Source organism: Pseudomonas sp. NPDC089396, from assembly GCF_044749545.1.
Taxonomy (GTDB): Bacteria; Pseudomonadota; Gammaproteobacteria; order Pseudomonadales; family Pseudomonadaceae; genus Aquipseudomonas.
Window position 1 is genome coordinate 1 of sequence record NZ_JBIVIC010000012.1, and the last position, 57,671, is coordinate 57,671.

The window sequence follows — 57,671 nt, forward strand, 5'->3', positions numbered from 1 at the left end:
CGCGGGTATAAGTCTTTCGTTCTTGCATGGAACCTCCTGATTGGGCGAATCATATCGCCCTTAAGAGGTGTCCGGGATCATTAGGCCAGTTCAAGCCGGCTCCCACAAGGGGGGCGCGGTGCCCTTGAGGCGAGCGCTGTGCCTGTGGGAGCCGGCTTGCCGGCGATGGGGCCGCAAAGCGGCCCCTTTCTGGATCACTCCACCAGTTCGACTAGCACCGTCCCTTCGCTGACCATATCCCCTTCCTGACAGAACAACGCCTTCACCGTCCCACCCTGCGGCGCGCGAATGCTGTGCTCCATCTTCATGGCCTCCAGCACCACCAGCGCAGTCCCAGCTTCCACCACCTGCCCAGGCTCCACCAGCACGCGCACGATGCTGCCGTTCATGGGCGCGCCCAGCCCGCCCTGGTGGCTGTGGCTGGCTTCGGCCTCGGCGATCGGGTCGAAAGCTTCGATGGCATGCACCTCGCCGTCCCAGCGCAAGAACAAGGTGCCGTCACGGCGAACCGCCAGATGACGGCGACGCACGCCACCCGCATCGTGCCCGAGTTGTTCACCCTCCAGGTGCCAGGTCGAGGCAGCGCTGCGTTCCAGCGCCACGGCCTGGTTTTCGCCGCCGCTTTGCAGGTGCAGGCTGCTGCGCGACGGCAGGCCCAGGCGCAGGCCACTGCGTGGCGCCCACGGCGAGTGAGCGTCATCGTCACGTTCATGCGCTGCCTGGCCCTGCAACCAGGCTTCGGCGGCGGCCTCCCAGAAGCCGGCCGGCAAGGCACGCGGCGACGGCAGCAATACGTCCTGATGACGCGGAATGAACCCGGTATCCAGCTCCGCCGCCGCGAACGACGGGTGCGCGAGGATGCGGCGCAGGAAGGCGATGTTGGTCTTCAACCCACCAATGGCGAACTCGTCGAGCATCGACAGCAAGCGCAGGCGAGCCTGCTCGCGGTTCTCGCCCCAGGCGATCAGCTTGCCCAGCATCGGGTCGTAGAACGGCGACACCACGTCACCCTCGCAAACCCCGCTGTCCACCCGACGGCCTTCGCCCGGCGCCGATTCGCGGTACAGCGCCAGGGTGCCGGTGGCCGGCAGGAACTCGTTGGCCGGGTCTTCGGCATACAAGCGCACTTCGATAGCGTGCCCGATCAGTGGTACCTGGGCCTGGGTAATCGGCAGCGGCTCGCCACAGGCCACGCGGATCTGCCAGGCCACAAGGTCCAGGCCAGTGATGGCTTCGGTGACCGGGTGCTCCACCTGCAGGCGGGTGTTCATCTCCATGAAGAAGAACTCGCCACGGGCATCGAGCAGGAACTCCACGGTGCCGGCGCCGACATAGCCGATGGCCTGGGCAGCCCGTACCGCGGCCTCGCCCATGGCCTGGCGCAGCTCGGGCGAAAGGCCAGGAGCGGGGGCTTCCTCGACCACCTTCTGGTGGCGCCGCTGGATCGAGCAGTCGCGCTCGTTGAGGTACAGGCAGTTGCCGTGCTGGTCGGCGAACACCTGGATTTCCACGTGGCGCGGCTTGAGCACGTACTTCTCTACCAGCATGCGCGAATCGCCGAACGAAGACTGCGCTTCACGCTGGGCCGAGGCGAGGGCGTCGGCCAACTGGCTTTCCTCCTCGACCACCTTCATGCCCTTGCCGCCACCACCGGCGCTGGCCTTGAGCAGCACCGGGTAGCCGATACGCTCGGCGGCGGCGCGGAAGGTTTCCAGGTCCTGGGCTTCGCCGTGGTAGCCCGGCACCAGCGGCACGCCGGCGGCCTCCATCAGCGCCTTGGCTGCCGACTTGCTGCCCATGGCGTCGATGGCGCTGGCCGGTGGGCCAAGGAAGATCAGCCCGGCGTCTTCGATGGCGCGGGCGAAGCCTGCGTTCTCGGACAAGAAGCCATAGCCCGGGTGGATCGCCTGGGCGCCGCTGGCCTTGGCTGCGGCCAGCAGTTTTTCCACCACCAGGTAACTCTCGGCGGCCTTGGTGCCGCCCAGGTCGACGCGGATATCCGCTTCGCGGCTGTGCCGTGCATCACGGTCGGTGGCGCTGTGCACGGCCACGGTGGTCAGGCCCATGGCCTTGGCGGTGCGCATGACCCGGCAGGCGATTTCGCCGCGGTTGGCGACCAGCAGGGTGGTCAGGGTGGGGCGGCTCATGGGCGCGGCTCCTTCTTGTATTCGGTTTGCCAGGCGGGGCGGCGTTTTTCCAGGAAGGCGTTCAGGCCTTCCTGGCCTTCGGCGCTGACGCGGATGCGGGCGATGGTGTTTTCGCAGTAGCGGCGCAGGGCCGGGCTGAGTTCGCCGTCGTCCACTTCACGCAGCAGGTCCTTGGTGGCGCGCAGGGCTTGCGGGCTGTTCTGCAGCAGGTTGTCGACCCAGGCCTCGACCTGCGTGTCCAGCTCGCTGGCCGGGTACACCTCGGCCAGCAGGCCCAGCTCACGGGCCCGCACGCCATTGAAACGCTCGGCGGTCAGGGCGTAACGGCGGGCGGCGCGCTCGCCAATGGCCTTGACCACGAACGGGCTGATGACCGCCGGGGCCAGGCCGATGCGCACTTCCGACAGGCACAGCTGCGCATCCTCGGCACCGATGGCCATGTCGCAGCAGCTGATCAGGCCCAGGGCGCCGCCAAAGGCCGCGCCTTGCACCACGGCCAGGGTCGGTGCCTTGAGGCGGTGCAGGGCATACATCAGCTCGCCCAGTTCATGGGCGTCGTCCAGGTTGCTGTCGAAGTCCAGCTGCGCCGATTGCTGCATCCACGCAAGGTCCGCACCTGCGCTGAAGTGCCGGCCACGGCCGCGCAGCAGCAGGAAACGCAGGCTGGCATCCTCGGCCAGCTGGTCGAGGGCCTTGATCAGCTCGCGGATCATCTGCGCGTTGAAGGCGTTGTTCTTGTCCTCGCGGCTCAGCCACAGGGTGGCGAAGCCGCGCGGGTCGCGAGTCACTTCGATAGTGCTGAAATCGCTCATGGGTCACATCCGGAAAATGCCGAAGCGGCTCTGTTCGATCGGCGCGTTCAGCGCGGCGGACAACGCCAGGCCAAGCACGTCTCGGGTTTGCGCCGGGTCGATGACACCGTCGTCCCACAGCCGTGCACTGGAGTAGTAGGGGTGGCCCTGGTGTTCGTACTGGTCGAGGATCGGCTGCTTGAGTTTCGCCTCGTCTTCGACACTGAAGGCCTGGCCGCTGCGTTCGCTCTGCTCGCGCTTGACCTGGGCCAGTACGCCCGCGGCCTGTTCGGCGCCCATCACGCCAATCCGCGCGTTGGGCCACATCCACAGGAAGCGCGGGTCGTAGGCGCGGCCACACATGCCATAGTTACCGGCGCCGAAGCTGCCGCCGATGATCACCGTGAACTTCGGCACCTGGGCGCAGGCCACGGCGGTGACCAGCTTGGCGCCGTGCTTGGCGATGCCGCCTTCTTCGTACTTCTTGCCGACCATGAAACCGGTGATGTTCTGCAGGAACAGCAGCGGGATGCCGCGCTGGCAAGCCAGTTCGATGAAGTGCGCGCCTTTTTGCGCGGCTTCGGCGAAGAGGATGCCGTTGTTGGCCAGGATCGCCACCGGGTAGCCGTGCAGGTGGGCGAAGCCGCACACCAGGGTGGTGCCGAACAGGGCCTTGAACTCATCGAACACCGAGCCGTCGACCAGGCGCGCGATCACTTCGCGCACATCGAACGGCTGCTTGGCATCGGCTGGCACCACGCCATACAGCTCGTCGGCGGCATACAAAGGTGCCACTGGCGCCAGACGCTGCAGCTTGCCGAGCTTGTGCCAGTTGAGATTGGCGACGCTGCGCCGGGCAATGGCCAGGGCGTGCTCGTCGTTGTCGGCATAGTGGTCGGCCACGCCGCTGGTGCGGCAGTGCACGTCGGCGCCGCCCAGGTCTTCGGCGCTCACCACTTCGCCGGTGGCTGCCTTAACCAGGGGAGGGCCGGCGAGGAAGATGGTCGCCTGCTGGCGCACCATGATCGCTTCGTCGGCCATGGCCGGCACATAGGCGCCACCGGCGGTGCACGAGCCCATCACCACGGCGATCTGCGGGATGCCGAGGGCGCTCATGTTGGCCTGGTTGAAGAAGATCCGCCCGAAGTGCTCACGGTCTGGGAACACTTCGTCCTGGCGCGGCAGGTTGGCGCCACCGGAGTCCACCAGGTAGATGCACGGCAGGCGGTTCTGCAGGGCGATGGTCTGCGCGCGCAGGTGCTTCTTTACCGTCAGCGGGTAATAGGAGCCGCCTTTTACCGTGGCGTCGTTGGCCACGATCATGCATTCCACGCCTTCGACGCGGCCGATGCCGGCGATCACGCCGGCAGCGGGCACGTCTTCGCCATACACCTCATGGGCGGCCAACTGGCCGATTTCGAGGAATGGTGAGCCTGGGTCGAGCAGGCGGTCGATACGCTCGCGCGGCAGCAGCTTGCCACGCGAGGTGTGCCGCTCCTGGGCCTTGGGCCCGCCGCCCTGGGCGACCCGGGCGAGCAGGCCACGCAGGGACTGGACCTGTTCGAGCATGGCCGCGCTGTTGCCGGCGAATTCCGCCGAACGCGGGTTTATCTGGGTGTGCAAGGTAGCCATGTGCGCCCGTCCCCTGTGCTCAGCGGGTTTCGTTGAACAGTTCGCGGCCGATCAGCATCCGGCGAATTTCGCTGGTGCCGGCGCCGATTTCGTACAACTTGGCATCGCGCAGCAGGCGGCCGGCCGGGAATTCGTTGATGTAGCCGTTGCCGCCGAGAATCTGGATCGCTTCCAGGGCCATCTGGGTGGCGCGTTCGGCGGTGTAGAGGATCACCCCGGCGGCGTCCTTGCGGGTGGTTTCGGCACGGTCGCAGGCCTGGGCCACGGCGTACAGGTAGGCGCGGCTGGCGTTGAGCTGGGTGTACATGTCGGCGATCTTGCCCTGGATCAGCTGGAACTCGCCGATGCTCTGGCCGAACTGCTTGCGGTCGTGTATGTACGGCACCACAAGGTCCATGCAGCTTTGCATGATGCCGGTCGGGCCGCCGGAGAGCACCACGCGCTCGTAGTCCAGGCCGCTCATCAGCACGCGCACGCCGCCGTTGAGCTGGCCGAGGATGTTTTCTTCAGGCACTTCGACATCGTCGAAGAACAGCTCGCAGGTGTTGGAGCCGCGCATGCCCAGCTTGTCGAACTTGTTGCTGCGGCTGAAGCCTTTCCAGTCGCGCTCGACGATGAATGCGGTGATGCCGTGCGGGCCCTTGTCCAGGTCGGTCTTGGCGTAGATCACGTAGGTGTTGGCGTCGGGGCCGTTGGTGATCCAGGTCTTGCTGCCGTTGAGCACGTACTTGTCACCACGTTTCTCGGCGCGCAGCTTCATCGACACCACGTCGGAGCCGGCGTTGGGCTCGCTCATGGCCAGGGCGCCGATGTGCTCGCCGCTGATCAGCTTGGGCAGGTACTTGAGCTTCTGCTCATGGGTGCCGTTGCGGTTGATCTGGTTGACGCACAGGTTGGAGTGGGCACCGTAGGAAAGGGCCACCGAAGCCGAGCCACGGCTGATCTCTTCCATCGAGACCACATGGGCCAGGTAGCCCAGGCCGGCACCGCCGTATTCTTCCGACACGGTGATGCCCAGCAGGCCCATGTCACCGAACTTGCGCCACATGTCGGCGGGGAACAGGTTGTCGTGGTCGATCTGAGCGGCGCGCGGGGCCAGTTCGGCGGCAACGAAGGTGCTCACCTGGTCGCGGAGCATGTCGATGGTTTCGCCCAGGGCGAAGTTCAGGGTGGGGTAATGCATGCGGGGGCACCTTCTTGTTCTTGAAATTGATGGTTGGCGGCAGTCTTTGTCTGGACCCAATGGAAGCAATTGTCTAGCTCAATATCCCAAAGCTTGCGCGATCCATGTGGGAGCCGGCTTGCCGGCGATGGGGCCGGGGAAGGCGAATACTGTCGCCTTGAATAGCCTGTTCGGGCCCTATCGCCGGCAAGCCGGCTCCCACAGTAATCGCGTCAGCTTTTGGATGGCGTCCATATCCGAAGTCACCTTTACGTTAACGTAAACCTGCCTTTGGTCAGTGTCAATCGGATCATCACCTTTACGTAAACGTAAATCTGCGCCAGAGTAATTGGCGCTTGCTTCAGCCGTGCCCAGAACAACCACAAGAAGGGACACCCATGAGTCAACCCAGCTACACCCGCGGTCGTCAGGACCACCCCTTGCTGACCCTGACCATCGGCCAGGCCTTCGATGCCACCGTCGCCCGCTGCACCGAGGGCGAAGCGCTGGTGGTACGCCACCAGGGCCTGCGCTACACCTGGCTACAACTGGCCGAACAGGTCGATCTGCATGCCCGCGCGCTGATGGCCCTGGGCGTGAACACCGGTGATCGTGTCGGCATCTGGGCGCCCAACTGCGCCCAGTGGTGCATCTTGCAACTGGCCACCGCCAAGGTCGGGGCGATCCTGGTCAACATCAATCCGGCCTATCGTGTGGGCGAGCTGGAGTATGTACTACGCCAGTCGGGCTGCCGCTGGCTGGTGTGCGCCGATGCCTTCAAGACCTCCGATTATCACGCCATGGTGCAGGAACTGGTGCCGGAGCTGACCCGCGCAGTACTGGGTGAGCTGGCCAGCGAATGCCTGCCGGACCTGCGCGGTGTGGTCAGCCTGGCGGCCAATCCGCCACCCGGTTTCCTGCCTTGGCAGGCGCTGGCCGATTGGGCAGGGCAGACCTCGGTCGAGGCGTACACCGCTCGCCAGGCCAGCCTGCAGTTCGACCAGCCGGTGAACATCCAGTACACCTCGGGCACCACCGGCGCGCCCAAGGGTGCCACGCTCAGCCACTACAACATCCTCAACAACGGCTTCATGGTCGGCGAAAGCCTGGGGCTGACCCGCGCCGACCGCATGGTGATCCCGGTGCCGCTGTACCACTGCTTCGGCATGGTCATGGCCAACCTCGGCTGCATCACCCACGGCAGCACCATGATCTACCCCAACGACGCGTTCGATGCCGAGCTTACGCTCAAGGCCGTGGCCGAGGAGCGCGCCAGCATCCTGTACGGCGTGCCGACCATGTTCATCGCTATGCTCGACCACCCGTCACGCCAGCAGCTGGACCTCTCGACCCTGCGCAGCGGCATCATGGCCGGCGCCACCTGCCCGATCGAGGTCATGCGCCGGGTGATCGACCAGATGCACATGGCCGAAGTGCAGATTGCCTATGGCATGACCGAAACCAGCCCGGTATCGCTGCAGACCGGCCCGGACGACGAGCTGGAGCTGCGCGTGACCACGGTAGGGCGCACCCAGCCGCAGCTGGAAAGCAAGCTGGTGGACGCTGACGGCTGCATCGTCGCCCGTGGCGAGATCGGCGAACTGTGCACCCGCGGTTACAGCGTGATGCTCGGTTACTGGAACAACCCCCAGGCCACTGCCGATGCCATCGACCCGGCGGGCTGGATGCATTCGGGCGACCTGGCGGTGATGGACGAGCAGGGCTATGTGCGCATCGTCGGGCGCAACAAGGACATGATCATTCGCGGCGGCGAGAACATCTATCCGCGTGAGCTGGAGGAGTTCTTCTACACCCACCCGGCCGTGGCCGATGCGCAGGTGATCGGCATCCCGTGCAGCAAGTACGGCGAAGAAGTGGTGGCCTGGATCAAGCTGCATCCGGGGCACGTTGCGAGCGCTGAAGAGCTGCAGGTCTGGTGCAAGGCCCGCATCGCGCATTTCAAGGTGCCGCGGCATTATCGGTTCGTCGAGGAGTTTCCGATGACGGTGACCGGCAAGGTGCAGAAATTCCGCATGCGTGAGATCAGCGTGGAGGAACTCGCTTCGCCATGATGGATAGCCCTGCCGGCGCGTTCGCAGTATTGCTTGTGAAAGCGCCGGCCCGGCTTTGCGCTAGCCCATGGATTCCATGAACTGGAATAGCTTCTGCGCCATTTCTTTTACTGTTTTACAGTCTTTCAATGCAGAGCCCGGTTTCTCACCATATTCCTCATGTTCGAGGTCTATCGTGTCCAGCGCTTTACTCACTTTTGCAGCGCCCATTGCCGTGACGGTGTCTGATTGCTTAGGACTTTTTACGCCAGCCTCTTTGAGTTTTTCTACGACGTAGGCGAGAGCGTCAGCGTTCACATACTCATCTTCTGACATATTCCAACCCTTTCGGTCATTTGAAGAGACCCCAGTTTGTGAAACGTCCCCCGCCCGCACAACTGGCAAAAATGTCAGGTATGAAGTGGCTGGTTGGGTGGGTGCAAGGCGCGCATCGCGCACTTCAAGTTGCTGCGGCTAGTTGTTTCGCCGAGAACTTCCCTTCAACATTTTCTGGCTGGCACAACAGGCCCTATCGCCGGCAAGCCGGCTCCCGCAGGTTCACCACTGAGCCTGAGAACTGTGGAGTACCTGTGGGAGCTGGCTTGCCAGCGATAGGGCCTGTGAATCTCGCACCAAATCCTTGTCTATCCTTAGACCTTCACCGGTGGTTCATCACTCGGCGGGTCCCCCACCGTCGGCGGTACGGTCGGCTTGATCGGCAGCTCGTCCGGATCTTCTTCCGGCACTGGCGGCGGCAAGCTCGGGTCGTCGATGTTGGGGTCTGGTGTTTCCGGTGGAATGGGAATGTTCATGGCCTGACCTCGCGTGGGTGAATGAAGAGGTAGTGCAGGCTTCGACTTCGGCCTGCTGCCATTCGCTCAATTTTTTTGAACCCCCACGCCCGCGCATGGCTCTGAACCCTTACCGCCACCAGCCTAAGGGAGCAAGGTCCGATGTCACGAAACGAGCCCTTCGAAAGCGTGCCCATGGCGAACGATCACCCGGAACAGGCCGTCAGCCTGTCCCAGGCGCTGATGGCGCCGCGCATCGTGGTCGAAGACACCCAGCCGGTGCTCGAGTGCGGCACCTTCGCCGCCAAGGCCATCAGCGGCCAGGCGGTGGCGGTCAGCAGCAAGGTCTACAGCGACGGCCACGACCGCCTGGCGGTGATGCTCAACTGGCGTCAGGCCAACAGCCGCCGCTGGCACTGTGTGCCGATGCACTCGCCGGGCAATGACCTGTGGCTGGCCGAATTCACGCCCCTTGAACTGGGCCCGCACCTGTTCAGCATCGAGGCCTGGATCGACCCGTTCGCCACCTACTGCCATGACCTTGAGAAGAAGTACCACGCCGGTGTCGAGGTCAAGCTCGAACTGGAGGAGGGCAGGCAGCTGCTGGGGCAGGGTGCGGCGCGTAGCGAAGGGATGTTGCGCAGAGAGATCGAAGGCTTTCAGGCGCGCCTGCAAGGTTTGCCGGTGGACGACCAGGTGGCGCTGTTGCTGGGTGGCGAGGCCACGCGCCTGATGGTCGAGGCCGAGCACCGCAGCTACCTGACCCGCAGTGTCGAGTTCCCGCTCGATGTGGACCGCCCGGCAGCGCAGTTCGCCAGCTGGTACGAGCTGTTCCCGCGCTCGATCACCGATAGCCCAGAGCGCCACGGCACCTTCAACGACGTCCACGAACGCCTGCCGATGATCCGCGACATGGGCTTCGACGTGCTGTATTTCCCGCCGATCCACCCGATCGGCACCCAGTTCCGCAAGGGCCGCAACAATGCCCTGCGCGCCGAACCCGGCGACCCTGGCAGCCCCTATGCCATTGGCAGCCCCGAGGGCGGTCACGATGCCATTCACCCGCAACTGGGTACCCGCGAAGACTTTCGCCGGCTGGTCGCCGCCGCCGCCGAGCACGGCCTGGAGATCGCCCTGGACTTCGCCATCCAGTGCTCCCAGGACCACCCTTGGCTCAAGGAGCACCCCGGCTGGTTCAGCTGGCGCCCCGACGGCACTATCCGTTACGCCGAGAACCCGCCGAAGAAGTACCAGGACATCGTCAACGTCGATTTCTACGCCGCCGAGGCCGTGCCATCGCTGTGGCTGGCGTTGCGTGACGTCGTAGTCGGCTGGGTCGAGGAGGGCGTCAAGAGCTTCCGTGTCGACAACCCGCACACCAAGCCCCTGCCGTTCTGGCAATGGCTGATCGCCAATGTGCGCAGCCAGCACCCCGAGGTGATCTTCCTCGCCGAGGCCTTCACCAAGCCTGCGATGATGGCGCGCCTGGGCAAGGTCGGTTATGCCCAGAGCTACACCTACTTCACCTGGCGCAACACCAAGCAGGAGCTGCGCGAGTATTTCGAAGAGCTCAACCAGCCGCCGTGGAGCCAGTGCTACCGGCCGAACTTTTTCGTCAATACGCCGGACATCAACCCCTTCTTCCTGCACACCTCGGGCCGCGCCGGCTTCCTGATTCGCGCCGCGCTGGCAACCATGGGCTCGGGGTTGTGGGGCATGTATTCGGGCTTCGAGCTGTGCGAGGCCACGCCGCTGCCGGGCAAGGAGGAATACATGGACTCGGAGAAGTACGAAATCCGCCCGCGCGACTTCACCCAGCCCGGCAACATCATCGCCGAGATCGCCCAGCTCAACCGCATCCGCCGGCAGAACCGCGCCCTGCAGACTCACCTGGGCGTGGCGTTCTTCAACTGCTGGAACGACAACATCCTGTACTTCGCCAAGCGCACGCCCGAGCGCGACAACTACATCCTGGTGGCGATCAGCCTCGATCCGCACAACGCCCAGGAGGCGAACTTCGAACTGCCGTTGTGGGAGCTGGGGCTGGATGACGATGCCGACACCGTGGGTGAAGACCTGATGAACGGGCATCGGTGGACCTGGCATGGCAAGACCCAATGGATGCGCATCGAGCCTTGGCACCAGCCATTCGGCATCTGGCGCATTGAAAAGACCCGTTAGGGCCGCTTCGCGCCCCATCGCCGGCAAGCCGGCTCCCACAGGAGAGCGGCGCTGGCTGTGAAACTTGCACAAAACCTGTGGGAGCTGGCTTGCCGGCGATGGGGCGCGAAGCGGCCCCAAACCAGGCGACACCATTCCACAGCAATGAAAGGAGTCGCACATGGCCAAGCGTTCCCGCCCGGCAGCCTTCATCGACGACCCGCTGTGGTACAAGGACGCCGTGATCTACCAGCTGCACGTGAAATCGTTCTTCGATGCCAACAACGACGGCATCGGCGATTTCGCCGGCCTGATCAGCAAGCTCGACTACATCGCCGCACTGGGCGTCAACACCCTCTGGTTACTGCCGTTCTACCCCTCGCCACGGCGCGATGACGGCTACGACATCGCCGAATACAAGGCCGTGCACCCCGACTACGGCAGCATGGCCGATGCCCGGCGTTTCATCAGCGAGGCGCACAAGCGCGGCCTGCGGGTAATCACCGAGCTGGTCATCAACCACACCTCCGACCAGCACCCCTGGTTCCAGCGCGCGCGCCACGCCAAGCGCGGCAGCAAGCTGCGCAACTTCTACGTGTGGTCGGACGATGACCAGAAATACGACGGCACGCGGATCATCTTCCTCGACACGGAAAAATCCAACTGGACCTGGGACCCGGTGGCCGGCCAGTACTTCTGGCACCGTTTCTACTCGCACCAGCCGGACCTGAACTTCGACAACCCGCAGGTGCTGAAAGCGGTGATCGGGGTCATGCGCTTCTGGCTCGACCTGGGGGTCGACGGCCTGCGCCTGGACGCCATCCCGTACCTGATCGAGCGCGACGGCACCCACAACGAGAACCTCCCCGAAACCCACCAGGTGCTCAAGGCGATCCGCGCCGAGATCGACGCCAACTACCCCGACCGCATGCTGCTGGCCGAGGCCAACCAGTGGCCCGAGGACACGCACCCCTACTTTGGTGAAGGCGAGGGCGACGAATGCCACATGGCGTTCCACTTCCCGTTGATGCCACGCATGTACATGGCCTTGGCCATGGAGGACCGTTTTCCGATCACCGATATCCTGCGCCAGACCCCGGAAATCCCGGCCAGGTGCCAATGGGCGATCTTCCTGCGCAACCACGATGAACTGACCCTGGAGATGGTCACCGACCGCGAGCGCGACTACCTGTGGAACTACTACGCCGAAGACCGCCGCGCGCGCATCAACCTCGGCATCCGCCGCCGCCTGGCACCCTTGCTGCAACGCGATCGCCGGCGTATCGAGCTGCTCACCAGCCTGCTGCTGTCGATGCCTGGCACGCCGACCTTGTACTACGGCGACGAACTGGGCATGGGCGACAATATCTACCTGGGCGACCGCGACGGCGTGCGCACCCCCATGCAGTGGTCGCCCGACCGCAACGGCGGTTTCTCCAAGGCCGACCCGCAGCGCCTGGTGCTGCCACCGATCATGGACCCGCTGTACGGCTACCAGACCGTCAACGTCGAGGCCCAGGCCCATGACCCGCATTCGCTGCTGAACTGGAACCGCCGCCTGCTGGCGGTGCGCAACCAGCAGAAGGCCTTTGGCCGCGGCACCCTGCGCACGCTTACCCCGCGCAACCGGCGCATCCTCGCGTACCTGCGCGAATACACCGATGCCGAGGGCAACAGCGAGGTCATCCTGTGTGTCGCCAACGTTTCGCGCGCAGCGCAGGCCGCCGAGCTCGAACTGTCACAGTACGCCGACAAAGTACCGGTGGAGATGCTTGGCGGCAGCGCCTTCCCACCGATCGGCCAGTTGCCGTTCCTGCTGACCTTGCCGCCCTATGCGTTCTACTGGTTCCTGCTGGCCGCGCACGACCGCATGCCCAGCTGGCACGTTCAACCGACTGAGGGATTGCCGGAATTGACCACATTGGTGTTGCGCAAACGCATGGAAGAACTGCTCGAAGCGCCTTCGCGCGACACCCTCGAAGGCTCGGTACTGCCGCAATACCTGCCCAAACGCCGCTGGTTCGCCGGCAAGGAAGGGCCGATCGACCAGGTGCGCCTGCGTTATGGCGTGCGCTTCGGCACGGCCAGTACGCCGGTGCTGTGGAGCGAGATCGAAGTGATCGGTGATGGGGTGGCCAACCAGTACCAGCTGCCGTTCGGTTTCCTGCCTGAAGAGCACATCAACAGCGCGTTGCCGCAACAGCTGGCGCTGTCGCGGGTACGCCGCAGCCACCAGGTGGGCCTGATCACCGATGCCTTCGTGCTCGAACCCTTCATTCGCGCCGTGCTGCGTGCCTGCCAGGACGGCATGCGCCTGCCATGCGGCAATGGTCAGGGCGAATTGCGCTTTGCCTGCACCGAGCAACTGGCCAGGCTGGAACTCGATGAACAGAGCGAGGTGCGCTACCTGAGCGCCGAGCAGTCCAACAGCTCGGTGGTGGTCGCCGATCGCCTGGTGCTCAAGCTGATCCGCCGGGTCAACCCAGGTATCCACCCGGAACTGGAGATGAGTGCCTACCTGACGGCAGCGGGCTTCGCCAATATCTCGCCGCTGCTGGCCTGGGTCAGCCGTGTGGATGAAAGCGACGCATCGCACCTGCTGATGATCGCCCAGGGCTACCTGAGCAACCAGGGCGATGCCTGGGCCTGGACCCAGAACACCCTGGAGCGGGCGATCCGTGACGAGATGGAGCCGACCCGCACTGATCCCGAAGCTCATACCGATGCCCTGGCCGAACTGAACGGATTCGCCGCCTTGCTTGGCCAACGCCTGGGTGAAATGCACCTGCTCCTGGCCGCGCCGAGTGAAGACGCGGCGTTCCAGCCGCAGGTCAGCGATGGCCAGGACAGCGCGCGCTGGAGCAGGCAGATCAATGCAGAACTCACCCATGCGCTGGACCTGCTCGCCCAGCACCGCGATCAACTGGACAGCGACAGCCAGGCCCTGGTCGACGACCTGCAGGAGCAACGTGAGGGCCTCGTCCAGCACATCGAAAACCTCGCCAATCAGGCCCAGGGTGGCCTGTTGATGCGGGTGCACGGCGACCTGCACCTGGGGCAGGTGCTGGTGGTGCAGGGCGATGCCTACCTGATCGATTTCGAGGGTGAGCCTTCACGCCCCCTGCAGGAACGTCGGGCCAAGCACAGCCCGTACAAGGATGTCAGCGGCGTCCTGCGATCCTTCGACTATGCTGCTGCGATGATCCTGCGCAGCGCCTCGGCGGTAGACCTCTCCGAGGCCGCACGGCAGGCTCGTCAGCGGGTTGCCCGGCAGTACCTGCATCAGTCGCGTCACGCCTTCGTCGAAGCCTATGGCCTGGCCACCGCCGCCATGCCCCACGCCTGGCTGCAGGCCGAGGGCGAGCGCGCCGCACTGGAATTGTTCTGCCTGGAAAAAGCCGCCTACGAGATTACCTATGAAGCCGAGAACCGGCCAAGTTGGCTGGCCGTGCCTTTGCATGGCTTGCATGGATTGATCAGTACCTGGGGAGAGTCATAGATGAATGCAACTACGCGTGACAACGGTGGCCTTCGGCAGCGGGAGCTCGATGCCCTTGCCCGCGCCGAGCACGCCGATCCGTTTGCAGTACTGGGCCCCCATGGCGATGGTGCGGGTGGCAGCTGGGTGCGCGCCTTTCTGCCCGGCGCCTTGAATGCACGGGTACTCGCCCGGCAGGACGGGCGGGTGCTGGCCGAAATGGTGCAGGGCAGCCTGCCCGGGCTGTTCACCGCGCACCTGGATGAAGCACAGCCGTACCTGCTGCAGGTCGGTTGGGCCGGTGGCGAGCAGGTTTCCGAAGACCCTTACAGCTTTGGCCCGCAACTGGGCGACATGGACCTTTACCTGTTCGCCGAAGGCAACCACCGCGACTTGTCCGGGCGCTTCGGCGCCCAGCCGATCGAGGTCGACGGCGTTCAGGGGGTGTGCTTCTCGGTGTGGGCACCGAACGCCCGGCGGGTTTCAGTGGTGGGCGAGTTCAACAACTGGGACGGCCGCCGCCACCCCATGCGCCTGCGTCACAGTGCCGGGGTCTGGGAGTTGTTCGTGCCGCGCCTGGGCGTGGGCGAAACCTACAAGTTCGAAGTGCTGGGCAAGGAGGGTGTGCTGCCGCTGAAGGCCGACCCGTTGGCGCGTGCCACCGAGCTGCCGCCCAGTACCGCTTCGAAGGTAGCAGGTGAACTCAGCCATGACTGGCAGGACCAGGACTGGATGGAGCACCGCGCCCAGCGCCATGCCTACAGTGCACCGCTGTCGATCTACGAGCTGCATGTGGGCTCCTGGCGCTGCGAAATGGACGACCTGGGTGAAGTGGCGCGTTTCTACAACTGGCGCGAACTGGCCGAGCGCCTGGTGCCATATGTGCAGGAACTGGGCTTTACCCACATCGAACTGCTGCCGATCATGGAGCACCCGTTCGGCGGTTCGTGGGGCTACCAGCCGCTGTCGCTGTTCGCGCCGACCTCGCGATACGGCACCGCCGAGGACTTCGCCGCCTTCGTCGACGCCTGCCACCAGGGTGGCATTGGCGTGATCCTCGACTGGGTGCCTGCGCATTTCCCCACCGACGAACATGGCCTGGCGCGCTTCGATGGCACGGCGCTGTATGAGTACGACAACCCCCTTGAAGGTTTTCATCAGGACTGGAACACGCTGATCTACAACCTGGGCCGCAACGAGGTGCGCGGCTTCATGCTGGCGTCGGCGTTGCACTGGCTCAAGCACTTCCACATCGACGGCCTGCGCGTGGACGCGGTGGCCTCGATGCTGTATCGCGACTATTCGCGCAAGGCCGGCGAATGGGTGCCCAACCGCCATGGCGGGCGCGAAAATCTCGAAGCCATCGACTTCATCCGCCACCTCAACGGCGTGGCCGCCGTCGAGGCGCCGGGCGCGCTGATCATCGCCGAGGAATCCACGGCCTGGCCGGGCGTCAGCCAGCCGATCCAGCAGGGCGGGCTGGGCTTCGCCTACAAGTGGAACATGGGCTGGATGCACGACACCCTGCACTACATCCAGAACGACCCGGTGCACCGTACCTATCACCACAACGAGATGAGCTTCGGTCTGATCTACGCCTATTCCGAGTACTTCATCCTGCCGATCTCCCATGACGAGGTGGTGCACGGCAAGCACTCGCTGATCGACAAGATGCCAGGGGACCGCTGGCAGAAGTTCGCCAACCTGCGCGCCTACCTGACGTTCATGTGGACCCACCCGGGCAAGAAGCTGCTGTTCATGGGCTGCGAGTTCGGCCAGTGGCGCGAGTGGAACCATGATCACGAGCTGGACTGGTACCTGCTGCAGTATCCCGAGCACCAGGGTGTGCAGCGCCTGGTCGGTGACCTCAACCGGCTGTACCGCGAGCTGCCGGCGCTGCATGAGCAGGACTGCCAGCCTCAGGGCTTCCAGTGGCTGATCGGCGATGACGCGCACAACAGCGTGTATGCCTGGCTGCGCTGGAGCAGCCAGGGCGAGCCGTTGCTGGTGGTGGCCAACTTCACCCCGGTGCCGCGCGAGGGGTATCGGATCGGCGTGCCGTTCGGGGAGCGTTGGCAGGAGCTGCTCAACAGTGATGCCGGGCTGTATGCCGGGTCGAATGTGGGCAACCTGGGGGCGGTGGAAAGCGAGGAGGTGGCCAGCCATGGGCAACCCTTGTCGCTGGCCTTGAACCTGCCGCCGCTTGGGGTGTTGGTGATGAAGCCGGCTTGAGATCGCTGGGGCTGCTTTGCAGCCCTTTCGCGACACAAGGCCGCTCCTACAGGTCAGCGCGACCCTCTGTAGGAGCGGCCTTGTGTCGCGAAAGGACCGCGCAGCGGTCCCGATTTCACCACCGCATCCGAACCCCAAGGCTCCCGATCAACCCATTCAGATCATTGCCATCCACATCACTGCTGTAATCGGCACTGACAAACAGCGCCACCGCCGGCGTCACCCGCGCCACCAGCCCCAAGCCCAGTTCCACCGTGGTCGAATAGCGCGAGCTGGAGATCTTGTCGACCTGGTCCAGCTTGACCTCGTCGGCATCGCTGAAGTCATACCAGACGTTGGTGCGCACATAGGGCTCGATCGGCATCCCGCGCAGGTCGTAGCTCCCGGACAACTTGGCGCCGACCCGGCCGCTCCAGGAGGGCTGGCTGTCGAATGCCTGCAAGGTTTCTTCCTGCACCTGGTTACCCGGGAAGAAGCGCTGGTTGATCAACTGCGCCTGCGGCTCGATCACCCAGGTGCCCCCCAGGCGAATCGGGTAGCCGCCCTCCACGGAAAAGGTCATGGCATGGCCGCTGTCGTTCAGCCGCTGGCCGCTGTCGCCTCGGCCCATGACATCGATACGCGAGCCCATGGCCACGGCATCCAGGTGCCAGCCTTGCTCATGGGTCATGCTCCAGTACACGCCCAGGCTCTCGCCGCTGAGATTGACCGCATTGCGTTGCTTGTCGCCCAGCAAGGGACGCATCCCGCTGAAGCTGCTTTGCAGGTTGTTGTGTCCCACGAAGATGCCCGCACGGTGCACATTGCCGTCGGCGGTTTCACGCACGAACAGGTCCGGGCCGATCGTCAGTTGCTGGCTGGGCGCTTCCAGCTGCTCGGGCGGCTGGGCCCCGGGCCGCGGGGTGGCCGGGAAGAACTGGGTCCACTGGCTGGCTATCAGGTCAGGCACCGCCTGGCCATGGCGCTCGCTCATCTTGTCGGTGAACGCGTTCAGGGTGCCCTGGCTCAGGCCGCTGGCGGTGACCGGGTCGAGCGATAGCTGGGGCACGGCCGGTTGTTGCAGGAAACCGGAGGACATGGGGTCGTCCTGCAGGTCGAAGGCGAAGGTTTCCACTGGGGTTGCCAGAAGCATCGACGTGGAAACCGCGTAGAAAATACGATCGAAGCGCAACGGAATCGAAGTGCTTTTCATGGCGGATCTCCTCTGTTTTCTTGTTGTACAGCCCAAAGCCCTGGTCGGTTGTCACGAGCTGTACGGCAAAATCAGAGCGACCCAAACCGTCACGCCAGCTTTTGCAAGCGCGCACGAAGGCGCGAGCTAAAGGCCCGGCACGAGTTTTCTACGACTAGGTAATAGTTCAGCTAAGGTGAGACGGGGGGTTGCGTCAAGAATGTGTTAAAAAATCGGACACCCCCTCTGCAAGGGGGCAACACCTTGATTTCACTTGTAAAAGTGGGGTGGATAGTGGGGATCGTTATTTGCCGCTGTGTGGCTATGCCGAATCATTGCTACAGCCTGACTTCCACGGCCAATGGCAGATGATCGGAGAGGTGGGTCCAAGGTTTGTGCCCCAGAATCCTGGGTGCATGGCTATCGGCATTGCGCAGGTAGATACGGTCCAGGGCCAGTAATGGCAGGCGCGCCGGATACGTGCGCGCGAGCAATCCGTGGTGGCGTTCGAACGCCTCGTGCAGGTCCCGTTGCAAGCGCAGGGTACGGTTGCCGCGCAGCTTCCAGTCGTTGAAGTCGCCGGCGATGATCACCGGGTCATCGCCTGGCAGTGCATCGAGCAGTTGGCGCAGCAGCTGCAATTGTTTTTGCCGGTGGCTTTCCAGCAACGACAGGTGCACGCAAATGGCATGCACCGGGCGCTGGCCAGGCACGTCGAGAATGCAGTGCAACAGGCCGCGCCGCTCGGGGCCGGTGATCGACACGTCGAGGTTGCGGTGCTCGATGATCGGGTACTTCGACAACAGCGCGTTGCCGTGATGGCCGTCGGGGTAGACCGCATTGCGACCGTAGGCGAAGTCGCTCCACATGCTGTCAGCGAGAAACTCGTATTGCGAGGTCTGCGGCCAACCGGGGTAGCGCGCGGCATGCCGATCGTGGCTGCCGAGCACTTCCTGGAGAAACACGATATCGGCCTGGGTGCTGCGCACCGCTTCGCGCAGTTCGGGCAGGATGAAGCGTCGGTTGAAGGCCGTGAAGCCCTTGTGCGTATTGACCGTCAGCACCCGCAGCCGGTGCACGGCGGGGGCCTGGTTGAAACGGGCGAAACCTGGACGGCCGGCTTCGGGGTTCACGGTGGCTCCTTGAATGAGGATGTCGTCTGTACCGGCCCTATCGCCGGCAAGCCGGCTCCCACAGGTACCCCACAGTGCTCCAGACCTGTGCTGTACCTGTGGGAGCCGGCTTGCCGGCGATAGGGCCGGTACAGGCCACAGATACTCTTGGGACAGGCCAAGGCACCCCAGGTTCAGTCTTCCTCGCGCTGCAACACCATCAGCAGAAACGAGCGCCCCTTGACCTCGAAGGTGGTGTCGAACTGCAAATGCTGCGGCTTGCGCATCTCAGGGCGGTCGGTGTCGACCAGGCAGCTCCAGTAGTCACCTTCCGGCACCGTCGGCAACTGGAAGGGCACCACATCATGGTGCGCATTGACGATCAGCAGCATGGTCGCCTCCGAGCCAGGCCGGGCAATCCCACTGACCTGCGCGCGCCCGTCGATCAGCATGCCCAGGCAACGGCCATGGGGGTCTTCCCACTGCTCCACGGACATCTCGCTGCCATCGGGCGCCAGCCAGGTCACATCCTTGACCCCGATGGCCTCGTTGTAGTCGCCCACCAGAAAGCGCGAACGGCGCAGCACCGGGTAGGCCAGGCGCAGGCGCGTCAGGCGTTTGACGAATGCCAGCAGGGCTTTGCCGTCCTCATCCAGGTCCCAGTTGATCCAGCCGATCTCGCTGTCCTGGCAGTAGGCATTGTTGTTGCCGTGCTGGGTACGGCTGAACTCATCGCCGGCGACGATCATCGGCGTGCCCTGGGCCAGCAGCAAGGTCGCGAAGAAATTGCGCATCTGGCGCATGCGCAGGGCATTGATCTCGGGGTCCTCGGTGGGGCCTTCGACGCCGCAGTTCCATGACAGGTTGTTGTCGGTGCCGTCCTGGTTGTTTTCGTCGTTGTCCTCGTTGTGCTTGCTGTTGTACGAGACCAGATCGCGCAGGGTGAAGCCATCGTGGGCGGTGACGAAGTTGACCGAGGCATAGGGCCGTCGTCCACGGTTGTTGAACATGTCGCCCGAGGCGGTCATGCGCGAGGCGAAATCGGCCAGCTGGCCTTCGTCGCCTTTCCAGAAGGCGCGCACGGTATCGCGAAAGCGATCGTTCCATTCCGCCCAGCCCGGTGCGAAGTTGCCCACCTGGTAGCCGCCCGGACCGCAGTCCCAAGGCTCGGCAATGAGTTTGACCTGGCTGAGCATCGGGTCCTGGCGGCAGGCCACGAGGAAGCCATGGCGTTCGCTGTAGCCGTCGTGGTAGCGACCGAGGATGGTCGCCAGGTCGAAGCGAAAGCCATCCACGTGCATTTCGCCGGCCCAGTAGCGTAGCGAGTCGGTGACCAGTTGCAGGACGCACGGGTGGCTGAGGTCGAGGGTGTTGCCGGTGCCGGAATCGTTGATGTAGTAGCGTCTGTCGTCGGGCTTGAGGCGGTAGTAGGAGGCATTGTCGATACCGCGCATCGACAAGGTCGGGCCGCGCTCGTTGCCTTCGGCGGTATGGTTGTAGACCACATCGAGAATCACCTCCAGGCCTGCGTCGTGCAGGTGCGCAACCATCTCCTTGAACTCGGCGATCTTGCCGCTGGCCAGGTAGCGCGGGTGGGGCGCGAAGAAGGCGATGCTGTTGTAGCCCCAGTAGTTGTTCAGGCCCTTGTCCAGCAGGTGCTGGTCGTTGACGAAGGCGTGGATCGGCAGCAGCTCGATGCTCGACACGCCAAGGTCCTTGATGTGCTTGAGCAGCTCATCGTTGGCCAAGCCGGCGAAGGTGCCGCGAAGTTCTTCGGGCACTGCGGGGTGGCGCATGCTGATGCCGCGCGCATGGGCCTCGTAGAGGATCGTGCGCTCCCACGGGACCAGCACGCGTTGGTCGCGGCCCCAGGTGAAGGCCGGGTCGATCACTTTGCATTTGGGTACGAAGGGTGCGCTGTCGCGTTCATCGAATGACAAGTCGCCGTCGGGGTGGCCGATGGTGTAGCCGAACAGCGCCTCGGACCATTTCAGGCTGCCGACCAGCTGCTTGGCGTAGGGGTCGATGAGCAGTTTGTTGGGGTTGAAGCGGTGGCCGTTCTGCGGCTCGTAGGGGCCGTGCACACGGTAGCCGTAGATCAACCCGGGATGGGCGTCGGGCAAATAGCCGTGGTAGATCTCGTCGGTGTATTCGGGCAGCTCGATGCGCTCGATTTCCTGCTCGCCGCTGGCGTCGAACAGGCACAGTTCAACCTTGGTGGCGTTGGCCGAGAACAGGGCGAAGTTGACACCCAGGCCGTCCCAGGTGGCACCGAGCGGGAAGGGCATGCCTTCACGGATGCGCGACGGGGCGACGGAGCGGGTTTTCTTCGGGGTGCGGGGGCTCATGGCGGTCCTCGATTGGCCGGGGGGGAAGGGGTGTCAGTAGCGGCCCTATCGCCGGCAAGCCGGCTCCCACAGGGATCCCACATTGCTCAAGACCTGTGGTGCATCTGTGGGAGCCGGCTTGCCGGCGATAGGGCCGGGACAGGCTCAGCCGCCAGTGGGTTTCTTCACAGTCCTGGGCTTCTTCGCCGCTGCCGGTTTAACCCCAGGCAAGGCGGCCACTTTCGGCTCGGCAGGGGCCTTGGGCTTGGCCGCTGCCTTTTTGCGCGGCGCCACCTTGGGCGCCAGCGCCTCGGCCTCGGCCAGCTTGCGCGCCATGTCCCAGTGGCGCTCCTCCTGGCCGGCGGGCTTACCCTCCGATTCCCAGATCTGGTAGGCGAATTCGCGAATACGTTTTTCTTCAACACTCATCATGACGCTCCTGATGCTCAAGATTGTTGTATCAACAAATTGACCGGAAACTCCGCCAGCACCGCGCGCAACATCAGCTCCTTTGAAGGGCTGACCGCGGCATTGGAGAAAAGTCCCGTCGAATTGGCAGGCGACAAGGCAAACGGCAAGATCACCCGGGTGTCGTCCCAGTTCTGCGCCGGGATCAACGGTGTCGTGGCGCCGCCCAACAGGCCGCTGGCCAGGCGTGGGGCGACGATGATGGCGCGCTGGCCTTCACCCAGGCGGGCGAACGCCAGCACCTTGTCGGCATGCCGGCCCTGCACGGTCAGAGGCAGGTAGGCACCGCGACGGAACAGCTCGGGGTGGGCCAGGCGGCAATCCAGCACCCGGGCGACCAGGGCCTGCTTGATGCGGCCGTCACGCCAGTGGGCAAGCAGCTCGGCAGGCGCGGTGGCATCGTCCAGGGTGCGACGCCTGGCAGCGTAGTCCACGGCGCGGCGGTTGTCCGGGTCGACCAGGCTGAAATCCCAGTATTCATTGCCCTGGTACAGGTCGGGCACGCCCGGTACGGTCATGCGCAGCAGTGTCTGGACCAGCCCGTTGAGCGCACCGGGACAGGCGATCAGTTGCGCGGCATCGGCCAGCGACTGGCGCAATTGCTGGTTCTCGCGATCAAGCAGCAGGCCATCGACATAGGCCGCGCAAGCCGCTTCATAGGCTTCGTTCGGTGCGTTCCAGCTGCTGCGCAACTTGGCTTCACGCAGCGCCTTCTGCTGCCATTGGCGGATGCGTTCGGCATAGCCGCGCACCGCGTTGTCATCGTGCAAGTCCAGTGTCAGCGGCCAACTGCCGAGCAGGGTTTGCAGCAACAACAATTCATCGCCCGGGCTCGGTGCCGGGCCATCGTCCAGCTGCTCGCGCAGCGGGGTCGCCAGCTCGCGCCAGTGCTCCAACCGGCTGGCCAGCCACGGGCCCCGCTCGCTCAATACCGCCAGGCGCGCACGGGTGTCTTCGCCGCGCTTGTGGTCGTGGGTGGCGGTGGCCAGCAAGCTGTCGGGGAAGTCGCGCAGACGGCGCTGGGCTTCGTTGTGGAAGTACTCGGGGCCGGCATTGAAGCGCTCGGCCTCGAAGCCGACGTCGTTGCGCGACAGCAGCCGCGCCGAGCGGTAGAAGGCGGTGTCTTCCACCGCCTTGGCCGCACTGGGCGCGGTCAGCTGCTGGAAGCGCACGCAGGCATGGCGCAGGTGCTTGCGTGGCCGGCCGGGGGGCAGTTGGCGCCAGGGCTGGCCGCCCAGCCACTGAGCCAGTTGATCGAGCAACGGCCAGTCGGCCTCGGCCAGGTCGTGGCGGGCGTTGGTCAGCGCCTGCTGGAAGAATTTTTCGTCCTCGGCCGGGCGGCCGCAAGCATTGAAGTAGGTGCGGTACACCGGGTAGTGCGCGACCAGTGCCTGCAGCGCCCGGCGGATGGCGCCAAGGGTCAGGTCGCGGGTCATCAGGTCATCGCGGGCCACCTGCAGCAGCGCCAGGGCCACCGATTCGCAGTCGCCGGCCAGGCTGGCGTTGAGCACCAGGTGGCGGGCCTGACGTACTTCTTCGGCAAAGTCGGGGCGTTCGCTGACGGTGGTCCAGAGCTCGGTCAGTGGCGCTTCGCCGGCAGGGTCGTGCTGCAGCAGCGACACCTGGTTCATGAACTCGTAGCCGGTGGTGCCGTCGGTGAGCCAGTCGCGGTGCAGGTGTTCGTCGCTACCCAGGATCTTTTCCACGTAGATCGGGAAATGCTCCGCAGCCGCTGACAGCGGCCGCCTGCCGAGCAGCGCAGTCACGCGCCGGCGCAGTTTGCGGCAGTACCCGCGTGGGTCGGCCAAACCGTCGATATGGTCGATGCGCAAGCCGTCCACCAGGCCACGCTCGATCAGCTCGAACAGCTTGGCGTGGGTCGCCTCGAACACCACCGCGCGCTCTACGCGCAAGCCGCCCAGTTCGTTGATGTCGAAGAAGCGCCGCCAGTTGATGTCGTCGGCGGCCGTGCGCCAGCTGGCCAGGCGGTAGCTCTGGCGCTCCAGCAGCAGGTGCAGGCGCTTGAAGCCGTCTTCGCTGCGGCTGTCGAAGGCCATCAGGGCGGACTGCAGGTCGGCGCCTTCGGCCACCAGGCGTGCCAGCTCGGCGTGCAAGTGCTGGGCGGTGGCCAGGGGCGCGGCGTCCTCGTGCAGGGCGGTGAAATGCGCAGCCAGCGCCTGCAGGGCAGGCTCCGGGCTCAGGGACAGTATCCAGCCGTAGTCGACCGGGCAGATCGGGAAGCGGTGGTCGTAATGGGCGATCTGCAGCACGCCATGCTGGGCATCGAACTGCAGCGGGATCTCACCGTTTTTGAGCGCCAGGCCATAGTCGCTGGCGAGAAAGGGCAGCAACAGTTGGCCAGCCAGCAAGGGGTCGCTGGAATGCCACTGGATATCGAAGAATTCGGCATACGGGCTGCGCCGGCCCCAGGCCAGCAGGCTCTGCCACCACGGGTTGTCGGCGCCGCCTACGGCCATGTGATTGGACACGGTGTCGAGGATCAGCCCCATGCCGTGCTGGCGCAGGGCGGTCACCAGGCGCTCCAGCGCGGCTTCGCCACCGAGCTCCGGGTTGACCTGGGTCGGGTCGACGACATCGTAGCCGTGGCGCGAGCCGGCGCGCGCCTTGAGGATCGGCGAGGCGTACACATGGCTGATGCCCAGCTGGGCGAAGTAGGGCACCAGCGGCACGGCATGGTCGAGGGTGAAGTCGCTGTGCAGTTGCAGGCGCACGGTCGCGGTCAATGGCTTCATCGGTCACGCTCCCAGGCTTGTTCGCGGGCTTGGGCCAGCAGCTCCAGGCGGCGTGCGGCGTCTTCGTCGTCGAGCAGTTCAGCCACGGGCGCGGCGAAACGCCGACGCCAGTTGGGATGGCCTTGGGTAGTCCCCGGCAGGTTGGGTTGCTCATCGCTGCCGAGCAGGTCTTCCAGCGGAATCAGTACCAACGGTGCGCGGGTATGACCGACGTAGCGGATGGCGGCATCGATCAAGGCATCGTTGTCCGCTTGCGGGCCGTAGTTGGCTTCCAGGGTACGGCGCAGGCCGTCTCGCTCCTTCTGCCGTTCGTGCCGCCAGTGCAGCTCGCTGGTGGCGTCGATCAATTGCAGGCGCTGGCTCCAGTCGATGTCGCGACTTTGCAGCCAGCCGGCCAGCGGCGCCAGGTCGTGGGTGCCAGTGGTGGCCAAGGCGTTGTCCGGCCAGTCGAGGATCGGCTTGAAGTGCCCGGGCTGGGTCTGTTCGAAGGGCAGAACGCGCATGCCCAAAACCGCTTTGTCGGCCAGCTGTTCGCGCAGGCCTTCGGGCACCGTGCCAAGGTCTTCGCCGAGGATGATCGCCTGGTGGCGCACCGACTCCAGGGCCAAAAGGCGCAGCAGGTCTTGCAGCGGATAGTGGAGGTAGGCGCCTTCGCTGGGTTTGCAGCCACGCGGGATCAGCCACAGCCGGCGCAGGCCCATCACATGGTCGATGCGCAGGCCGCCCGCGTGCGCCAGGTTAGCCCGCAGCATTTCGATGAAGGCGCGGTAGCCATTGCGTTTGAGACCTTCGGGCGAGAACGCGCAGATGCCCCAGTCCTGCCCGGTGCGGTTGAGAATGTCGGGTGGCGCGCCGACCTTGAGGTTGGCCAGCAGCTCGTCCTGGCGGCTCCAGGCCTGGCTGCCGGCACCGTCGGCACCCACCGCCAGGTCGGCGATCAGGCCGACCGCCATGCCATTGCTGCGCGCGGCCTCCTGGGCGCGTTGCAGGCTGCGTTCGGTCAGCCATTGGCAAAAGGCGTGGAACTCCACCTTGGCCGGGTAGGCGTCGGCGAAGGCTTCGACTTCGGGGTGGTAAGGGTCGTGCCAGGCGCTGGGCCAGTTGCGCCAGTCGCCGCCCAGGCCATGGTCGACGGCTTGCGCCTGCAGCACTTCGAAACGGCAGTGGTGCTCCAGCGCCTGGCCTGCCGCCTCGCGGTAGCTGTCGAAATCCTTGCGCAACGGGTGCTCGCCCTGGCTGAAGTCCTGGTACAGCGCTTCGAGCAGGTGGAGCCGGGCGTTGGCAGCCCGGGGCCAGTCGACCAGCGGGCGCTGTTCCAGGTCTTCGAGGGTTTCTTCCAGGCCGCAGGCCTCGATGGCCATGCGCACGGCACGCTCGCCGAGAATGGCCGCGGGGCTGGCATAGAGGGTGTTGAGCAGCAGGCGGCTGGACGGTGAATAGGGGCTGTAGTGCAGCTGATCGACCGCCGACAGGGCATGGATGGGGCTGATGGCCAAGGCATCGGCTCCGCGCTCGGCGGCGCTGCGGGCCAGTTGCTCCAGCGCCAGGCAGTCGCCAAAGCCGCCGTCGCCCGTGCGGCGCAGGCTGTACAGCTGCACGGCAAGGCCCCAGCAGCGCGGCGGTGGCGGCTGCACGGCGTCTTCCAGGCCGTGGCAGCGCGGCGGCGCCACCGCCAGGGTGAAGCGGCGGCCCTCGACTTCGACCTGGTGGTAGCCGATGGGCAGCTCGCCCGGCAGGCGCGCCTGGGCGTCGAGCGCGACGCTGCGCTGGCTGCCATCCTCCAGCGTGCACTGTGCAGCGCTGGCGGGCTTGAAGTAGTGGGCCAGCGCGAGTGGCTGGCCAACGTCGGCGGTCAGCAGTGGCGGCAGGTGCTGGCGGTCCTCGGCGGTTTCCACCGCTTGCAGGCTGCTGCGGATGGCGCTGTCGTCGGCGGCCGGGTGGCCGAGGCCTTCGAGGACCTTGCGCAGCACTTCATCGGTCACCTGCTGCGGGCGGTTGTTGGCATCGATCCAGTCGCGGGCCAGGCCGACACGGGCGGCCAGGCGGTGCAGGACGGTTTCGCTCATGGGCTCTCCTGGCCAGGTGCAAGCAGGCTGACCACGCAGCTGTAGGCAGACAGCGTGGTGTCGGGGTGCTGGGTGTCGCTGCTGTCGAACAGGCGGTTTTCGGCGGCGGGCAGGGCGACTGCCTGCGGCGTGGCTGCCAGGTTCAGGTCGATGCGCAAGGTATTGCCATCGCCCAGGCGCCAGCGTGCGGTCAAGGCCTTGTCGCCCAGCACCTCGGCGCCCAGCGCGCGGCTGCCGGGCAGGTGTGGGATGACGTGGCGCCGGCGCAGCGCGAGCAGCTGTTGATAAAGGCCATGCCAGCCGGCGATGACTTCCTGGCGCTGTGGCCGTGAGGCTTCGAAGGTCTGTTCGGCATTGGGGTCGGGAATGCGCTCGCGCTGTGCGGGGTCGGTGAAGGCATTGAAGTGGGCGAACTCGCCACGGCGGCCTTCGCGCACGGCATCGGCCAGTTCGTCGTGGAAGTCGGTGAAGAACAGGAACGGCCGGCAACTGCCGTCGTCGTCGCCCATGAACAGCAGCGGGATCATCGGCGCCAGCAGCAACAGCCCGGTCGCGGCCCGCAGGGCCGGCGGCGGGCACAGGCGCGTGAGGCGCTCGCCCAGGGCGCGGTTGCCGATCTGGTCGTGGTTCTGCAGGAACAACACGAATGAACTGGGCGCCAGGTGGCCGCTGGGCTCGCCGCGTGGCGTGCCGTGGCGGTTGGCCTGGCCCTGGAACACGAAGCCTTCGGCCAGGCAGCGGGCCAGCTGGTCAATCGGCCGTTGCTGGTAGTCGGCGTAGTAGCCTTCGGTTTCGCCGGTCAGCAGGACATGCAGGGCATTGTGGCCGTCGTCGTTCCACTGGGCATCGAAGCCCTGTTCGAGCAACGCGGCCTGGTTGTGCTCGTTCTCCAGCACCAGCCAGACGTGCCGGCCGGGTTCCACGGCGGCGCGCACCCGCTGGGCCAGCTCGACGAGAAAGTCGGGCTGGTCGATGGCGTGCACCGCGTCCAGGCGAAGGCCGTCGCAGCGGTATTCGCACAGCCACATCAGGGCGTTCTGGATGAAATACTCGCGCACCTCGGGGCGGCGAAAATCGATGGCGGCGCCCCAGGGCGTCTGCCGGTCCTGGCGAAAGAACGGGCTGGCGTACTGGTGCAGGTAGTTGCCGTCGGGGCCGAAATGGTTGTAGACCACGTCCACCAGCACCATCAGTCCCTCGCCGTGGGCGCGGTCGACCAGCGCGCACAATTGCTCGGGGCTGCCGTAGCTGTGCTGCGGTGCATAGGGCAGCACGCCGTCGTATCCCCAGTTGCGCTCGCCGGGGAACTGCCCGAGGGGCATCAGCTCGATGGCGCTGATGCCAAGCTCCGCCAGGCGCGGCAGATGCCGGGCAACCCCGTCGTAGCCATCGAGCACGCCGACGTGCAGCTCCTGGATCACCGCTTCGTGCCACGGCCGCCCCTGCCAGGGGTGTTGCCAGGCATACGCCTGGGTGTCGACCACCTGGCTCGGCCCCTGCACACCTTCGGGCTGGTAGCGCGACGCCGGGTCGGCCACCTGCAGCTGGCCATCGATGCGGTAGTGGTAACGGTCACCGGCCTGGCACGGGGCAACCCCCGTGAACCAGCCATCGTCATCGGGCAGCAGCGCGATGGCCGGCTGCTGCTCCATTTCCAAGCTCACGCTGCGCGCGTCGGGCGCCCACAGGGCGAAGCGCGCCGACGTGGCGTCCAAGAGGTGTGCGCCATGCCTGTGCATCTTCGACCCTCGCTCAGTAGTGGCTGAACTGTGTCTGCTTGACCAGGTCCTCGTAGAGGCGGGCATAGGGTTCCACCGCCTGGCACCAGTTGAACGGTTGGGTCATGGACAGGCAGCGCATGGCATTGAGCAGGTTCTTCTTGCCGTAGACATAGAAGGCTCGGCTCAGCGCCTCGCGGTAGCTTTCCACGGTCGACTCATCGAACAGGAAACCGGTGACGCCGTTCTCGATGGTATCGGCAAGGCCCCCGGTGTTGCGTGCCACCGGCAACGAGCCGAAACGCTGCGCGTACATCTGGCTCAGGCCGCAGGGCTCGTAGCGCGAAGGCATGAGCAAAAAATCGCTGCCGGCGAACATGCGCCGAGCGTCGGTTTCGTTGAAGCCGATGCGTACACCGATGCGGCCCGGGTGGCGCACCGCCAGCTCGCGCATGGCCTGTTCTTCTTCCGGCTCGCCGCGCCCGATAATGGCGATCTGGCCACCCTGTTCGACGATGTAGTCGGCCACGCCCAGGGTCAGGTCCAGGCCTTTCTGATAGACCAGGCGCGAGACCACGGCGAACAGCGGCCCGGTGGAGGGTTCAAGCTCGAACAGGCGGCGCACTTCTTCGGCATTGCGCGCCTTGCCGTCCCAGTCGTTGATGCTGAAGTTGTGCTGCAGGTGCTTGTCGGTGGCCGAGTCCCAGCTTTCGTCGATGCCGTTGGGGATGCCGCCGAGCAGGCCTTGCTGGGCCTTGCTGGCCAGGAAGCCATGCAGGCCACAGCCGAATTCCGGGGTGGTGATCTCACGGGCGTAGGTGGCGCTGACGGTGGTGATGTGGCTGGAGTAGGCAAGGCCGGCCTTGAGGAACGACAGCTTGCCGTAGAACTCCATGCCTTCCTGTTGCATGGCATGGTCCGGGATCGCCAGCTCCGGGCTGCAGGCACGGCTGTACACGCCCTGGTAGGCAAGGTTGTGAATGGTGAACAGGGTCGGCGTGTTCAACCCGCGCCAGTGCATGTAGGCCGGGGCCAGGCCGGCAGGCCAGTCATGGGCATGCACCACTTCGGGCTTCCAGTGGATCTTGCCTTCGCCCGCAGCAATCTCGGCGGCGGCCAGGCCCAGGCGGGCGAAACGGATGTGGTTGTCGGGCCAGTCGCGACCGTTGTTGGCACCATAGGGTGTGCCATCGCGCTGGTACAGCTCGGGGCAGATCAGCACGTAGATGACCAGGCCGTCGGCCAGGTCCATGCGGCCGATCTTGCACGGCGGCAGGGCCGCGTGGCCACCCAGCTCGCCGACGATATGAATGGGGTTGTCGCTTTCCATGACTTGGCGGTAGCCGGGGATCAGGACCCGGACATCATGCAGGTGTGCCAGTGCCCGTGGCAGCGCCGCGGACACGTCGCCCAGGCCGCCGGTCTTGACCAGGTCGGCGATTTCCGAGGTGACGAACAGGATCTTGCGTTTGTTGGGGTTGTGCTGGCGCTGGGCGCCAGGTGCCTTGGCTGTCGTGGCGAAGTCCGGGGTAAGCGGCTCGCGGTTTTCCGGGTTGAATGAATCTACGTGAGGTTCGACAGCGGCACTGATCATACTTCTCTCCGTCCCTATGTTGTGGCCGGGTGTTGGCACCCGTTCTCTTATTTCGTCTTGGCGATCTCTGGTTCGTATCTTGGTAGTGCAGTCCTTGCCCCAGGGTCGTGCGCACAGGCACAGCGCAATCGGCATTCCGGCCGAAGGCGATTGAACTGGGTGGGGTGGGTCGACGTTGGCGAGGGAGGCCCCTTTGCCATGACCTACTTATGTTGCTGACCTGCCACCTTTTGCAAAAGTTCGACTTTCTTTCTGTCGCTTCTTCCCTGAGCAAATGGCGGGCCGAAACTGAGTGTAGGAGAGAAGGAGATAAAAAGGTGACCCGCTGGTCACTTTCGTTATGTCGCGCGCTAGACGCAAACGTTGGCGTTTGTCACTCGCTGTGACCAGAGGATTTGCAAGGCGATTTTGCAGGCGGGACGTGCATTGTTTTGCAGCGGGCAGAAGGCCGTTTTGCACCGAAGCGGGGCATTCGCCCCGCAGCGGCGGTTCAGCCCGAGGGCAGCAGCGAAGAGTGATGGTGGCTGATCAGCCACTGCTGTCCATCCCAGCGGTAATTGAAACTGTACCGCGCAGCGACCTGCTTGCCGCTGGCGGCAAAATCGAAGGTATAGAGGCCAGCGAGGATCGCCGTGTTGCAGGCCCCCTGGAAGTGATGGCTGTCGAGCTTGCCGCTGGGTTTGTCGGCAAGAAAATGATGGAAGTAGTCGATGCGCTCCTGCGGGGTCAGGCGCGGTTGACTCGACACAGTGGGCAGCAGCAGGGCGTCGTCCTGGTAAAGCTGGGCAACCTGTTCCGGGTCACCGCTCCTGAGGCTGTCGTTCCATTTTTCGAAGAGCGTGATGGCGTGTTCTTGGGTGATGCGCTGGCAGTTCTGGGCTGCAGCCTGAATGGGCAGCGCAGTGACGGCTAGCAAGGCGATGGGTAAGCAGTATTTCACGACGTTCATGGTAGCTCCGTTGCACGCGGGCACCTGGCAGGGCCCTTGACGCGAGCCACTGTAGAAAGTGCACTGCGGCTCAGCTATCGGAGATACCTTGGGTCAAGTGGGGATTCTTCCTGCGTATCGGAAGCTTGCGGGGTGGGAGCCATCAAGCTCCCACGCAAGGAAGGGGTCAAAGGCTCACGGATTTTTCGTCGGAACGCGACTGTTCCAACAGCATGTGCAACTGAGCGACCTGCTGGCGCAGCTGGTCACGTTCGTCCTTCAGCTTACGCAGCTCATCACGGCGCACGGAGACATAGAGGGTCTGGGTTGGAGTGGCAGGCATCAAGGTACCCATAAGCACACCTCGCGGTTTTGGCTGGTGACAGTAAAAGCGTAGTCGCTTCATGCGGGGCGCATTCTGAATTCTTTCGCCGTCCTTGGGAACTTTTTTGTTTGGCGTTGTCTTGCCGCTCGTCGCTGAACCCTCATGCTGCGGGCTGGACTAATCTGTGAAGCTGAACTGAGTTGTCATTCATTTCCACAGGGGAGCATCGGCTCATGCAACTGGGAATCGTCGGGCTGGGCCGCATGGGCGGCAATATCGCAAGGCGCCTGATGCGCGCCGGTCACCGCACGGTGGTCAATGACCGTAACCGTGACGCCATCAAAGGGCTGGAAGGAGAGGGCGCCCAAGGTGCCCACGACCTGGGCGCGCTGGTGCAGAAGCTCAAGGCACCGCGCGCGGTGTGGGTGATGTTGCCGGCAGGCGAGCCCACCGAGCAGACCATCGCGCAACTGGCCGAGCTGCTGGAACCGGGCGATGCGATCATCGACGGCGGCAACACCTTCTACAAGGACGACATGCGCCGCGCCAGCGAACTGGCCAAGCGCGGGCTGCACTACCTGGATGTCGGCACCTCGGGGGGCGTCTGGGGCCTTGAGCGCGGCTACTGCATGATGATCGGCGGCGAGAAGGATGTGTTCGAACGCCTGGAACCTCTGTTCAAGGCCCTGGCACCGGGGGTGGGCGACATCCCGCGCACCCACGGCCGCCAAGGTGAGCACCAGCGCGCCGAGCATGGCTATATTCATGCCGGCCCGCCAGGCGCCGGGCATTACGTGAAGATGGTTCACAACGGGATCGAATACGGCCTGATGCAGGCCTACGCCGAGGGCTTCGACCTGCTGCGCAGCAAAGGCGGCGCGCAACTGCCCGAGGACCAGCGCTTCGACCTCGATGTGGCCGAGATCGCGGAGGTGTGGCGTCGCGGCAGCGTGGTCACTTCATGGCTGCTCGACCTCACCGCCGATGCTCTGGTAGCCGACCCGCAGCTGGCGCAATTCAGCGGCTCGGTGTCCGACAGCGGCGAGGGCCGTTGGACCATCGACGCCGCCGTGGAACAGGCCGTGCCGGTACCGGTGCTGTCCAGCGCGCTGTTCGCCCGCTTCCGTTCGCGCCAGCAGCAGGGTACGTATGGCGACAAGATCCTCTCGGCCATGCGCCTGGGCTTCGGTGGCCACGTCGAGAAGAAAGACGCATGACAAAACAGACGATTCCAGCGGCTCCTCCCTGCACCTTGTTCCTGTTCGGCGCCAATGGCGACCTGGTCAAGCGCTTGCTGATGCCTGCGCTGTACAACCTTGACCGTGACGGTTTGCTCGACCGCAACCTGCGCATCGTCGGGGTCGACCACAACGCCGCCACGGCCGAGGCATTCGCCGAGCGCCTGCACGGGTTCATGCGCGAGCGCGACAAAGGCGGCGAGGGCGCCGGCAGATGCCTGGACGAAAAACGCTGGGCACGCCTGGCCAAGCGTCTGGACTACCAGACCGGCGACTTCCTCGACCCTGCCACCTATGCGGCCCTGGCCAAGCGCATCGACAAGACAAACCATGGCAACGCCGTGTTCTACCTGGCCACTTCGCCACGCTTCTTCCCCGAAGTGGCCCAGCGTTTGGGTGAGGCCGGTTTGCTCGATGAGTCGGGCGGCGGTTTTCGCCGGGTGGTGGTGGAGAAACCGTTCGGCACCGACCTGGCCAGTGCCGAGGCCCTCAATGCCTGCCTGTTAAAGGTGATGAGCGAGCGGCAGATCTACCGCATCGACCATTACCTGGGCAAGGAAACGGTACAGAACATCCTGGTCAGCCGTTTTTCCAACGGCCTGTTCGAATCGTTCTGGAACAACCATTACATCGACCATGTTCAGATCACCGCTGCCGAAACCGTGGGCGTCGAGACCCGCGGCGCGTTCTACGACAACACCGGTGCCTTGCGTGACATGGTGCCCAATCACCTGTTCCAGCTGCTGGCCATGGTTGCCATGGAGCCGCCCGCGGCGTTTGGCGCCGACCCCGTGCGTGGGGAGAAGGCCAAGGTCATCGGGGCCATCCGCCCGTGGACGGCGAAGATGGCCCTGAAGAATTCGGTGCGTGGCCAGTACACGGCGGGCAAGCAGGGCCGCAAACACCTGCCGGGCTATCGGCAGGAAGACAGGGTTGCGGCCGACAGCCAGACCGAAACCTACGTTGCCCTCAAGGTGATGATCGACAACTGGCGCTGGGCCGGGGTGCCGTTCTACCTGCGCACCGGCAAGCGCATGAGCGTGCGTGACACCGAGATCGCCATCTGTTTCAAGCCGGCGCCTTATGCGCAGTTTCGCGAGTCGGAGCTGGAGCGGCCCAAGCCCAACTACCTGAAGATTCAGATCCAGCCCAACGAGGGCATGACGTTCGACCTGCAGGCCAAGCGGCCCGGGCCTGAGCTGGTGATGGAGAATGTCCAGCTTGGCTTTGCCTACAAGGACTTCTTCAAGATGACCCCGGCGACCGGCTACGAGACCTTGATCTACGACTGCCTGACGGGTGACCAGACCTTGTTCCAGCGGGCCGACAACATCGAGAACGGCTGGCGCGCGGTGCAGCCGTTTCTGGATGCCTGGGCGCAAGAGGGCGAGGTGCATGAATACCCGGCGGGTGAGGATGGGCCTGAGGCCGGTGATGAGCTGCTTGCCCGTGACAAGCGTGAATGGCACAAGCTGGGGTGACTGTTCTGGCCTCATCGCCGGCAAGCCGGCTCCCACAACAGGTCTCGAAGTCCGTGTGTACCTGTGGGGGCCGGCTTGCCGGCGATGAGGCCCGTACAGGCAAACCCACCAAGGAGTTGCAATGCCCGCCCACATCGAAGACTACGCCCTGCTCGGCAACTGCCGCAGCGCCGCCCTGGTCAGCCGCGACGGCTCCCTCGACTGGCTGTGCCTGCCGCGCTTCGACGCCCCGGCAGTGTTCGCATCGCTGCTGGGCAACGAAGAAAACGGCCGCTGGCGCCTGGCGCCCAGCGACCCCGTCGAGCACAGCCGCCGCCGCTATCTGCAAGACACGCTGGTACTGGAAACCACCTGGGTCACCGCCAGCGGTCGTGCCCGTGTGCTCGATTTCATGCCGTTGGACGAGGTCAACTCGGTGGTGCGCATCGTCGAGGGGCTGTCCGGCGAAACCCACTTCGAAATGGACCTGGTGCTGCGCTTCGATTACGGCCGCAGCGTCCCCTGGGTAGAAATGCTCGACCCCCTGACCCTCAGCGCCGTCGCCGGTCCCGACCGCCTGATCCTGTGCAGCAGCGTGCCGCCGCAGGCGCGCGACCATCACACGGTCGCGCGCTTTCGCGTGGGCGCAGGCGAGCGTCACGTTTTCAGCCTGCGCCACCAGCCCTCGCACCTGCCGGTGCAACCGGACTGCGACCTCGACCAGGCGTTGGCACACACCCTCGAGCAGTGGCAGGCGTTCGCCGACCGTTGTCCGCAGGTGGGGCCCTACACCGCCTTGGTGCGCCGTTCGTTGCTGACCCTGAAGGCCATGACCTACGCTCCCACCGGCGGCATCGTCGCCGCCGTCACCACCTCGTTGCCCGAGCGGGTAGGGGGCGAGCGCAATTGGGACTACCGCTTCTGCTGGCTGCGCGACGCCACCATGACCCTGCTGGCGTTCATGAACCTGGGTTACTTCGACGAGGCCCAGGCCTGGCGCGAATGGCTGTTGCGCTCGGTGGCCGGCAACCCCGAGCAGATGCAGATCATGTACGGCCTGGCCGGTGAGCGCGACCTTCAGGAATACACCCTGCCGTGGCTGGCCGGCTACGAGCACTCGCAACCGGTGCGGGTCGGCAATGCGGCTTCCGAGCAGCGCCAGCTGGACATCTACGGGGAACTGGCCGATGCCATGACCCAGGCGATCAAGGGCGGGCTGCCGCGCCACCCCCGTAGCGCCGCGATTGCCCGTTTGATCCTGCCCTATGTCGAGCGTATCTGGCGTGAGCCGGACGAAGGCCTGTGGGAAGTGCGCGGCCCCCGCCAGCACTTCGTGCATTCCAAGGTCATGGCCTGGGTCGCCTTCGACCGTGCGGCAGGGCTGGCCAATACCACTGAAGAGGACCGTGAGCGTGGTCGCCATTATCGGCAGGTGGCCGATCAGATCCACCGCGAAGTCTGCGTCCAGGGGCTGGATGCCAGTGGAGCCTATTTCGTCCAGGCCTATGGTTCACGCGAACTGGATGCCAGCCTGCTGCAGATTGCCCTGACCGGCTTTCTGCCGGCACAGGACCCTCGCTTCTTGCGCACACTGGAGCAGATCGAACAACGGCTGCTGAAGAATGGCTTGCTATTGCGCTATGACAGCGACAGCTGCAGCGACGGGCTGACGCCCGGGGAGGGCACGTTCCTGGTGTGTTCCTTCTGGTTGGCCGACGTCTATGTGCTGCTAGGGCGACAACAGCAGGCGCAGGCGCTGTACGAGAAACTGACCGGGCTGTGCAATGACCTCGGCCTGCTGGCAGAGCAATACGACCCGGCCGGGCAGCGGATGCTGGGCAATTTCCCCCAGGCGTTCAGCCATATCGGCATCATCAATACCGCGCTGAACCTGCACCGGGCGCAGTGCCCGGTGCGGGATCGGGCCAGCGTTGGCCAGGGGCTCAGCTGACAGCGTCTTTCAACCCTTTACCGGCTTTGAAGACAGGTTTTTTTCGCGCCGCGATGACCATCTTCTTGCCGGTCCGGGGATTGCGCCCCTGCCGTTTCGGTACGTCGGTTACGCTGAACTGGCCGAAACCCACCAGCGCGATCTTTTTCCCGGCAACCAAGGCTTTGGTAATGGCATCCAGAAACTCGTTCAAGACGACTCCGGCTTCGACCTTGGTCAGCTCGGCCCGTTCGGCTACGGCATGGATCAGTTCTTTCTTGTTCATCAGATCATCCTTGCAATGAGGTGTTCGATGAGTGTCGGGGCTGGGTTGTAGCGGGCGCAACTGGCAAAAATGTCAGGTACCCAGGGCTGTGCGAGCACGCCGAGACGACGGCGTTGCAAAGCTGTTAGCCTTGACAGGTTTCAGGCGTATTGAGCAGGCCATGGCCAACCACAAGATCGAGATTCGTCGGCGCAATGTAGAAAAGATTCTGCAGGCCGCCGAAAAGGTGTTCGCCGAAAAGGGTTTCGGCGCCACTTCAATGGGCGATATCGCCGAGCAGGCCGAGCTTCCGCGTTCCAATCTGCATTACTACTTCAGCACCAAGGACGACCTGTTTCGCGCGGTGCTGCAGGACTTGCTGGATGTGTGGAAGCAGGACGCCCTGTGCTTCGAGAACTTCGACGACCCGCGGGTGGTGCTGACCAGTTACATCCGCGCCAAGATGGGCCATTCGCGCTCGCGGCCGCTGGGCTCGAAGATCTGGGCCGAAGAGATGCTGCATGGTGCGCCGGTGCTGGGGGTGAGCCTGGATGAAAGCCTGGTGCCCTGGGCGAAACTGAAGGAAGACAAGATTCGCCGCTGGGTGGAGGAGGGGCGCATCCTGCCGGTGGAGCCTTCGGCGTTGCTGTACATGATCTGGGCATCGACCCAGCACTATGCCGACTTCGGTTACCAGGTGACGGTGCTCAATGGCGGGGAAGCACTGTCGGACCCGGCGTTCGAGCGGGCGGTGCAGACCGTGACCTGTGTGATCTTGCGGGGGATTGGGCTGGAGCCTTAGGGCTGCTTTGCAGCCCAATCGCCGGCAAGCCGGCTCCCACAGGTACTGCACCGAATCCGAAATGGGTGTAGTACCTGTGGGAGCCGGCTTGCCGGCGATGAGGCCGGTACTGCCTCAGCTCGCTTCGCGGTAGGGGTTACGCGGATCCTGCGTCCAGTTCAGGTAAGGCTTCCCGGTATCCTGCGCCACCATCTCGATGCAGCTCTCCACCGGGCAGGTAATCTGGCACAGGTTGCACCCCACGCACTCCTCCTCGATCACGCTATAGGCATGGGTCCCATCCGCCTTCAGCGTGCTGGCGATGGCCTGGTGCGAAGTATCCTCACAGGCAATATGACAGCGCCCGCAGCCAATGCACGCATCCTGGTCGATTTGCGCCACCGACTTGTAGTTGATGTCCAGGTACTTCCAGTCGGTGGTGTGGGCCACGGCCTGGCCTTGGAACGCCTCCAGGTTGCGGTGCCCGTGCTGGTCCATCCACCTCGCCAGCCCGTCCTTCATGTCCTCGACGATGCGGAACCCATGCAGCATCGCCGCCGTGCACACCTGCACCGCGCCACTGCCCAGGGCAATGAACTCGGCGGCATCGCGCCAGTTGCCGATCCCGCCGATACCGCAAATGGGCAGGCCACGGGTTTGCGGGTCGCGGGCGATCTCGGCGACCATGTTCAAGGCGATGGGTTTGACCGCCGAGCCGCAGTACCCGCCGTGGGTACTCTGATCACCGACGATCGGGTGCGCGACCATGCGGTCGAGGTCGACGCTGGTGATCGAGTTGATGGTGTTGATCAGCGACACCGCATCCGCGCCACCGCGATGGGCCGCACGGGCCGACTGGCGAATGTCGGTGATGTTGGGCGTGAGCTTGACGATCACCGGCAAGGCGCAATAGGTCTTGCACCAGCGGGTGACCATCTCCACGTACTCCGGCACCTGGCCGACCGCGGCGCCCATGCCGCGTTCGGGCATGCCGTGCGGGCAGCCGAAGTTCAGCTCGATCCCATCGGCGCCGGTGGCCTCCACCAGCGGCAGGATGAACTTCCATGATTCTTCCTCGCACGGCACCATCAGCGACACGATCAGCGCACGGTCGGGCCAGTCCTTCTTCACTTGGGTGATTTCGCGCAGGTTGATCTCCAGCGAACGGTCGGTGATCAGCTCGATGTTGTTGATGCCCTGGACCTGGCGGTTGGCGCCGTAGTGGGCCGAGTAGCGCGACGACACGTTGACCGCTGCCGGGTCCTCGCCCAGGGTTTTCCAGACCACGCCCCCCCAGCCGGCCTCGTAGGCGCGGACCACGTTGTAGGCCTTGTCGGTAGGGGGTGCGGAGGCCAGCCAGAAGGGGTTGGGTGACTTGATGCCGGCGAATTGAATGGACAAGTCGGCCATTTATGCTGCCTCCACGTTGAGCATGAGTTGGGCATGGATGGCTTCGGCGGCCAGCTTGCCATGTTGCACGGCCTGAACGGTGAGGTCCTGGCCCAGGGCGGTGCAGTCGCCACCGGCGTAGACGCCCGGCAGGCTGGTGCGCATGTCGGCGTCGACGCGGATGCGTTCGCCGTCGCGGGCCAGTTGGGCGGCCAGCGGGTCGCTCAGGCTCTGCTCGTCGAAGCGTTGGCCGATGGCCTTGAAGATGGCGTCGGCGGCCAGCTCGAAGGTTTCGCCGGTATCGCGCAGGCGGCCGTCGGCAAGCTCGGTGCGGGCGAAGCGCATGCCGCGTACCCGGCCGGCGTCGTCCAGCAGCACGCTGTCGGGGCGGGCCCAGGTATGCAGGCGTACCTGGTTGGCCTTGGCGATGTCCTGCTCGTGGCCGGTGGCGCCCATGTCGGCGAAGCCGCGGCGGTACACCAGGTTGACGTCGCGGGCGCCCAGGCGGCTCATCTGCACGGCCATGTCGATGGCGGTGTTGCCCGCGCCGATGACCAGGCAGCGGTCGGCCAGTGGCAGTTGCGTGAGGTCGTCGGCCTGGCGCAGTTCGCGGATGTACTCGGTGGCGGCCAGCAGGCCCGGGGCTTCTTCACCCGGCAGGCCAAGCTGACGCACGGCGTTCAGGCCAAGGCCAAGGAACACGGCGTCGTAGTGGTCACGCAACTCGGCAAGGCCCAGGTTGCTGCCCAGGCGCTGGCCGTGGCGGACTTCGATGCCGCCGATGCCCAGCAGGAACTCCACTTCGCGCTGTGCGTAGTCGTCCACCAGCTTGTAGCGGGCGATGCCGTATTCGTTGAGGCCACCGGCCTTTTCACTGGCTTCGAACAGCACCACGTCATGGCCGTGCATGGCCAGGCGATGGGCGCAGGACAACCCGGCCGGGCCGGCACCGACCACGGCGATGCGTTTGCCGGTGGCGGGTGAGCGCTGGAACGGGTGTTCGCTGAAGCCTGCGTTGTCCAGGGCATAGCGCTGCAGTTGGCCGATCAGCACGGGGGCGCATTCCTGGGCGTTGTTACGCACGCAGGCCTGTTGGCAGAGGATCTCGGTGGGGCAGACGCGGGCGCAGCTGCCACCGAGGATGTTGGCCGTCAGGATGCGTTCGGCGGCGCCTTGCAGGTTTTCGTCGCTGATGCGGTGGATGAACGACGGGATGTCGATTTCGCTTGGGCAAGCGTTCACGCAAGGGGCGTCGTAGCAGTACAGGCAACGGGCGCTTTCCACGGCGGCCTGGCGGGCGGTGAGGGGCGGGGCGAGGTCGCTGAATTGCTCGGCCAGCGAGTCGTTGCCGGCGCGGGGGCGCGGCAAGTGGTTCAGGGCATCGATCACGGTTGTAGCCTCTCTTTTTTATATGGGGCTTGGGGTGGGGCGCTGTGCGCCCCAATCGCCGGCAAGCCGGCTCCCACACAGGGACAGTGACGTCCTTGAGAGCGGTGCTATCCCTGTGGGAGCCGGCTTGCCGGCGATGGCCTCAGCGCTGAACGGGCGTCGGGCGCTGCTGCTCGGCGCGCCGGCCCAACACCTCGTACACCGAGGGGTAGGCCGGACGTTCCACATACCGGCCCGCGCCTGGCTCCGCGCGCAGGTCGCCATCGGCCCAGACCACGCGGCCCTGGCTGATGGTGTGGCTGGGAATGCCGCGCACGGTGCGGCCTTCGAAAATGTTGAAGTCGACGCGCTGGTGGTGGGTCTGCGCAGAGATCGTGCGCGTGCCCTGCGGGTCCCACAGCACCAGGTCGGCGTCGGCACCCACGCGGATCGCGCCCTTGCGCGGGAACAGGTTGAAGATCTTCGCGGTGTTGGTGGAGGTCAGCGCGACGAATTCGTGCATCGACAGGCGCCCGCTGTTGACCCCCGCATCCCACAGCACAGCCATGCGGTCTTCGATGCCGGCCGTGCCGTTGGGGATACGGCTGAAATCGTTACGCCCCATGGCTTTCTGTTCGGCGCAGAAGCAGCAGTGGTCAGTGGCGGTGGTGTGCAGGTTGCCCGACTGCAGGCCACGCCACAGCGCTTCCTGGTGTTCGCGTGGGCGGAACGGTGGGCTCATGACGTAACCGGCGGCCGTGGACCAGTCCGGGTGGCGGTAGACACTGTCGTCGATCAGCAGGTGGCCGGGCAGCACCTCACCGTACACCGGCTGGCCCTTGGCCCTGGCGTAGCTGATTTCATCCAACGCTTCGCGGCTGGAGATGTGCACCACGTACAGCGGTGTGCCGATGGTTTCGGCGATGCGGATGGCGCGGCTGGCAGCCTCACCTTCGACTTGCGAGGGGCGCGACAGCGGGTGTGCTTCCGGGCCGGTCATCCCTTGGGAGAGCAGTTTCTGTTGCAGGTGGTAGACCAGCTCGCCGTTCTCGGCATGCACGGTGGGCACCGCGCCCAGCTGCAGGCAGCGCTCGAAGCTGGCCACCAGGGTGTCGTCGGCGGCCATGATGGCGTTCTTGTAGGCCATGAAGTGCTTGAAGCTATTGACCCCGTGATGGGTCACCAGCTCGCCCATTTCCTCGGCCACCTGCTCGCTCCACCAGGTGATGGCGACGTGGAAGCCATAGTCGGACGCGCTCTTCTGCGCCCAGCCGCGCCAGGTGTGGAAGGCTTCCAGCAGTGACTGCTGCGGGTTGGGGATGACGAAGTCGATGATCGAGGTGGTGCCGCCGGCCAACCCCGCGGCGGTGCCGCTGAAGAAGTCTTCGCTGGCCACGGTGCCCATGAAGGGCAACTGCATGTGGGTGTGCGGGTCGATGCCGCCGGGCATCAGGTACTGGCCGCTGCCGTCGAGGATTTCGCAATCGGTAGGGGGTTCGAGGTCTTTGCCTATGGCGCGGATCTGGCCATCGACACACAAGACATCAGCGGGATAGCTCTCTTCGTGGGTGACCACGGTGGCGCCACGGATCAACAGGGACATGCCGTCTTCCTCGCAGGCTGACCGGTCTCTGCCGGTTCTTGAAATTGTTATGTGCCAGTGACCGGAGCATGAACTTTAATCCTGTCAGTCCTGACAAGAATGGAATCTAGTTGCTGATTTTGGATTCTTCAAGATTTTTTTTCATGAGCTTATAACTGCTTTAATTTGTTGATAAATAACGATTTATTTGAAAGTTCACCAAAATGGTGAGGCCTTTCACCATTTTGACGCACTTGACAAGAAGCCAAATTGGTCAAGATTTTCCATGCAAAATCAGCTGCTTGAATCCTGGCTTCGAGGCGCTGGCTGCGCCGCTGAAAAAACCAGGCTGCACCAACTTGAAACGCGGTGTGGGGGCCAGGGCCGGCCCAGAGCGGCATGAGAACCCGGCGAAGGCCTCCGTGTGCCTTCGCCGGGCGCCGTTGAAAGCCTTGCAGATCAGTTGATTACCTCCGGTCGGCGGCGGCCAGCGGGGCAGGCCCAGGCCAACCCGGCACGCAATTTGAGTACGGCCCAACCGCCAGGCCGGGCCGGAGGTGCAGTACCGGTGGTGTAGACACTCCGGCCATCGCATTAGCCCGATGAGCGAACAATTAGAAAAATCTGGAGAAGGCCCCATGCAACAGAGCAGATCGGAAGTGATCGAGCAGGCAGGCCTGTTCGAGCTGTCGGCGGGCAGTGACGTGCTCGACAGCCCGCGGTACAACCACGACATCGCACCGACCAAGGTGCACCAGCGCACCTGGAACAAATGGCACATCACCGCGCTGTGGGTGGGCATGTCCATCTGCGTGCCCACCTACACCCTGGGCGGTGTGCTCACGGCGTACTTCGGCCTGAGCGTGGGCGAGGCGCTGCTGGCGATCCTGCTGGCCAACCTCATCGTGCTGATCCCGCTGACGCTCAATGCCTTCCCCGGCACCAAGTACGGCATTCCCTTCCCGGTGCTGCTGCGCTCCTCGTTCGGCATCCTCGGCTCGAACGTGCCGTGCCTGATCCGCGCCGTGGTCGCCTGTGGCTGGTTCGGCATCCAGACGATGTTCGGCGGGCTGGCCATTCACCTGTTCCTGGGCTCGATCTTCCCGGACTGGAAAGCCCTGGGCGGCACCGGCGAGGTGATCGGCTTCATGATGTTCTGGGCCCTGAACCTGTGGGTGGTGCTGCGGGGCGCGGAGTCGATCAAATGGCTCGAAACGCTGTCGGCGCCGCTGCTGGTGGCGGTGGGCTTCGGCCTGTTGTTCTGGGCCTTGCCGCACATGTCGATGACCGAGCTGCTGGCCCAGCCGCCCAAACGCCCGGAAGGGGCGAGCGTGGTGAGCTACTTCTGCGCGGGGCTCACGGCGATGGTCGGCTTCTGGGCCACGCTGTCGCTGAACATCCCCGACTTCAGCCGGTACGCCAAGAGCCAGAAGGACCAGATTCTCGGGCAGGTCTTCGGCCTGCCGCTGACCATGTTCCTGTTCGCCTCGTTGGGTGTGGTGATGACCGCCGCTTCGGCATCGCTGGTGGGTGAAACGGTGTCGGATCCGGTGACCCTGATCGGCAAGATCCAAAGCCCGGGCTGGGTCGCGCTGGCCATGGCGCTGATCGTGATCGCCACGCTGTCGACCAACACCGCAGCCAACATCGTGTCGCCGACCAACGACTTCCAGAACATCGCCCCGCGCCTGATCGGGCGTAGCCGCGCGGTATGGCTGACCGGCTTCATCGGCCTGGCGCTGATGAGCCACGAGCTGCTCAAGAAGCTTGGCTGGATCGTTTCCGACCTGAGCCTTGAGAGTGTCTATTCCAACTGGTTGCTGGGTTATTCCAGCCTGCTGGGGCCGATTGCCGGGATCATGGTGGTGGATTACTTCCTGATCCGGCGGCAGAAGCTGGATCTGGCCGGGCTGTACCGTGACGACGTGTACCCGGCCTGGAACTGGGCAGGTTTTGCCGCCTTCGCCGTGCCGGTGGGGTTGACCGTGATGGCCATCGGCAACAGCAGTTTCAGCTGGTTCTATGACTATGGCTGGTTTACCGGATCGTTGCTCGGTGGTGCGTTGTATTACGCGCTGGGCGGGGTGGCGGTGCGTGGGCCGGCGCGGTTGGCCAAGCCGTTACCGTGAGATTGCGGCGGCCCTATCGCCGGCAAGCCGGCTCCCACAGGGAGCTCCATGCGCAGTACCTGTGGGAGCCGGCTTGCCGGCGATAGGGCCTGAAAGCGCAACACTGAGCTCGAATGCAGATAACAAAAACGCCTGAGGAGAAACCCCGATGACCCCAGCCCAGAGTGTCCTGCAATCCACCGACCACCATGTCGACAGCGCCCGCCTGTGGCAATCGCTGATGGACCTGGCGCGCCTCGGCGCCACCGTCAAGGGCGGTGTGTGCCGCCTGGCCCTGAGCGACCTCGACCGCCAGGCCCGCGACCTGTTCGTCGACTGGTGCGAGGCCGCAGGCTGCACCGTCAGCGTCGATGCTGTCGGCAACATCTTTGCCCGCCGTCCGGGCCGCAACCCCAAGCTGCCTCCGGTGATGACCGGCAGCCACATCGACACCCAACCCACCGGCGGCAAGTTCGACGGCTGCTTCGGCGTGATGGCAGGCCTTGAAGTCATCCGCACCCTTAACGACCTCGGCATCGAGACCGAAGCGCCGCTGGAAGTGGTGGTGTGGACCAACGAAGAAGGCTCGCGCTTCGCGCCGTGCATGATGGGCTCAGGGGTGTTCGCCGGTAAATTCACCCTGGAGGAAACCCTGGCCAAGCGCGACGCCCAGGGGGTGAGCGTGGGCGAGGCGTTGAATGCCATCGGCTACGCCGGCCAGCGCGCCGTGCTCGGCCACCCGGTGGGGGCTTACTTCGAAGCGCATATCGAACAGGGGCCGATCCTTGAAGACCAGGAGAAGACCATCGGCGTGGTGCTGGGCGCCCTCGGCCAGAAATGGTTCGACCTGACCCTGCGCGGCGTCGAAGCCCACGCCGGTCCGACGCCGATGCACCTGCGCAAGGACGCCCTGGTCGGCGCCGCCGCGGTGGTCGAGGCCGTCAACAAGGCCGCACTCGGCCATCAGCCGCATGCCTGCGGCACCGTGGGTTGCCTGCAGGCCTACCCCGGTTCGCGCAACGTGATCCCGGGCGAGGTGCGCATGACCCTGGATTTCCGTCACCTGGAAGGGGAACGGCTGGATTCGATGATCGCCGACGTGCGCGCGGTGATCGAGGCCACCTGTGCCAAGCACGGCCTCACCCATGAACTGGTTCCCACGGCCGACTTCCCGGCGCTGTACTTCGACCGTAGTTGTGTCGACGCCGTGCGCGATTCGGCGCGCACCCTGGGCTTGCCGCACATGGACATCGTCAGCGGGGCAGGACATGACGCGATTTTCCTGGCCGAGCTGGGCCCGGCGGGGATGATCTTCGTGCCGTGCGAGAACGGCATCAGCCACAACGAGATCGAGAACGCCACGCCGCAGGACCTGGCGGCGGGGTGCGCGGTGTTGCTGCGGGCGATGCTGGCGGCGTCGGAGGCAATCGCCAGCGGGCGCTTGGCTGCGTAGCCACCTGCAAGGCTAGGGTGGCCTGCTTATACCGGCAGCAGGTACCCGTCACGCCCGAGGTGATAACGCTGCAGGTCCTGGGCCAGGGTCAGGTGGCCGTTGTAGTGGGCCTGCGCTTCCAGGCGCACCTCATCGATGCACGGGCTGCGCCGAGGGTCGGGCTGGTAGCGGGCACTGAAGTGGGTCAATACCAGATTGCGCACGCCGGCCGTTTCGGCAAACCGCGCCACCGCGGCCGCGCTGCTGTGGCCAAACGTGATCCCGGTACGTTCGACGACGGCTTGGGTAAAGGTCGCCTCATGCACCAGCACATCCACGTCCCTGGCCACTTCAGCCAGTAGCTCGGGGTTGTCGTTGTCGCCGCAGACGATCACCCGCCGCGCCGGCCGCGAAGCCCGCAGGTAGTCGTGGCCATGCAGGCTACGCCCGGCATGTTCGACCGTATTGCCCTTGGCCAGGGCGCCCCACAGCGGCCCCCGGGGGACGCCTTCGGCAGCCAGGCGCTGCACATCCAGACGCGGCTCTGGGTTGATTTCGGTGAACACGAAACCGACGCTAGGTACGCGGTGTGAGAGCGCCACGGTGTCGACCCTGACCGTGTCGCTGCGCCACCCTTGGAAACTTTCGACGGCCAGCAGGCGCAGCTCGAACGACAGGAAGGTATCGCTGGCTGCCAGGCCCAGGCGCACCCAGTCGTGCAGAGCGGCGGGCAGGATCAGGTCCAGCGGTTGCGTGCGCCCGCTCATGCTGGCACTGGCCAGCAGGCCGGGCAGGCCGAAGCAGTGGTCGCCGTGCACATGGGTGATGAAGATGGCGCGCAAGTCGCGTACCGACAGCGAGGTCTGCAGCAGCCGGTGCTGGGTGCCTTCGCCGCAATCCACCAGGTACCAGTGGCTGCCACTGGCGTCGATGACGGCGGTGGCACTGACGTTGCGCGCCTTGGTCGGCACCCCGGCAGAGGTGCCCAGAAATAGCAGGTCCAAAGCCGGGCTCCAGAAGTTGCGGGCCTACACAGTAGCCCGCTTGTCAGGGCTTGGCGAGGTCATCCTGGCGCCAGATCAGCTTGCTGGTGTCGTAGCCCTGCTTGTGGGCGATGGCCAGCAGTGCTTCGCGGGTCTGGTCGGTGATCGCCGGTGTGCGCGATAGCAGCCACAGGTACTCGCGGTTCGGGTGGCCGACCAGCGCCACGCGGTAGTCCTTGTCGTGGTACAGCACCCAGTACTCGCCTTTGGTCAAGCCGGGCGCCAGGCGGCTGAACCAGTTGTCGAAGCGCACCCAGAGCTTGTCGGTCTTGCCTGGCTGCTGGGCTTCGGCGATACCTTTGGCCTCGTTCCACTGACCGTCCTTTTCCTTGCAGCGATTGGTCACATCGATGCGCCCGTCCTCGCGCAAACCATAGTGCGCTTCGGACTGCACGCAGTTGCGCTGGAAGAACATCGGCAGGCGCGCCAGCTCGTACCAGGTGCCCTGGTAGCGTTGCAGGTCGACCTGCTGGGTGGTGGGGGGCGAGCGGTGCTCGTCGCTCGACCCGGCGCAGCCGGCAACGGCCAGGGTCAGGCAGGAAACGATCAGGGCTGTGCGCAGCACCATGGCAAACCTCCTGGAAGCGGATGTGGGCTTACTGTGTTTCGATGCGCGCACGCTGCAAAAGTTGTATTGGATCAGGCGGCGTCGGGTGGCAGCTCGAACGAGCCGGTCTGCACCTCACCTGCACGCACGTAACGGGCAATGATCACGCCTTTGGGGGACACCTGCGAATGCTTCAGGGTGAACGCCGCGGCGGCGGCATCACTGCCGAACAGGCGCTTGCCGGGGCCGAGCAGCAGCGGATGGATCAGCAGCTGCAGTTCATCCACCAGGTCGGCTGCCAGCAGTTGCTGGACCAGGTTGGCGCTGCCCTGGGTCAGCAAGTCGGCACCGTCCTGCTGCTTGAGCGCGCGCACGGCGGCGGTCACATCGCGGCCCAAGGCGTGGCTGTTGTGCCAGTCGAGCGTGCCGGGCGAGTGGGTGGCGACGTGCTTGGGCACACTGTTGAACAGGTTGGCGATGGAGAAGTCTTCGCTGTCGTCTTTCACCTTTGGCCAGTAGCCGGCGAAGATGTCGTAGGTGCGCCGGCCCAGCAGCAGGTCGAAGGGTTGGCTGAACAGCGCCTGCATGGCCTGGCCGAATACCTCTTCGGCAAAGGGCACGATCCAGCCGCCGTAGGTGAAGCCGCCGCGGGTGTCTTCCTGCGGGCCGCCGGGAGCTTGCATGACGCCGTCGAGGCTGACGAAGGCGGCAACGATGAGTTTGCGCATGAGGGTTCTCCAGGGATGGCCTGTCGGTACACAGGCCTTGTCCCTGGTCGAACGGCGCGGCGTCGTTTCGACAACGCCGGCGAATTTACAGCCAGTAGGTCACCGCCCACCAACCCAGCCCACCCATGACCACGGTGTAGGGCAGGGCCATCCACACCATGCGCCCGTACGACAGGCGGATCAGCGGCGCGATCGCCGAGGTCAGCAGGAACAGGAACGCCGCCTGGCCATTGGGCGTGGCCACGCTGGGCAGGTTGGTGCCGGTATTGATCGCCACCGCCAGCGTCTCGAGGTGCTCGCGGCTCATGGCGCCATTGACGAATGCCTGCTTCACCTCGGTGATGTAGATGGTGGCGACGAACACGTTGTCGCTGATGGCCGACAGCAGGCCGTTGGCCAGGTACAGCATGCCCGGCTGCTGCTCGGCAGGCAGGGCCAGCACCCAGGCGATCAGCGGGCTGAACAGCTGCTGCTGGTGGATCACCGCCACCACCGCGAAGAACACCACCAGCAGCGCGGTGAACGGCATGGCGTCCTGGAACGCCCGGCCCAGGCGATGCTCGTCGGTGATGCCGGTGAAGGCGGTGATCAGCACGATCACCATCAGGCCGATCAGGCCGACTTCGGCAATGTGCAGGCCCAGGCAGACGATCAGGATCAGCGCAGCGATCCCTTGCACCCACAGCGCCACCCGCTGCGCCTGCGTGCGTGCGGCATCGTCTTCGGCGGCGTAGGCCGCCAGCACCTGGCGCACCCGCTCCGGCATCAGCGTGCCGTAGCCGAACAGGCACAACTTCTCCAGCAGCACGCAGGTCACCAGGCCGGCCACCAGCACCGGCAGCGATACTGGTGCGACCTTGTGGAAGAAGTCGGCGAAGTGCCAACCCATCTCATGGCCGATCAGCAGGTTCTGCGGCTCGCCCACCAGGGTGCACACGCCGCCCAGGGCGGTGCCCACCGCGCCGTGCATCAGCAGGCTGCGCAGGAAGGCACGGAACTGGTCGAGGTCCTCGCGGTGCAGTTGTTCGATCTGCTGGTCGCTGTCCAGCGCGCTGTCCTCGCGCGGGTTGGCGTTGGAGGCGACGCGGTGGTAGACCGCGTAGAAGCCCACGGCGGCGCTGATGATGACGGCGGTGACGGTCAAGGCATCCAGGAACGCCGAGAGAAACGCCGACAATACGCAGAACAGCAGGGCCAGCAACGCCTTCGAGCGCACCCCCAGCAAGATCCGCGAGAACAGGAACAGCAGCAGCTCCTTCATGAAGTGGATGCCCGCCACCATGAACATCAGCAGCAGGATCACCGGGAAGTTGTGCAGCAGTTCGTCGTACAGGGCCTGGGGCGTGGTCATCTTCAGCAGCAGTGCCTCGACCAGCAGCAGGCCACCCGGCATCAGCGGGTAGCACTTCAGGGCCATCCCTAAGGTGAAGATGAACTCGATCACCAGGGCCCAGCCTGCGGCTACCGGGCCGACGGTGACCAGCAACAGGGGGTTGAGGACCAGGAACAGGCAGATGACCGCCTTGTACCAAAGCGGCGACTGGCCAAGAAATCCGTGGGCCAGGGCGCCGGTCAGGGAGCGTGACATGTAATTTGTATCCTTATTTTTCGGCGATGGCGCAAGGTGCCCCATCAGCGCGCTGGAGGCAAGGCATAAAGTCCCGTTTTTGGCACAAGTGCGGCCACCCGGCTGGGTTACCATCCTGCGCTACCCATTTGCCACAGGAGTGCCGCCCGTGACCGAGTACAGCGCATTCAAGGTCGAACTGACCGACAACATTGCCCATGTTCAGATCAACCGCCCGGAAAAGATCAATGCGATGAACGCCGCGTTCTGGGAAGAAATCATCGCCATCTTCCAGTGGATCGACGACACCGACGCGGTGCGCGCCGTGGTCATCAGCGGCGCGGGCAAGCACTTCTCCTCGGGCATCGACCTGATGATGCTGGCCTCGCTGGCCGGCCAGATGGGCAAGGACGTCGGCCGCAACGCCCGCCTGCTGCGGCGCACCATCCTGCGCATGCAGGCCTCGTTCAATGCCGTGGACAACTGCCGCAAGCCGGTGCTGGCGGCGATCCAGGGCTACTGCATCGGCGGCGCCATCGACCTGGTCTCGGCCTGCGACATGCGCTACTGCAGTGCCGACGCCCAGTTCTCGATCAAGGAAGTCGACATGGGCATGGCCGCCGATGTCGGCACCCTGCAACGTTTGCCTCGTATCATCGGTGACGGCATCATGCGCGAGCTGGCCTACACCGGGCGCCACGTCGAGGCCGAAGAGGCGTTGCGCATCGGCCTGGTCAACCGGGTCTATGATGATCAGGCCGCCTTGCTCGACGCAGTCTTTGCCATCGCCCGCGAGATTGCCGCAAAATCGCCGATCGCCGTGGCCGGCACCAAGCAGATGCTCAGCTACATGCGTGACCACAGCATCGATGACGGCCTGGACTACATCGCCACCTGGAACGCCGCGATGCTGCAGTCCGAAGACCTGCGCGTGGCCGTGGCGGCGCACATGAGCAAACAGAAACCGACGTTCGCCGACTGACCGGGCCGGGGGACGCAGTCAAGGAACCCCGACATGTCAGCACGCTGGACTACCGCAGTACTCGACCCGCAGATCACCGGGGGCTTGGCCGTCGCCCGCAGCCCGGAAGGGTTTCTGGTGGATGCCAACGGCGCGCTGTTCCCCCGTGACTGGCTCAAGCGCCAGGACCTGGACCTGTTGTGCGAGCACGGCATCGGCCACTTCGACGGCGAGCCGGTGTTCCTGCTCGAACTGCGCAGCGCCAGCGAGCTGCCGGGCTGCAGCTGGCGCGGCTTGCGCGCCTTCATGCTCGAAGGCGACTTCGACACCTTCAAGGTGCTCGGCTACGCCGCACAGATTGGCACCTGGGCCCGCGAGCACCGCTTCTGCGGCAGCTGCGGCGAGCCGATGACGCAGATCCGCTGGGAGCGGGCGATGTACTGCCAGCCTTGCGACCTGCGCAGCTACCCGCGCATCTCGCCGAGCATGATCGTGCTGGTGACCCGTGGTGACGAAATCCTCCTGGCCCGTTCACCCCGCTTCGTCACCGGCGTCTACAGCACCCTGGCAGGCTTCGCCGAACCGGGCGAGTCGGCCGAGGACTGCCTGGTGCGCGAGGTGCGCGAAGAGGTCGCGATCGAGGTGCAGAACATCCAGTACGTGGGCAGCCAGTGCTGGCCCTTCCCGCACTCGATGATGCTGGGCTTCCATGCCGAATACGCCGGCGGCGAGATCGTCATGCAGCCGGACGAGATCGAGGACGCCAAGTGGTTCAGCGTCCACGACCTGCCGCCGCTGCCGGCGGGGCGCTCGATTGCCCGCTACCTGATCGACCTTTATGTGGCCCGCCGCCTAGGCCTGGCCGAACCAGTGCTGCCAAACTAAACGCACGGTCAACGCCAGCACCACGGTGATGAACACCGGGCGGATGAACTTGCTGCCGCCGCTGATCGCCGTGCGTGCGCCGAAGAAGGCGCCGACCATCACCGACAGGCCCATGCACAGGCCGACGATGTAATCCACCTGGCCGGAAATGATGAACACCGTCAGCGCCGCGATGTTGCTGACGAAGTTCATGCTGCGCGCCACGCCGCTGGCGCGGACCAGGTCGATGGGGTAGAGCAGCAGCGTGCTCACGGTCCAGAACGCGCCGGTGCCGGGGCCGGCCACGCCGTCGTAGAAGCCCAGGCTGAAGCCCTGCGGGAACTGCCATTTCTTCTTGATCGGTGCGTCGGCATCCAGCGGCGCCTTGGGCGTGCCGCCGAACAGCAGGTAGAGGCCGCAGGCGAAGACCACCACCGGCAGCATCTTGTTCAGCCACTCGGCCGGCAGGTAGTGGGCGATCGTGGCGCCGAGCAGTGCGCCGAGCAGGGTGGCGAGCAATGCCGGACGCCACTGCGCCGGGTGGAACAGCTTGCGCTTGTAGTAGGTGAAGCCGGCGGTGGCCGAGCCGAATGTCGAGCTGAGCTTGTTGGTGCCCAGCACCAGGTGCGGTGGCATGCCGGCGGTGAGCAGCGCCGGGGTGGTGAGCAGGCCACCTCCGCCAGCGATGGCATCGATGAAACCGGCGACGAAGGCGACCAGGGCGAGGATCAGCAGGGTGAGGGGTTCAACGGTGAGTTCGAAGGGCATTGGGTTCTGGCAGGCTGGGAGGCAGGGGTGCGGCAAACTGCCGCGCTAGGGATGGGCATGGTAATCCTGGGAGGCTTGCGTTGCCAGCGCCGGCCCTATCGCCGGCAAGCCGGCTCCCACAGGTCAGGTCCGGTGGGGTCCCTGTGGGAGCCGGCTTGCCGGCGATAGGGCCGGTACGAACAACCTTCAACTACGGATGAACGCCAGCAAATCCGCATTGATCACATCGGCATGGGTAGTCGGCATGCCATGCGGGAAGCCCTTGTAGGTCTTCAGCGTGCCATTGGGCAGCAGCTTGGCCGACAACGGCCCGGAGTTCTCATAGGGCACGATCTGGTCATCATCGCCATGCATCACCAGCACCGGCTGCTGGATGCGCTTGAGGTCTTCGGTGAAGTCGGTCTGGGAAAACGCCACGATCCCGTCGTAATGGGCCTTGGCACTGCCGATCATGCCTTGTCGCCACCAGTTGCCGATGATGCCTTCCGACGCTTCGACACCCGGCCGGTTGTAGCCATAGAACGGCCCGGCCGGGACATCGCGGTAGAACTGCGCACGGTTGCTGGCCACCTGGGCTTGGAAACCGTCGAACACCGATTTGGGCAGGCCGCCCGGGTTGCCTGGGGTTTGCACCATCAGCGGTGGCACGGCGGCAATCAATACCCCCTTGGCGACTTTGTCGTTCGGGTAGCGGGTCATGTAGCGCACCACCTCGCCACCCCCGGTGGAGTGGCCGACATGCACCGCGCCCTGGGTCCCCAGGTGTGCGACCACGGCGGCCACGTCGTCGGCGTAATGGTCCATGTCATGGCCGTCCCACACCTGGCTGGAGCGCCCATGGCCGCGGCGATCATGGGCGACGACCCGGAAACCCTGGGCGAGGAAGAACAACATCTGCGCGTCCCAGTCGTCGGCGCTCAGTGGCCAGCCGTGGTGGAAGTGGATGACCGGCGCATCGCGCGGGCCCCAGTCCTTGTAGAAGATCTGAACGCCATCCTTCGTTGTTACGTAGCTCATGGTCGCGTCTCCTCTGTTCAGGGGGATTGCCAAGTGAGCTATTGAGAATAGGAGAGATTCTTGTGTTGTCAGTACTGGCCTCATCGCTGGCAAGCCAGCTTCCACAGGTACCCCGCTGGTTTTGAATCCAGTGGGGTACCTGTGGGAGCTGGCTTGCCAGCGATGAGGCCAGAACAGGCACAGGCGCTTTAGACCCGATCGCGCATCCGATACCAGGCCTTGGCCGCAGCCTCAAGTGGTGCGGCCAGCAAATCACCACCGGGGAATCGCCCGTTGTCGATCCCCTGGTACAAACTCAACAGGTCGTCGTCGCCCAGAATCGCATCGCTGACCGCCCGCGCCGCCGCCAGGGTCGGCAGCACGCCATGCCCGGAAAAGCCTTGCAGCCAGTAGCGCTGGCCCTGGCGGCCAACGTCCGGGGTGCGCTGGAAGCTGCAGTCGAGATGCCCGCCCCAGGCGTAATCGATGGCCACGCCGGCCAGTTGCGGGAATACCCGTTCCAGGTAGGGGCGGGTGGCGCTGGCGACATCCTTGGGGATGCCGCCCAGGTAGGTGCAGCCACCGCCGAACAGCAGGCGGTGGTCGGGGGTGAGGCGGAAGTAGTCGGGCACGAACTGGTTGTCGATCACGCAGCTGTTGCGCGGCAGCAGCGAGCGCGCGACCTCCGCCTCCAGCGGCGCGGTGGCCACCTGGTACGAGCCGACCGGCAACAACCGGCGCGACAGGCTGCGGTCGAGGCGGTCGATGTAGGCATTGCAGGCCAGCACCAGCACCTCGCAGCGCACCTCGCCCTGGGCGGTGCGGGCGATATGACCGCTGGCTGTCTGCTGCAGCTCCAGCACCTGGCTCTGCTCGAAGATCCGCCCGCCGTGGGCCTCGATGGTAGTGGCCAGGCCCTGGGCCAGCTTCAGCGGGTTGAGGTGTGCGCCCTTGGCGTCGTACAGCGCGGCCTGGTAGCGCGGGCTGTCGATCCACTGCCCCAGCTCGTCGCGGCCGATCAGGTGCAGGGCGTCATAGCCCCATTTGTGCTCGGCTTCGTGCAAGGCTTCTTCCAGCAGTTTCACCCGACGCGGCAGCACCGCCGTCCACAGGCTACCCAGGCGGTAGTCGATATCGAAGCCATGGCGCAGGGGCAATTCGCGCAGCTCGTCGGCCGCCCAGCACATGCTCTGCCACAGGTGCCGGGTGCGTTCCACGCCCAGGGCCTTTTCCAGCGGCGGCATGTCGCATGACCAGCCCAGCAGGGCCTGGCCACCGTTGCGTCCGGACGCAGCCCAGGCCACGCGACTGGCTTCCAGCAAGGTCACACGTTTACCGGCCAGGGCCAGGCGCAGGGCGGTGTGCAGGCCGCTGAAGCCGGCACCGACGATCAGCACATCGGTGTCGTGAGAAGCTTGCAGGGTGGGGCGCAGAGGGATGCTGGCGGGGTAGGTCTGGGCGTAGTAGCTGGCGACGTGCTGGGCGGATTGCTTGAACATGCCGGGGCCTCGTGAAAATTATTGTGATTATTTTCATGAAAACTTAGCAGGAAAATTTCACGGCGCCAATTCGTTCGTTGTTTGGGGTGATAGATGGGTAGGTCTGCACTGGCCTCATCGCCGGCAAGCCGGCTCCCACAGGTAGCCCACTGTTCTCAGGTCCAGTGGGGCACCTGTGGGAGCCGGCTTGCCGGCGATGAGGCCAGTGCAGGCAAACATCAACTGGAGGCCTTGCGTCGTGGCTGTCTCGGCTTGCTGCCCGCCGTTTTGGCCCCGCTGCCGTCAGCCTTGCCTTTGCCTCCGGGGCGGCGCTTTTTCTTCCACGGCGCCGCCTTGCCCACCGCCGGCCCGCTGATGCTCATGCGCATCCCCCGGCAGCGCTCCACCAGCTTGCCCATCCACGCCGACTGCCGGGCGACGAATTCTTCCAAGCTCATTTCACCGCTTTGCACCATGTCCAGCGCCTGCTCCCAGATGGCGGTGGTACCGGGGTCGGCGATGGCCCGGGGCACGGCGTCGATCAGGCTGAACGCGGCCGGGGTGGCGGCCAGGGCCTTGCCGTTCTTGACCAGGTAGCCGCGGTCGAGCAGGCCCTGGATGATGCTGGCGCGGGTAGCCTCGGTGCCGATACCGGTGGTTTCCTTGAGCTTCTGCTTGAGGCGCGGGTCGTCCACCAACTTGGCCACGTTCTTCATGGCCTTGATCAGGTCGCCTTCGGTGAATGGCTTGGGGGGCTGGGTCCACAGGTCTTTCAGTTGCAGGCTGTGTACCGCGCAGTCCTGGCCCTCGCGCAAGGCGGGCAGCACCTGAGCCGGCGCTGCCTCGCGGCCTTTGGCCGGGGTCAGTGCCTCGGGCAAAGCGCGGCGCCAGCCTGGCTCGACGATCTGCTTGCCCACGGCGCGCAGGGCGTGGCCGGCGCAGTCGAACTCGGCCTGGGTGCGGTCGTACTCATGGTTAGGCAGAAACTGCGCCAGGTAACGCGCGCGGATCAATGTGTACACGGCCTTGTGCTTGGCTGGCAGGCGCGAGGGGTCGCTGGCAGCTGCAGTGGGAATGATGCCGTGGTGGGCGCTGACCTTGGCATCGTTCCAGGCCCGCGAGCGGCGCTGGGGTTCAAGGTGCGCTTGCAATGGCGCGAGACTGGCGTCGGCGCGCTGCAGTGCAGCGAGGATCTCCGGCGCTTCGCTGTGCTGGCTGACCGGCAGGTAACCGCAGTCGCTGCGCGGGTAGGTGATCAGCTTGTGGGTCTCGTAAAGAGACTGGGCGATGTCGAGGGTTTCCTGGGCGCCGAGGCCGAACTTCTTCGAGCACAGCTCCTGCAGGGTGCCAAGGTCGAAGGGCAGCGGCGCGGCCTCGCGCACGCGTTCGGTGACAACCTTGAGCACCCGCGCCGTGCCGGCGTTGCCAATGGCGCTGGCGGCCTGTTGCGCCAGTGCCTGGTTGAGGCAGCGGCCTTGATCGTCGCAGACGTCTTCTGGCGCGCGCCATTGGGCGTTGAAAACCTGGCCGGCCTGTTCCAGTTGCACATCGATGGCCCAGAACGGTACGGGCACGAAGTCGGCGATGCTGCGATCACGGTCTACCACCAGGCGCAGGGTCGGGGTTTGCACCCGCCCCACCGGCAGCACGCCCTGGTAACCGGCCTGGCGGCCAAGCAGGGTGAACAGCCGGCTCATGTTCATGCCGATCAGCCAATCGGCGCGCGAGCGGCCCAGTGCCGAGTGATACAGATTGAAGGTTTCCTGACCGGGCAGCAGGCGCGCCAGCGCCTTGCGGATGGACGCGTCGTCCAGTGCCGACAGCCACAGGCGCTGGATCGGGCCGCGGTAGCGACAGTGCTCGACCAGCTCGCGGGCGATCATCTCGCCCTCGCGGTCGGCGTCGGTGGCGATCACCAGCTCGCGTGCCTCACCGAGCAGGCGCTTGACGGCCTTGAACTGGCTGGCGGTCTTGGGCTTCACCTGCATCTTCCACTTTTCCGGGATGATCGGCAGGTCGGCCAGGTTCCAGCGCTTGTAGCGTTCGTCGTAGCTGTCGGGTGGGGCGGTTTCGAGCAGGTGGCCGATGCACCAGGTCACGCAGACGTCAGTGCCTTGCCAGCAGCCGTCGCCCTTGCGCTGGGCGCCGAGGACTTTGGCGATGTCTTTTGCCTGGGAGGGTTTTTCGCAGAGGAACAGGCGCATGGCCGCAAATGCTTCATCGGGAATGATGGGCACTAGGATGCGCAAGCGGGGGCGCAGAGGCAAGTTTTATCTGGATGGATGTACAGGTTTTTCTGGTCTGGATGTTTTGTCTGCGCCGGCCTCATCGCCGGCAAGCCGGCTCCTACAGGGGGCCTGTGGGAGCCGGCTTGCCGGCGATGGGGTCAACGCGGATGGATCAGGCGAACTCGCAGGAGTCGCGCACCATGTCCACGTGCGGGATACCGGCTTCCAGGAACTCTTCGCTGACTACGCGAAAGCCAAGGCGCTCATAGAACGGTGTGGCATGCACCTGGGCGCTGAGCATCTGCTGCTTGAGGTCGCGATTCTGCGCCTCGACGATGACCGCATTGACCAGTGCATCGCCAACCTTCAGCCCGCGCCAGTCCTTGAGGACCGAGATGCGCCCGATGGTGCCGTCCGCCAGCAGGCGCGCGGTGCCGATCGGGTAATCACCTTCCAGGGCCAGGAAGTGCAGGGCCTCCTGGTCTTCCGAGTCGAATTCGAGCTCCGGCGGAATGTGCTGTTCGGCGACGAAAACGGCTTCGCGGATGCGGCGGATGTCGGCGTTGTCTTTCTGCCAGTCGGCGAGGCGCACACGAATCTTATTCATTGGCGAATCCCAGGCTCCCTTGGTTGATCAGTTGCTGTACCAGCATAAGGCCATCTTCATCCTGCAGCCATTCGCCGAGGTTGTCGATGTGCAAGGCGTCGGCGGCGCAGACCAGCTTCAGCAGTTCGCGCAGCTTGGCTGGCAGCGGGCAGCTGCGACCGCTGGCGAACAGCATCAGGTCGTCGTTGAGCTCGGACCAGGCCATGCGCGCGCTTGGGTTGCGGATCAGGATCGCGCCATCTTCGAGGGCTTCGATCAGCTCTTCCTCGCTCAGTTCTTCACCGACGACCTGCTCCGGGTAACGCGGCTCGGTCATGAACTGGCCGAACCAGGTCAACAGCAGGTCCTTGTCGCCCATGTGCTTGTCGAGCAGCGCCTTGAGGCGGTCGAGGGCATCGTGCTGGATCTGGTGTGGATCGCTGACCGGCTGGGCATCGGCGTCGCTGTAGCGCTCTTCGTCCGGCAGGAACTGGCCGAGGAAGTCGGTGAAGTGGGTCAGCACTTCGGCCGCGCTCGGCGCGCGGAAGCCGACCGAGTAGGTCAGGCAGTCGTCGACGGCCACGCCGTAGTGGGCCAGGCGCGGTGGCAGGTAGAGCATGTCGCCAGGCTCCAGGGTCCATTCGCCGCTCTGTTCGAATTCGGCGAGGATGCGCAGGTCGGCGTGGGGCAGCAGCGGGCTGTCGCTGTTGCACATCTGGCCGATCTTCCAGTTGCGCTTGCCGTGGCCTTGCAGCAGGAACACGTCGTAGTTGTCGAAGTGCGGGCCGACGCTACCACCTGGGGTGGCGAAACTGATCATCACGTCGTCGATGCGCCAGCTCGGCAGGAAACGGAACTGCTCCAGCAGCTCGGCCACTTCCGGCACGAATTGGTCTACGGCCTGAACGAGCAGGGTCCAGTCCTGCTCCGGCAGTTCGGCGAAGGTGTCTTCGTTGAACGGGCCGCGGCGCAGTTCCCATGGGTGGGCGCCGTGCTCGAGCACGATGCGCGACTCGACTTCCTCTTCCAGGGCCAGGCCGGCCAGTTCGTCGGGGTCGATCGGGCTTTCGAAGTCCGGGAAAGCCTGGCGCACCAGCAGCGGCTTCTTCTGCCAGTAGTCGCGCATGAATTCGCGGGCCGAGATGCCGCCGAGCAGCTGAAGTGGAGTATCAGGATTCATGTTCAACCTATTGAAAAAACGTAATTTTCGTCCGGGAATAAAAACGCCCGGCGAGGCCGGGCGTTGAACGCGACAGTCAGCTTAGATGCGTTTGGCCTGTGCTGCCGCGTTGCCGATGTAGCTGGCAGGGGTCAGCAGCTTGAGTTCGGCCTTGGCTTCGGCTGGCATGTCCAAGCCGTCGATGAAGGTCAGCAGCGCTTCAGGGGTGATGCCCTTGCCACGGGTCAGCTCCTTGAGCTTCTCGTAGGGGTTCTCGATGTTGAAGC

43 protein-coding genes (1 of these 43 running past the window's edge) are annotated in these 57,671 nt (G+C 65.0%); 12 read left to right on the forward strand and 31 right to left on the reverse strand.

Going from position 1 to position 57,671, the window contains the following annotated elements; translation table 11 throughout:
* Window positions 1-194 precede the first annotated feature (194 nt).
* The 4 genes from ACIPZB_RS20435 to ACIPZB_RS20450 are packed head-to-tail and all read right to left on the reverse strand — an operon-like array spanning window position 195 to window position 5,753.
* Window positions 195-2,147, reverse strand: coding sequence for an acetyl/propionyl/methylcrotonyl-CoA carboxylase subunit alpha (locus ACIPZB_RS20435; RefSeq protein WP_400642354.1), 1,953 nt, complete (start codon window positions 2,145-2,147; stop codon window positions 195-197).
* Window positions 2,144-2,959 (reverse strand): gamma-carboxygeranoyl-CoA hydratase, encoded by an 816-nt coding sequence (locus ACIPZB_RS20440; RefSeq protein WP_400642355.1) that lies wholly within the window; start codon window positions 2,957-2,959, stop codon window positions 2,144-2,146. The genes ACIPZB_RS20435 and ACIPZB_RS20440 overlap by 4 nt, the downstream gene beginning before the upstream one ends.
* 3 nt (window positions 2,960-2,962) lie before the next feature.
* Entirely contained in the window at window positions 2,963-4,570 is a 1,608-nt protein-coding gene (locus ACIPZB_RS20445; RefSeq protein ID WP_400642356.1) for a carboxyl transferase domain-containing protein, read from the reverse strand.
* 19 nt (window positions 4,571-4,589) lie between these two features.
* Entirely contained in the window at window positions 4,590-5,753 is a 1,164-nt protein-coding gene (locus ACIPZB_RS20450) for an isovaleryl-CoA dehydrogenase (RefSeq protein ID WP_008089929.1), read from the reverse strand.
* 377 nt (window positions 5,754-6,130) lie between these two features.
* On the opposite strand from ACIPZB_RS20450, the gene ACIPZB_RS20455 reads away from it, so the two are divergent.
* A complete protein-coding gene (locus ACIPZB_RS20455; protein ID WP_400642358.1) occupies window positions 6,131-7,804 on the forward strand; it encodes an AMP-binding protein in 1,674 nt (557 codons plus the stop codon).
* A 60-nt stretch (window positions 7,805-7,864) separates the two neighbouring features.
* Here the strand turns inward: ACIPZB_RS20455 and ACIPZB_RS20460 are convergent, their stop codons facing one another.
* Window positions 7,865-8,119 (reverse strand): hypothetical protein, encoded by a 255-nt coding sequence (locus ACIPZB_RS20460; protein ID WP_400642360.1) that lies wholly within the window; start codon window positions 8,117-8,119, stop codon window positions 7,865-7,867.
* A 314-nt stretch (window positions 8,120-8,433) separates the two neighbouring features.
* Complete coding sequence (locus tag ACIPZB_RS20465; RefSeq protein WP_008089933.1) at window positions 8,434-8,595, reverse strand: hypothetical protein; 162 nt, start codon at window positions 8,593-8,595, stop codon at window positions 8,434-8,436.
* Window positions 8,596-8,736: 141 nt separating this feature from the next.
* On the opposite strand from ACIPZB_RS20465, the gene ACIPZB_RS20470 reads away from it, so the two are divergent.
* From ACIPZB_RS20470 to glgB, 3 genes are all read left to right on the forward strand, one after another.
* Window positions 8,737-10,755: an alpha-1,4-glucan--maltose-1-phosphate maltosyltransferase gene (locus ACIPZB_RS20470; RefSeq protein WP_400642362.1), complete on the forward strand. Its 2,019-nt coding sequence runs from the start codon at window positions 8,737-8,739 to the stop codon at window positions 10,753-10,755.
* Between the two features lie 160 nt (window positions 10,756-10,915).
* Window positions 10,916-14,233 (forward strand): maltose alpha-D-glucosyltransferase, encoded by a 3,318-nt coding sequence (gene treS, locus ACIPZB_RS20475; protein ID WP_400642363.1) that lies wholly within the window; start codon window positions 10,916-10,918, stop codon window positions 14,231-14,233.
* Window positions 14,234-16,444, forward strand: coding sequence for a 1,4-alpha-glucan branching protein GlgB (gene glgB / locus ACIPZB_RS20480; protein WP_400642365.1), 2,211 nt, complete (start codon window positions 14,234-14,236; stop codon window positions 16,442-16,444).
* Between the two features lie 115 nt (window positions 16,445-16,559).
* Here the strand turns inward: glgB and ACIPZB_RS20485 are convergent, their stop codons facing one another.
* The 10 genes from ACIPZB_RS20485 to ACIPZB_RS20530 all read right to left on the reverse strand — a co-directional run bounded on the left by ACIPZB_RS20485 (window position 16,560) and on the right by ACIPZB_RS20530 (window position 30,936).
* Window positions 16,560-17,636, reverse strand: a complete 1,077-nt coding sequence (locus ACIPZB_RS20485; RefSeq protein ID WP_400642367.1) for an autotransporter domain-containing protein — start codon at window positions 17,634-17,636, stop codon at window positions 16,560-16,562.
* 317 nt (window positions 17,637-17,953) lie between these two features.
* A complete protein-coding gene (locus ACIPZB_RS20490) occupies window positions 17,954-18,748 on the reverse strand; it encodes an endonuclease/exonuclease/phosphatase family protein (RefSeq protein ID WP_400642369.1) in 795 nt (264 codons plus the stop codon).
* A 173-nt stretch (window positions 18,749-18,921) separates the two neighbouring features.
* On the reverse strand, window positions 18,922-21,075 hold the full coding sequence (gene glgX, locus ACIPZB_RS20495; protein WP_400642370.1) for a glycogen debranching protein GlgX: 2,154 nt from the start codon (window positions 21,073-21,075) through the stop codon (window positions 18,922-18,924).
* Window positions 21,076-21,219: 144 nt separating this feature from the next.
* On the reverse strand, window positions 21,220-21,486 hold the full coding sequence (locus ACIPZB_RS20500; RefSeq protein WP_400642371.1) for a DUF2934 domain-containing protein: 267 nt from the start codon (window positions 21,484-21,486) through the stop codon (window positions 21,220-21,222).
* 14 nt (window positions 21,487-21,500) lie between these two features.
* Window positions 21,501-24,275 (reverse strand): malto-oligosyltrehalose synthase, encoded by a 2,775-nt coding sequence (locus tag ACIPZB_RS20505; RefSeq protein WP_400642373.1) that lies wholly within the window; start codon window positions 24,273-24,275, stop codon window positions 21,501-21,503.
* On the reverse strand, window positions 24,272-26,341 hold the full coding sequence (gene malQ, locus ACIPZB_RS20510; RefSeq protein WP_400642374.1) for a 4-alpha-glucanotransferase: 2,070 nt from the start codon (window positions 26,339-26,341) through the stop codon (window positions 24,272-24,274). Before malQ ends, ACIPZB_RS20505 begins: the two co-directional genes overlap by 4 nt.
* Window positions 26,338-28,080 carry a malto-oligosyltrehalose trehalohydrolase gene (gene treZ / locus ACIPZB_RS20515; RefSeq protein WP_400642375.1) on the reverse strand — a complete coding sequence of 581 codons (1,743 nt, stop codon included), beginning with the start codon at window positions 28,078-28,080 and terminating at the stop codon, window positions 26,338-26,340. Before treZ ends, malQ begins: the two co-directional genes overlap by 4 nt.
* Window positions 28,081-28,093: 13 nt before the next feature.
* Window positions 28,094-29,653 (reverse strand): glycogen synthase GlgA, encoded by a 1,560-nt coding sequence (gene glgA / locus ACIPZB_RS20520; RefSeq protein WP_400642376.1) that lies wholly within the window; start codon window positions 29,651-29,653, stop codon window positions 28,094-28,096.
* Window positions 29,654-30,143: 490 nt separating this feature from the next.
* On the reverse strand, window positions 30,144-30,602 hold the full coding sequence (locus ACIPZB_RS20525; RefSeq protein ID WP_400642378.1) for an SgcJ/EcaC family oxidoreductase: 459 nt from the start codon (window positions 30,600-30,602) through the stop codon (window positions 30,144-30,146).
* 166 nt (window positions 30,603-30,768) lie between these two features.
* Entirely contained in the window at window positions 30,769-30,936 is a 168-nt protein-coding gene (locus ACIPZB_RS20530) for a DUF6026 family protein (protein WP_400642380.1), read from the reverse strand.
* Window positions 30,937-31,139: 203 nt separating this feature from the next.
* Here ACIPZB_RS20530 and gnd point away from each other — a divergent pair, with 203 nt between their 5' ends.
* The 3 genes from gnd (at window position 31,140) to ACIPZB_RS20545 (ending at window position 35,555) form a co-directional block, all read left to right on the forward strand.
* On the forward strand, window positions 31,140-32,123 hold the full coding sequence (gene gnd, locus ACIPZB_RS20535; RefSeq protein WP_008089958.1) for a phosphogluconate dehydrogenase (NAD(+)-dependent, decarboxylating): 984 nt from the start codon (window positions 31,140-31,142) through the stop codon (window positions 32,121-32,123).
* The gene (gene zwf / locus ACIPZB_RS20540) at window positions 32,120-33,625 is read left to right on the forward strand and encodes a glucose-6-phosphate dehydrogenase (protein WP_400642382.1); all 1,506 of its coding nucleotides are present in this window, start codon (window positions 32,120-32,122) and stop codon (window positions 33,623-33,625) included. The genes gnd and zwf overlap by 4 nt, the downstream gene beginning before the upstream one ends.
* A gap of 121 nt (window positions 33,626-33,746) precedes the next feature.
* Window positions 33,747-35,555, forward strand: a complete 1,809-nt coding sequence (locus ACIPZB_RS20545) for a glycoside hydrolase family 15 protein (RefSeq protein ID WP_400642384.1) — start codon at window positions 33,747-33,749, stop codon at window positions 35,553-35,555.
* Here the strand turns inward: ACIPZB_RS20545 and ACIPZB_RS20550 are convergent.
* Entirely contained in the window at window positions 35,548-35,820 is a 273-nt protein-coding gene (locus ACIPZB_RS20550) for an HU family DNA-binding protein (protein ID WP_400642385.1), read from the reverse strand. The two genes, ACIPZB_RS20545 and ACIPZB_RS20550, sit on opposite strands and share 8 nt — an antisense overlap.
* A 160-nt stretch (window positions 35,821-35,980) precedes the next feature.
* Here ACIPZB_RS20550 and ACIPZB_RS20555 point away from each other — a divergent pair, with 160 nt between their 5' ends.
* Window positions 35,981-36,601: a TetR/AcrR family transcriptional regulator gene (locus tag ACIPZB_RS20555; protein WP_008090154.1), complete on the forward strand. Its 621-nt coding sequence runs from the start codon at window positions 35,981-35,983 to the stop codon at window positions 36,599-36,601.
* Window positions 36,602-36,715: 114 nt separating this feature from the next.
* Here ACIPZB_RS20555 and preA read toward each other — a convergent pair whose 3' ends face one another.
* The 3 genes from preA to hydA all read right to left on the reverse strand — a co-directional run bounded on the left by preA (window position 36,716) and on the right by hydA (window position 40,940).
* Window positions 36,716-37,990 carry an NAD-dependent dihydropyrimidine dehydrogenase subunit PreA gene (gene preA / locus ACIPZB_RS20560; protein WP_400642386.1) on the reverse strand — a complete coding sequence of 425 codons (1,275 nt, stop codon included), beginning with the start codon at window positions 37,988-37,990 and terminating at the stop codon, window positions 36,716-36,718.
* Complete coding sequence (locus ACIPZB_RS20565) at window positions 37,991-39,358, reverse strand: NAD(P)-dependent oxidoreductase (RefSeq protein ID WP_400642388.1); 1,368 nt, start codon at window positions 39,356-39,358, stop codon at window positions 37,991-37,993.
* Between the two features lie 142 nt (window positions 39,359-39,500).
* A complete protein-coding gene (hydA, locus tag ACIPZB_RS20570; protein WP_400642390.1) occupies window positions 39,501-40,940 on the reverse strand; it encodes a dihydropyrimidinase in 1,440 nt (479 codons plus the stop codon).
* A 617-nt stretch (window positions 40,941-41,557) separates the two neighbouring features.
* On the opposite strand from hydA, the gene ACIPZB_RS20575 reads away from it, so the two are divergent.
* Both ACIPZB_RS20575 and ACIPZB_RS20580 read left to right on the forward strand, forming a co-directional pair.
* Complete coding sequence (locus ACIPZB_RS20575) at window positions 41,558-43,048, forward strand: NCS1 family nucleobase:cation symporter-1 (protein WP_400642391.1); 1,491 nt, start codon at window positions 41,558-41,560, stop codon at window positions 43,046-43,048.
* A 148-nt stretch (window positions 43,049-43,196) separates the two neighbouring features.
* Window positions 43,197-44,480: a Zn-dependent hydrolase gene (locus ACIPZB_RS20580; protein ID WP_400642393.1), complete on the forward strand. Its 1,284-nt coding sequence runs from the start codon at window positions 43,197-43,199 to the stop codon at window positions 44,478-44,480.
* Between the two features lie 26 nt (window positions 44,481-44,506).
* Here ACIPZB_RS20580 and ACIPZB_RS20585 read toward each other — a convergent pair whose 3' ends face one another.
* The 4 genes from ACIPZB_RS20585 to nhaB form a co-directional block, all read right to left on the reverse strand.
* Window positions 44,507-45,463, reverse strand: coding sequence for a ribonuclease Z (locus ACIPZB_RS20585; RefSeq protein ID WP_400642395.1), 957 nt, complete (start codon window positions 45,461-45,463; stop codon window positions 44,507-44,509).
* A 43-nt stretch (window positions 45,464-45,506) separates the two neighbouring features.
* Window positions 45,507-46,070, reverse strand: a complete 564-nt coding sequence (locus ACIPZB_RS20590; protein ID WP_400642396.1) for a lipocalin family protein — start codon at window positions 46,068-46,070, stop codon at window positions 45,507-45,509.
* Between the two features lie 71 nt (window positions 46,071-46,141).
* Window positions 46,142-46,777: a dihydrofolate reductase family protein gene (locus ACIPZB_RS20595; RefSeq protein ID WP_400642398.1), complete on the reverse strand. Its 636-nt coding sequence runs from the start codon at window positions 46,775-46,777 to the stop codon at window positions 46,142-46,144.
* 85 nt (window positions 46,778-46,862) lie between these two features.
* Window positions 46,863-48,365, reverse strand: coding sequence for a sodium/proton antiporter NhaB (nhaB, locus tag ACIPZB_RS20600; protein WP_400642399.1), 1,503 nt, complete (start codon window positions 48,363-48,365; stop codon window positions 46,863-46,865).
* A gap of 148 nt (window positions 48,366-48,513) precedes the next feature.
* On the opposite strand from nhaB, the gene ACIPZB_RS20605 reads away from it, so the two are divergent.
* Together ACIPZB_RS20605 and nudC are read left to right on the forward strand one after the other, a co-directional pair.
* Complete coding sequence (locus ACIPZB_RS20605; protein ID WP_400642400.1) at window positions 48,514-49,326, forward strand: crotonase/enoyl-CoA hydratase family protein; 813 nt, start codon at window positions 48,514-48,516, stop codon at window positions 49,324-49,326.
* Window positions 49,327-49,359: 33 nt separating this feature from the next.
* Window positions 49,360-50,190: an NAD(+) diphosphatase gene (gene nudC, locus ACIPZB_RS20610; protein ID WP_400642402.1), complete on the forward strand. Its 831-nt coding sequence runs from the start codon at window positions 49,360-49,362 to the stop codon at window positions 50,188-50,190.
* Here the strand turns inward: nudC and ACIPZB_RS20615 are convergent.
* The 7 genes from ACIPZB_RS20615 to purB form a co-directional block, all read right to left on the reverse strand.
* Window positions 50,158-50,937, reverse strand: coding sequence for a TSUP family transporter (locus ACIPZB_RS20615; protein WP_008094609.1), 780 nt, complete (start codon window positions 50,935-50,937; stop codon window positions 50,158-50,160). The genes nudC and ACIPZB_RS20615 overlap by 33 nt on opposite strands.
* A 186-nt stretch (window positions 50,938-51,123) precedes the next feature.
* Window positions 51,124-51,954: an alpha/beta fold hydrolase gene (locus ACIPZB_RS20620; RefSeq protein WP_400642403.1), complete on the reverse strand. Its 831-nt coding sequence runs from the start codon at window positions 51,952-51,954 to the stop codon at window positions 51,124-51,126.
* Between the two features lie 188 nt (window positions 51,955-52,142).
* Window positions 52,143-53,432, reverse strand: coding sequence for an NAD(P)/FAD-dependent oxidoreductase (locus tag ACIPZB_RS20625; protein ID WP_400642404.1), 1,290 nt, complete (start codon window positions 53,430-53,432; stop codon window positions 52,143-52,145).
* Between the two features lie 218 nt (window positions 53,433-53,650).
* The gene (locus ACIPZB_RS20630) at window positions 53,651-55,615 is read right to left on the reverse strand and encodes a DNA topoisomerase III (protein WP_400642405.1); all 1,965 of its coding nucleotides are present in this window, start codon (window positions 55,613-55,615) and stop codon (window positions 53,651-53,653) included.
* A 196-nt stretch (window positions 55,616-55,811) separates the two neighbouring features.
* Entirely contained in the window at window positions 55,812-56,246 is a 435-nt protein-coding gene (locus ACIPZB_RS20635; RefSeq protein ID WP_008092882.1) for a GNAT family N-acetyltransferase, read from the reverse strand.
* A complete protein-coding gene (locus tag ACIPZB_RS20640) occupies window positions 56,239-57,405 on the reverse strand; it encodes a JmjC domain-containing protein (RefSeq protein ID WP_400642406.1) in 1,167 nt (388 codons plus the stop codon). Before ACIPZB_RS20640 ends, ACIPZB_RS20635 begins: the two co-directional genes overlap by 8 nt.
* A gap of 81 nt (window positions 57,406-57,486) precedes the next feature.
* A protein-coding gene (gene purB, locus ACIPZB_RS20645; protein WP_400642407.1) for an adenylosuccinate lyase crosses the window boundary here: on the reverse strand, window positions 57,487-57,671 show its 3' end. The gene runs 1,186 nt beyond the window's last position; only the last 185 of its 1,371 coding nucleotides appear in the window; its start codon lies off the right edge, out of view; it ends in the stop codon at window positions 57,487-57,489.

What these genes read in the sequence shown, in the direction of transcription:
- ACIPZB_RS20625 (WP_400642404.1), bottom strand. Translation starts at nt 53,432, where the DNA reads ATGTTCAAGCAATCCGCCCAGCACGTCGCCAGCTACTACGCCCAGACC.
- ACIPZB_RS20505 (WP_400642373.1), bottom strand. Translation starts at nt 24,275, where the DNA reads ATGAAGCCATTGACCGCGACCGTGCGCCTGCAACTGCACAGCGACTTC.
- gnd (WP_008089958.1), top strand. Translation starts at nt 31,140, where the DNA reads ATGCAACTGGGAATCGTCGGGCTGGGCCGCATGGGCGGCAATATCGCA.
- ACIPZB_RS20630 (WP_400642405.1), bottom strand. Translation starts at nt 55,615, where the DNA reads ATGCGCCTGTTCCTCTGCGAAAAACCCTCCCAGGCAAAAGACATCGCC.
- ACIPZB_RS20580 (WP_400642393.1), top strand. Translation starts at nt 43,197, where the DNA reads ATGACCCCAGCCCAGAGTGTCCTGCAATCCACCGACCACCATGTCGAC.
- zwf (WP_400642382.1), top strand. Translation starts at nt 32,120, where the DNA reads ATGACAAAACAGACGATTCCAGCGGCTCCTCCCTGCACCTTGTTCCTG.
- ACIPZB_RS20620 (WP_400642403.1), bottom strand. Translation starts at nt 51,954, where the DNA reads ATGAGCTACGTAACAACGAAGGATGGCGTTCAGATCTTCTACAAGGAC.
- ACIPZB_RS20445 (WP_400642356.1), bottom strand. Translation starts at nt 4,570, where the DNA reads ATGGCTACCTTGCACACCCAGATAAACCCGCGTTCGGCGGAATTCGCC.
- hydA (WP_400642390.1), bottom strand. Translation starts at nt 40,940, where the DNA reads ATGTCCCTGTTGATCCGTGGCGCCACCGTGGTCACCCACGAAGAGAGC.
- nudC (WP_400642402.1), top strand. Translation starts at nt 49,360, where the DNA reads ATGTCAGCACGCTGGACTACCGCAGTACTCGACCCGCAGATCACCGGG.
- malQ (WP_400642374.1), bottom strand. Translation starts at nt 26,341, where the DNA reads ATGAGCGAAACCGTCCTGCACCGCCTGGCCGCCCGTGTCGGCCTGGCC.
- ACIPZB_RS20460 (WP_400642360.1), bottom strand. Translation starts at nt 8,119, where the DNA reads ATGTCAGAAGATGAGTATGTGAACGCTGACGCTCTCGCCTACGTCGTA.
- ACIPZB_RS20640 (WP_400642406.1), bottom strand. Translation starts at nt 57,405, where the DNA reads ATGAATCCTGATACTCCACTTCAGCTGCTCGGCGGCATCTCGGCCCGC.
- ACIPZB_RS20440 (WP_400642355.1), bottom strand. Translation starts at nt 2,959, where the DNA reads ATGAGCGATTTCAGCACTATCGAAGTGACTCGCGACCCGCGCGGCTTC.
- ACIPZB_RS20435 (WP_400642354.1), bottom strand. Translation starts at nt 2,147, where the DNA reads ATGAGCCGCCCCACCCTGACCACCCTGCTGGTCGCCAACCGCGGCGAA.
- glgB (WP_400642365.1), top strand. Translation starts at nt 14,234, where the DNA reads ATGAATGCAACTACGCGTGACAACGGTGGCCTTCGGCAGCGGGAGCTC.
- preA (WP_400642386.1), bottom strand. Translation starts at nt 37,990, where the DNA reads ATGGCCGACTTGTCCATTCAATTCGCCGGCATCAAGTCACCCAACCCC.
- ACIPZB_RS20575 (WP_400642391.1), top strand. Translation starts at nt 41,558, where the DNA reads ATGCAACAGAGCAGATCGGAAGTGATCGAGCAGGCAGGCCTGTTCGAG.
- ACIPZB_RS20635 (WP_008092882.1), bottom strand. Translation starts at nt 56,246, where the DNA reads ATGAATAAGATTCGTGTGCGCCTCGCCGACTGGCAGAAAGACAACGCC.
- ACIPZB_RS20465 (WP_008089933.1), bottom strand. Translation starts at nt 8,595, where the DNA reads ATGAACATTCCCATTCCACCGGAAACACCAGACCCCAACATCGACGAC.
- ACIPZB_RS20500 (WP_400642371.1), bottom strand. Translation starts at nt 21,486, where the DNA reads ATGATGAGTGTTGAAGAAAAACGTATTCGCGAATTCGCCTACCAGATC.
- nhaB (WP_400642399.1), bottom strand. Translation starts at nt 48,365, where the DNA reads ATGTCACGCTCCCTGACCGGCGCCCTGGCCCACGGATTTCTTGGCCAG.
- ACIPZB_RS20590 (WP_400642396.1), bottom strand. Translation starts at nt 46,070, where the DNA reads ATGGTGCTGCGCACAGCCCTGATCGTTTCCTGCCTGACCCTGGCCGTT.
- glgX (WP_400642370.1), bottom strand. Translation starts at nt 21,075, where the DNA reads ATGAGCCCCCGCACCCCGAAGAAAACCCGCTCCGTCGCCCCGTCGCGC.
- ACIPZB_RS20555 (WP_008090154.1), top strand. Translation starts at nt 35,981, where the DNA reads ATGGCCAACCACAAGATCGAGATTCGTCGGCGCAATGTAGAAAAGATT.
- ACIPZB_RS20485 (WP_400642367.1), bottom strand. Translation starts at nt 17,636, where the DNA reads ATGAAAAGCACTTCGATTCCGTTGCGCTTCGATCGTATTTTCTACGCG.
- ACIPZB_RS20550 (WP_400642385.1), bottom strand. Translation starts at nt 35,820, where the DNA reads ATGAACAAGAAAGAACTGATCCATGCCGTAGCCGAACGGGCCGAGCTG.
- ACIPZB_RS20525 (WP_400642378.1), bottom strand. Translation starts at nt 30,602, where the DNA reads ATGAACGTCGTGAAATACTGCTTACCCATCGCCTTGCTAGCCGTCACT.
- ACIPZB_RS20455 (WP_400642358.1), top strand. Translation starts at nt 6,131, where the DNA reads ATGAGTCAACCCAGCTACACCCGCGGTCGTCAGGACCACCCCTTGCTG.
- glgA (WP_400642376.1), bottom strand. Translation starts at nt 29,653, where the DNA reads ATGATCAGTGCCGCTGTCGAACCTCACGTAGATTCATTCAACCCGGAA.
- ACIPZB_RS20530 (WP_400642380.1), bottom strand. Translation starts at nt 30,936, where the DNA reads ATGGGTACCTTGATGCCTGCCACTCCAACCCAGACCCTCTATGTCTCC.
- ACIPZB_RS20545 (WP_400642384.1), top strand. Translation starts at nt 33,747, where the DNA reads ATGCCCGCCCACATCGAAGACTACGCCCTGCTCGGCAACTGCCGCAGC.
- treS (WP_400642363.1), top strand. Translation starts at nt 10,916, where the DNA reads ATGGCCAAGCGTTCCCGCCCGGCAGCCTTCATCGACGACCCGCTGTGG.
- ACIPZB_RS20615 (WP_008094609.1), bottom strand. Translation starts at nt 50,937, where the DNA reads ATGCCCTTCGAACTCACCGTTGAACCCCTCACCCTGCTGATCCTCGCC.
- ACIPZB_RS20595 (WP_400642398.1), bottom strand. Translation starts at nt 46,777, where the DNA reads ATGCGCAAACTCATCGTTGCCGCCTTCGTCAGCCTCGACGGCGTCATG.
- treZ (WP_400642375.1), bottom strand. Translation starts at nt 28,080, where the DNA reads ATGCACAGGCATGGCGCACACCTCTTGGACGCCACGTCGGCGCGCTTC.
- ACIPZB_RS20470 (WP_400642362.1), top strand. Translation starts at nt 8,737, where the DNA reads ATGTCACGAAACGAGCCCTTCGAAAGCGTGCCCATGGCGAACGATCAC.
- ACIPZB_RS20450 (WP_008089929.1), bottom strand. Translation starts at nt 5,753, where the DNA reads ATGCATTACCCCACCCTGAACTTCGCCCTGGGCGAAACCATCGACATG.